Origin of the sequence: Paenibacillus sp. FSL R7-0313, from assembly GCF_037969885.1 — a bacterium.
In the GTDB taxonomy this organism is placed as follows: Bacteria; Bacillota; Bacilli; order Paenibacillales; family Paenibacillaceae; genus Paenibacillus.
In genome coordinates this window covers 5,822,854-5,880,524 of record NZ_CP150219.1, presented here as the reverse complement: position 1 = coordinate 5,880,524, position 57,671 = coordinate 5,822,854, and the positions used below count along the sequence as shown (strand labels likewise).

Annotated in this window: 42 protein-coding genes (2 of these 42 only partly in view); 36 read left to right on the top strand and 6 right to left on the bottom strand. The window is 46.5% G+C overall.

Annotation, left to right across the window (positions count from 1 at the left end; all coding sequences use genetic code 11):
* Positions 1–109 carry the 5' portion of a YqhG family protein gene (locus tag NSQ38_RS25480; RefSeq protein ID WP_339784714.1) on the bottom strand. The gene continues 1,085 nt to the left of window position 1, outside the view, so 109 of the gene's 1,194 nt are visible here — the first part of the coding sequence; the start codon lies at positions 107–109; its stop codon lies beyond the left edge, outside the window.
* Between the two features lie 3 nt (positions 110–112).
* Entirely contained in the window at positions 113–1,876 is a 1,764-nt protein-coding gene (locus NSQ38_RS25475) for an SNF2-related protein (RefSeq protein WP_339784712.1), read from the bottom strand.
* A 564-nt stretch (positions 1,877–2,440) separates the two neighbouring features.
* Between NSQ38_RS25475 and NSQ38_RS25470 the strand changes: the two genes are divergently transcribed.
* Positions 2,441–5,044, top strand: coding sequence for an adenosylcobalamin-dependent ribonucleoside-diphosphate reductase (locus NSQ38_RS25470; protein WP_339784710.1), 2,604 nt, complete (start codon positions 2,441–2,443; stop codon positions 5,042–5,044).
* Positions 5,045–5,126: 82 nt separating this feature from the next.
* Here the strand turns inward: NSQ38_RS25470 and catA are convergent, their stop codons facing one another.
* Complete coding sequence (gene catA / locus NSQ38_RS25465) at positions 5,127–5,774, bottom strand: type A chloramphenicol O-acetyltransferase (RefSeq protein WP_339784708.1); 648 nt, start codon at positions 5,772–5,774, stop codon at positions 5,127–5,129.
* Between the two features lie 229 nt (positions 5,775–6,003).
* Here catA and NSQ38_RS25460 point away from each other — a divergent pair, with 229 nt between their 5' ends.
* From NSQ38_RS25460 to NSQ38_RS25420, 9 genes are all read left to right on the top strand, one after another.
* Positions 6,004–6,564, top strand: coding sequence for a flavin reductase family protein (locus tag NSQ38_RS25460; RefSeq protein ID WP_249911150.1), 561 nt, complete (start codon positions 6,004–6,006; stop codon positions 6,562–6,564).
* A gap of 574 nt (positions 6,565–7,138) precedes the next feature.
* Positions 7,139–9,232 (top strand): acyltransferase family protein, encoded by a 2,094-nt coding sequence (locus NSQ38_RS25455; RefSeq protein WP_339784705.1) that lies wholly within the window; start codon positions 7,139–7,141, stop codon positions 9,230–9,232.
* Positions 9,233–9,489: 257 nt separating this feature from the next.
* Positions 9,490–10,803, top strand: coding sequence for an extracellular solute-binding protein (locus tag NSQ38_RS25450; RefSeq protein ID WP_338593681.1), 1,314 nt, complete (start codon positions 9,490–9,492; stop codon positions 10,801–10,803).
* 101 nt (positions 10,804–10,904) lie between these two features.
* Positions 10,905–11,786 (top strand): sugar ABC transporter permease, encoded by an 882-nt coding sequence (locus tag NSQ38_RS25445; protein WP_091032136.1) that lies wholly within the window; start codon positions 10,905–10,907, stop codon positions 11,784–11,786.
* 36 nt (positions 11,787–11,822) lie between these two features.
* Entirely contained in the window at positions 11,823–12,677 is an 855-nt protein-coding gene (locus NSQ38_RS25440; protein WP_165790059.1) for a carbohydrate ABC transporter permease, read from the top strand.
* Positions 12,678–12,707: 30 nt separating this feature from the next.
* Positions 12,708–14,489 carry a sensor histidine kinase gene (locus NSQ38_RS25435; protein ID WP_338593683.1) on the top strand — a complete coding sequence of 594 codons (1,782 nt, stop codon included), beginning with the start codon at positions 12,708–12,710 and terminating at the stop codon, positions 14,487–14,489.
* Positions 14,486–16,072 carry a helix-turn-helix domain-containing protein gene (locus NSQ38_RS25430; RefSeq protein ID WP_339784703.1) on the top strand — a complete coding sequence of 529 codons (1,587 nt, stop codon included), beginning with the start codon at positions 14,486–14,488 and terminating at the stop codon, positions 16,070–16,072. The genes NSQ38_RS25435 and NSQ38_RS25430 overlap by 4 nt, the downstream gene beginning before the upstream one ends.
* A gap of 90 nt (positions 16,073–16,162) precedes the next feature.
* The gene (locus NSQ38_RS25425) at positions 16,163–18,739 is read left to right on the top strand and encodes a glycoside hydrolase family 2 protein (RefSeq protein WP_339784701.1); all 2,577 of its coding nucleotides are present in this window, start codon (positions 16,163–16,165) and stop codon (positions 18,737–18,739) included.
* 216 nt (positions 18,740–18,955) lie between these two features.
* Positions 18,956–19,183: a hypothetical protein gene (locus NSQ38_RS25420; RefSeq protein WP_339784699.1), complete on the top strand. Its 228-nt coding sequence runs from the start codon at positions 18,956–18,958 to the stop codon at positions 19,181–19,183.
* A gap of 117 nt (positions 19,184–19,300) precedes the next feature.
* Here NSQ38_RS25420 and NSQ38_RS25415 read toward each other — a convergent pair whose 3' ends face one another.
* Positions 19,301–20,416 carry an FAD-dependent monooxygenase gene (locus NSQ38_RS25415; protein WP_339784697.1) on the bottom strand — a complete coding sequence of 372 codons (1,116 nt, stop codon included), beginning with the start codon at positions 20,414–20,416 and terminating at the stop codon, positions 19,301–19,303.
* A gap of 271 nt (positions 20,417–20,687) precedes the next feature.
* On the opposite strand from NSQ38_RS25415, the gene NSQ38_RS25410 reads away from it, so the two are divergent.
* On the top strand, positions 20,688–21,170 hold the full coding sequence (locus NSQ38_RS25410) for a MarR family transcriptional regulator (RefSeq protein WP_091032120.1): 483 nt from the start codon (positions 20,688–20,690) through the stop codon (positions 21,168–21,170).
* 96 nt (positions 21,171–21,266) lie between these two features.
* Here the strand turns inward: NSQ38_RS25410 and NSQ38_RS25405 are convergent, their stop codons facing one another.
* Positions 21,267–21,566, bottom strand: coding sequence for a hypothetical protein (locus tag NSQ38_RS25405; RefSeq protein WP_047842412.1), 300 nt, complete (start codon positions 21,564–21,566; stop codon positions 21,267–21,269).
* 404 nt (positions 21,567–21,970) lie between these two features.
* Here NSQ38_RS25405 and NSQ38_RS25400 point away from each other — a divergent pair, with 404 nt between their 5' ends.
* The 5 genes from NSQ38_RS25400 (at position 21,971) to NSQ38_RS25380 (ending at position 26,923) form a co-directional block, all read left to right on the top strand.
* Positions 21,971–23,995, top strand: a complete 2,025-nt coding sequence (locus tag NSQ38_RS25400) for a Na+/H+ antiporter (RefSeq protein ID WP_339183902.1) — start codon at positions 21,971–21,973, stop codon at positions 23,993–23,995.
* A 112-nt stretch (positions 23,996–24,107) separates the two neighbouring features.
* The gene (locus tag NSQ38_RS25395; protein ID WP_339784695.1) at positions 24,108–25,046 is read left to right on the top strand and encodes an aldo/keto reductase; all 939 of its coding nucleotides are present in this window, start codon (positions 24,108–24,110) and stop codon (positions 25,044–25,046) included.
* Between the two features lie 66 nt (positions 25,047–25,112).
* Positions 25,113–25,901, top strand: a complete 789-nt coding sequence (locus tag NSQ38_RS25390) for a polysaccharide deacetylase family protein (protein WP_339784694.1) — start codon at positions 25,113–25,115, stop codon at positions 25,899–25,901.
* A 213-nt stretch (positions 25,902–26,114) separates the two neighbouring features.
* Positions 26,115–26,321: a YwbE family protein gene (locus NSQ38_RS25385; protein WP_026081155.1), complete on the top strand. Its 207-nt coding sequence runs from the start codon at positions 26,115–26,117 to the stop codon at positions 26,319–26,321.
* A gap of 20 nt (positions 26,322–26,341) precedes the next feature.
* Positions 26,342–26,923 (top strand): DUF4269 domain-containing protein, encoded by a 582-nt coding sequence (locus NSQ38_RS25380; protein ID WP_339784692.1) that lies wholly within the window; start codon positions 26,342–26,344, stop codon positions 26,921–26,923.
* A 22-nt stretch (positions 26,924–26,945) separates the two neighbouring features.
* Here the strand turns inward: NSQ38_RS25380 and NSQ38_RS25375 are convergent, their stop codons facing one another.
* Positions 26,946–28,388, bottom strand: coding sequence for a hypothetical protein (locus NSQ38_RS25375; RefSeq protein ID WP_339784690.1), 1,443 nt, complete (start codon positions 28,386–28,388; stop codon positions 26,946–26,948).
* A gap of 343 nt (positions 28,389–28,731) precedes the next feature.
* Between NSQ38_RS25375 and NSQ38_RS25370 the strand changes: the two genes are divergently transcribed.
* From NSQ38_RS25370 to NSQ38_RS25275, 20 genes are all read left to right on the top strand, one after another.
* A complete protein-coding gene (locus NSQ38_RS25370; RefSeq protein ID WP_338593709.1) occupies positions 28,732–30,531 on the top strand; it encodes a sensor histidine kinase in 1,800 nt (599 codons plus the stop codon).
* Positions 30,506–32,119, top strand: coding sequence for a helix-turn-helix domain-containing protein (locus tag NSQ38_RS25365; protein ID WP_339784688.1), 1,614 nt, complete (start codon positions 30,506–30,508; stop codon positions 32,117–32,119). Before NSQ38_RS25370 ends, NSQ38_RS25365 begins: the two co-directional genes overlap by 26 nt.
* Positions 32,120–32,304: 185 nt before the next feature.
* Positions 32,305–33,291, top strand: coding sequence for an ABC transporter permease subunit (locus NSQ38_RS25360; protein WP_338593711.1), 987 nt, complete (start codon positions 32,305–32,307; stop codon positions 33,289–33,291).
* 17 nt (positions 33,292–33,308) lie between these two features.
* Entirely contained in the window at positions 33,309–34,217 is a 909-nt protein-coding gene (locus NSQ38_RS25355) for a carbohydrate ABC transporter permease (RefSeq protein WP_338593712.1), read from the top strand.
* Positions 34,218–34,350: 133 nt separating this feature from the next.
* Positions 34,351–35,880, top strand: coding sequence for an ABC transporter substrate-binding protein (locus tag NSQ38_RS25350; RefSeq protein WP_339784686.1), 1,530 nt, complete (start codon positions 34,351–34,353; stop codon positions 35,878–35,880).
* Positions 35,881–36,062: 182 nt separating this feature from the next.
* The gene (locus NSQ38_RS25345) at positions 36,063–36,761 is read left to right on the top strand and encodes a hypothetical protein (protein ID WP_338593714.1); all 699 of its coding nucleotides are present in this window, start codon (positions 36,063–36,065) and stop codon (positions 36,759–36,761) included.
* 299 nt (positions 36,762–37,060) lie between these two features.
* Entirely contained in the window at positions 37,061–38,815 is a 1,755-nt protein-coding gene (locus NSQ38_RS25340; protein WP_338593716.1) for a sensor histidine kinase, read from the top strand.
* Between the two features lie 73 nt (positions 38,816–38,888).
* Entirely contained in the window at positions 38,889–40,517 is a 1,629-nt protein-coding gene (locus NSQ38_RS25335) for a response regulator (protein ID WP_339784684.1), read from the top strand.
* A 123-nt stretch (positions 40,518–40,640) separates the two neighbouring features.
* Entirely contained in the window at positions 40,641–42,326 is a 1,686-nt protein-coding gene (locus tag NSQ38_RS25330) for a sugar ABC transporter (protein WP_339784683.1), read from the top strand.
* A 189-nt stretch (positions 42,327–42,515) separates the two neighbouring features.
* On the top strand, positions 42,516–43,406 hold the full coding sequence (locus tag NSQ38_RS25325; RefSeq protein ID WP_074094500.1) for an ABC transporter permease subunit: 891 nt from the start codon (positions 42,516–42,518) through the stop codon (positions 43,404–43,406).
* A gap of 29 nt (positions 43,407–43,435) precedes the next feature.
* Entirely contained in the window at positions 43,436–44,314 is an 879-nt protein-coding gene (locus NSQ38_RS25320) for a carbohydrate ABC transporter permease (RefSeq protein ID WP_076326910.1), read from the top strand.
* Between the two features lie 32 nt (positions 44,315–44,346).
* Entirely contained in the window at positions 44,347–45,432 is a 1,086-nt protein-coding gene (locus tag NSQ38_RS25315; RefSeq protein WP_082219046.1) for an arabinogalactan endo-1,4-beta-galactosidase, read from the top strand.
* Positions 45,433–45,524: 92 nt separating this feature from the next.
* Positions 45,525–47,597, top strand: coding sequence for a beta-galactosidase (locus NSQ38_RS25310; protein ID WP_339784682.1), 2,073 nt, complete (start codon positions 45,525–45,527; stop codon positions 47,595–47,597).
* Between the two features lie 208 nt (positions 47,598–47,805).
* Positions 47,806–49,245 (top strand): NAD-dependent malic enzyme, encoded by a 1,440-nt coding sequence (locus tag NSQ38_RS25305; RefSeq protein WP_124113995.1) that lies wholly within the window; start codon positions 47,806–47,808, stop codon positions 49,243–49,245.
* A gap of 1 nt (position 49,246) precedes the next feature.
* On the top strand, positions 49,247–49,969 hold the full coding sequence (locus tag NSQ38_RS25300; protein ID WP_338593724.1) for an HD domain-containing protein: 723 nt from the start codon (positions 49,247–49,249) through the stop codon (positions 49,967–49,969).
* Between the two features lie 300 nt (positions 49,970–50,269).
* Complete coding sequence (locus NSQ38_RS25295; protein WP_338593726.1) at positions 50,270–51,337, top strand: aromatic acid exporter family protein; 1,068 nt, start codon at positions 50,270–50,272, stop codon at positions 51,335–51,337.
* A 178-nt stretch (positions 51,338–51,515) separates the two neighbouring features.
* Positions 51,516–51,977, top strand: coding sequence for a pyridoxamine 5'-phosphate oxidase family protein (locus tag NSQ38_RS25290; RefSeq protein ID WP_339784680.1), 462 nt, complete (start codon positions 51,516–51,518; stop codon positions 51,975–51,977).
* A 244-nt stretch (positions 51,978–52,221) separates the two neighbouring features.
* Positions 52,222–54,597, top strand: coding sequence for an RNA polymerase recycling motor HelD (gene helD, locus NSQ38_RS25285; protein WP_339784678.1), 2,376 nt, complete (start codon positions 52,222–52,224; stop codon positions 54,595–54,597).
* A 327-nt stretch (positions 54,598–54,924) separates the two neighbouring features.
* Positions 54,925–56,784 carry an adenine deaminase C-terminal domain-containing protein gene (locus NSQ38_RS25280; protein WP_339784676.1) on the top strand — a complete coding sequence of 620 codons (1,860 nt, stop codon included), beginning with the start codon at positions 54,925–54,927 and terminating at the stop codon, positions 56,782–56,784.
* 386 nt (positions 56,785–57,170) lie between these two features.
* Positions 57,171–57,671, top strand: the 5' portion of a protein-coding gene (locus NSQ38_RS25275; RefSeq protein ID WP_339784674.1) for a hypothetical protein. The gene runs 420 nt beyond the window's last position; only the first 501 of its 921 coding nucleotides appear in the window; it begins with the start codon at positions 57,171–57,173; its stop codon lies beyond the right edge, outside the window.

Here is a 57,671-nt window from a genome sequence, read left to right as displayed (position 1 = left end):
GCGAGAGTTTGACTGTAACATGGGCAGGAGAACGCTCCATAATCTGACAATCAAGTGCTTCCAGATAGGTGAGAACATAAGCCTGCACTTCATGGGGCGACATGGTCATGAGTTAGCTGCCTCCTTTTCGAAGATCTAACAACCCGGATACGGCAGGGCCTTCATCTGAAACCTCACGTTGAATGGAGTTCAGCGATTGTCCAAGTGAGTCCATTTTACGGCGAATATCTTCATCATTTTGTGATTCCAACATGATTTTGTACAAACTTTTCTCAATGGACTCCTTCTTCTCCAGCCGTTCCAGAATGACATCCAGCCCGCCGATCACCATCTCAAACATATTGATCTTCTCATGCAATAGATTCAAGATGTGTTCCTCAATGGTTCCGCTCGTAGATAAATTGAAGATATTCACGTCATTTTGCTGTCCAAGCCGGTGTACCCGACCGATCCGCTGCTCTACCCGCATAGGGTTCCAAGGCAGATCAAAGTTGATCATATGATGGCAAAATTGCAGATTAATGCCCTCGCCACCCGCTTCGGTTGCAATCATGGCCTGCACACGCCCGCGGAAGAGATCCATCATCCAATCTTTTTTGCCTCGATTCATGCCACCCCGATAGGGTACAGCTGTAAGTCCATTGTTGCGGAAATAGTTTAGCAGATACTCCTGCGTGGCCCGGTATTCGGTGAAGATAATGACTTTTTCATTCATGTTCCGAACCAGTTCCATCGTTTTCTCCGCTTTGGTATTCTCCTTGATCGCTTTAATATGGGCCACGAGTTCCCAAATTTTGTCCCGAAGGGGAGAGTCCAGCGGAAGTTTCTTCGACAGATTAACCAGTGTCACGAACACAGCATCCCGACTGCTGCACACTTCCCGCTGCAATGTAACAAGGGATAGCATGCTGCTCAGATTGCCGCCAGCTTCCTGATACTGGTCTTTAACAAAGGAAGTCACGCCATCATACAGCGCTTGTTCTTCGGGCGATAGTTGCAAGTTCACGTTGGAGACATTCCGTTTGGTAAATTGAACGGGGCCTTCTCCGCGACGGTTACGAATCATGACTTTGGATAACTCGTTCTTAAGCTGTTCCTGATTTTTCGGAACCCGCTTGTCTACGACAAAGTTGGCCGCAAAGTCACCCTGACGACCCAGTTGACCGGGCTTCAGCAGGTTGATCAGATTGAACAACTCACTCATATCGTTCTGCACAGGTGTAGCTGTGAGCAACAGACAATACTTTTTGCGCAATTTCAGCATGAACTGATAGTTGGTTGTTTTCTTGTTTTTGAGTTTATGAGCCTCGTCAATAATAATCATGTCGTAATCAGTATTCAGCAGCATATCTTTATGCGGGTCACGTTTGGCTGTATCCATGGAAGCAACAACCACTTCATTCTGCCAGGAATAGGCCTTTTTCTGGGCAATAGCAGGGATGCCAAATTTCGAATTCAACTCCCGTACCCATTGCAACACAAGAGACGCTGGCACGAGAATGAGTACCTTGGATACGAGACCCCGAACCATATATTCTTTCAGAATGAGACCGGCTTCAATGGTTTTGCCAAGACCCACCTCATCGGCGAGAATGGCCCGGCCTGACATTTCAAATAATACTCTGCGAGCAGTGTCCATCTGGTGAGGGAGTGGAGTAAGGCCTTGTAGATGCTTCAAACACTGGATCTCGTCAAAATTGGGAATCAGATTGGTTTCTTCGGCTTGAATGCCCAGTTGGAAGAGTCGGTAATCCCCCCAAGGACCTCCTTTATCCAGTCGTGATTCCAACTGATTGATCCAGCTCCGATCAAATTCCAACGGAACGGGCAGTTCGGCTACTGGTTGATTCATGTGGTGCGGATTCTTCCGGTTCATGGTGCTTCCTCCCCTGCCATACGTGATGACGTTTTATTCGTAGGTAATAGTATGGACGAATGAGAGTCAGTTCATAACTATATAAGTTGAACTACATTTTATTTGCACGAACACTACGATGACAGAACAACCTTCCAATCGCTGTTATCCCCAGATTTCTTTGATTCCCTTTTCTGGAGGGGGAAATCCGGGGATAGCGTATGCTTCCGATGAAGCTTTCTTTCAGAAAGCTTTCAGGCGAACGCTTCGCTTCTTCAGGTTATTTCTGTCCTCTCCGTTGACGTGCAAATGATTAGTTTAACTTATATTGAACCCAGAAATTTAGTAAAGGCACATGTTTTTTCTGTGCCAAAAAATTCACTGATGTCGTATTCATGCGTATGAGGGTGTGTGAAGAAGTTTTTCGGAGCAGGGGAGTCTATAAAATAAGGTCTATGATAAAAGTCATATGGAAAATCAATATATGGTGTATTATACTGAATTTATATCACTATATGTGGTGTTTTATCATAATTTACTCTTGTAGTGAAAATGTAGCGTTATTCGGGGAGGTTGAACGTAGCGATGAAATCAAACCAACGATCGCATCAATTAGAAGGACTTAGCGAAAAAATATTTCTGGACCGATACGCCTGGAAGGACGCTGATTCGAATCATGCCAAGGTCGGAGATGTGGTATTGGTATTAACGAAGGATGATCCCAAGTTCCCGACCAAGGAAGTGGGCGAAATCATAGAACGTCAGGGTCAGCTTGTACAGGTAAGGACTCGAAGCGGAGAGATGATCCAGACAAACGTGGAGAAATTGACACTCAACATAGAAAAAACACCGGAAGAGATGTGGGACCGTCTCGCCAAAGCGATGGCTTCTGTCGAATCCACAGCCGATCAGCGGGCAACGTGGGAGTCCAAGTTCCGCTCTGTGTTGGAAGATTGGAAGTTAGTACCCGGAGGCCGAATTGCTGCGGGCGCGGGGGCAAGCGATGAACTGACACTCTTCAATTGTTATGTCATTCCATCTCCGCAAGACAGTCGGGGTGGCATCATGAGAACCTTGACCGAGATGACGGAAATTATGGCACGTGGGGGAGGTGTTGGTATTAATTTGTCCTCATTGCGTCCTCGCCGAGCGGTGGTGAAAGGAGTCAATGGATCATCCAGCGGTTCCGTATCGTGGGGCGGACTGTTCAGTTATACGACTGGACTGATTGAACAGGGCGGAAGCCGCCGGGGTGCGCTCATGCTGATGATGAATGACTGGCATCCGGATGTGCTGGATTTTATTACCGTGAAACAAACGATGGGGCAGGTGACCAATGCCAATCTGTCTGTATGTGTGAGCAATGCATTTATGGAGGCTGTCAAGCAGGATGGAGATTGGGATTTGGTTTTCCCTGATACGAACGATCCGGACTACGACACCGAGTGGAACGGGGATATGCAGCAATGGAAAGCAGCAGGTCATTCGGTGATACACTATCGTACGCTGAAGGCTCGCGAAATCTGGCATACCATTATTGAATCAGCCTGGAAATCGGCAGAGCCTGGTGTGGTATTCATGGAGTATTACAATCAGATGTCCAACAGCTGGTACTTTAACCCAATTATCTGTACTAATCCGTGCGGGGAACAAGGCCTGCCTGGCTGGGGTGTATGTAATCTGTCAGCGATCAATCTGTCCAAATTCTACGATGAAACGAATCATGATGTGGCATGGGATGAACTGGCGGAAACCACTCGTATCTCGGCTAGATTTTTGGACAATGTCATCGATGCAACACCATATCATTTTGAGGAAAATAGACTGAATCAGCAGCGTGAACGCCGGGTTGGGCTTGGCACGATGGGATTGGCAGAGCTGATGATTAAGCTGCGTATACGATATGGCAGTCCTGAATCCCTTGAATTTCTGGATAAACTGTATGGATTCATGGCAAAGGCGGCCTATCTGGCATCGGCAGAGATTGCAGCAGAGAAGGGTGCTTTCCCAGCATTTGAAGCTGAACCGTACTTACAGAGTGGATTTATGAAAAACATGGTTGCGACATACCCTGAAGTGGGAGAGACGATTCGTAAACAGGGCATTCGAAATGTCACACTGATCACACAGGCGCCAACGGGCAGTACAGGTACGATGGTGGGCACATCAACTGGTATTGAGCCGTATTTCGCCTTCAAGTATTTCCGTCAAAGCCGTCTAGGTTATGATGAACAGTTCGTACCGATTGCACAAGATTGGCTGGATGAACATCCGGGTGAAGCTTTACCCGACTATTATGTGACGGCGATGGATCTGTCGGCTGAGAACCATATCCGGGTGCAGGCCGCGATTCAGCAATGGGTGGATAGCTCCATCTCGAAGACGGCCAACTGTCCGGCTGATTTTACGGTGGAGGATACGGCTGAGCTGTACGAACTGGCCTTCGATCTTGGCTGTAAAGGAGTAACGATATACCGCGACGGCAGCAGGGATGTGCAGGTGTTGTCCACGTCGAAGAAGGAAGAGACCAAGGCCGAAGATCAGAACACGGCGGAAGCTGAAGAGAAACAAGGGCAGGCAAGTGATGGAACTTCCAATAGCCAGGTTGGTGTTAGAACGCATTCTTCCGATCAAGTCCCTTCCTCTTCTACAGTGCTGGATAAACAATATAGAAGCCGTCCTCAGGTACTGCGTGGTGCAACATACAAAATCAATACGCCATTCGGGATGGCTTACATTACGATCAATGATCTGGAGGGAACGCCGGGAGAAATCTTCCTGAACGTGGGCAAAGCAGGATCGGACGTATTCGCCATGGCTGAGGCCCTCGGTCGGGTATGCTCACTGTTTCTGCGATACGGAGATCATGGGCACAAGGTGGAACTGCTGATCAAACATCTCAAGGGTATCGGCGGTACGGGTGCGATTGGCTTCGGAGCTAACCGGGTGGAATCGATTGCTGATGCAGTCGCCAAAGCATTGGAAAGTCATGTACAGAGCAATGTGCAGGAGAATGAAACTGGAGCTTTACAAGAACAGAAGCAAGTGAAGAGCACATATCCACAAGTGGAGGATCAGAAAAACTTTACCGAATCGAGAGATTTATGTCCTTCATGCGGCTCGGCATCCCTGATGAATGTGGAAGGATGCAAAACATGCAGCAACTGTGGGTACAGTAAGTGTAATTAAGTATCACTTAGATAAAAGGGAAAAAGAAAAGGCATTCCTGACTCCATCATGAAGTCAGGGATGCCTTTTGTCATTTAGCTAACTAACACCAATCATGACAACAATCTGCAAGTGATTGCAGTTCATTAAATAGAACGCCAGCGTGGTAGCCGTCGCACACGGCGTGATGTAACTGAACGGATAAGGGAAGATAAACGTTATCGTTCTGTTGAACATATTTTCCCATCGTGAAAATGGGCAATAAGTAAGTTCCCTCATTATAAATGTTCAGATTAAATCCCGTAAAGTTCACCCAGGGAATGCTGGAAACGGGAAATGTATTTGGTGGTTCATTGGGTTTGGCAACAAATTGTTTGTGATCTTTGTAATTCTTCATATCTTCCAGATAACGAATGTGGAACGTCTCGAAATCTTCATGGAATGCTGTCCAGATCGTTGAGAAACTTTTGTCGTCCTCATGAAAAATCGTATAACTCGGAGACATTTCGTCCCAATAGCCCAATTTCCCCTCTGCATCAAAACAGGTTCGAAATTCCCTGTGTGTATTGACAACCGTAGAGATCATGTGAATAAGAGCGGGATAGAACTTCAATCCTTTAAGCTTCAGTTCGTTGATCAATAGAGTGATATCCAGATTAGCAGTTATGCTGTAGGTACATCTGACCTGATTCAAGTAGTGGTCAAAGTATGGCTTTCGATCCCACTGATCTAACACGATTGAATTAAACATAAGTTATAACCTCCTAAATTTGAATAATGCCTTCATTTAGGAGGTATATTTGACTGATTTGACCATATCCTATCACATTCCCAGTATCGTATTTTAGAAATTGACCATCTCAGTATAACATGAGAATGAATGTGTCGCTTATAGCGAAATCCTCTGCAAACGCTTTTTCAACCTGCTTCTTTACTTTATAATTAAAATTGTCTTTATAACGAAGAAGAGAGGGGATTAGATGCGTCAGCCGATAGAAGAACCCATATTTTATTCTTATCCTGGAATGGTAGCGGTGGTGACTTCACGTCATGAGGGAGTCCAGAATGTGATGGCGTCCGGATGGCATACATACATCGGATCATCACCAGGCGTATATGGCATCTCCCTTCGTAAGGAAACATACTCCTATGAACTCATTGAGAAGAGCGGCGTATTCGGTGTTCATTTCCTGCCAGGTCATCGATCGGAGTGGATTCAAGCTGCAGGAACGTTCAGTGGAAGAGATACGGATAAATTCAAAAGATTCGGCATTCCATATGAGGAAGGAATCAAGGTAAGTGTACCCATTTTGACAGACGCTTATTTTGCTTATGAGTGCAAGGTTATGGACATTACGACATATGGTGACCATGAATGGATTGCAGGCGAAGTGTTGCAGCGATATCAGGATCAGAAGTACTTTCTGGAGAATGGAATGGTTGATCTGGAGAAGTTGCAAATCCCGATGTACACAGGGCGTTCAGCATACCGGATCATGGATGCGAGGACAGAAGAAAAGATTCACCCGTTCCACCTCTAGGGTCCTAGGCAAGAAGAAGCAATTATGAGCAAAACTTTCAATCCGGTCTGACATAGGTTTATAATGGATATTGGCTGCTGAGCAAGTCGGCAGCCTTTTGTTATGAATTCAATTGTTTCAATCGATGTGTGCATGGGTATGCTGGTTTGCGCAAGTGGGACAGGTAATTTTAGCCACTCGATGAAAAGTACTATATTTAACGACAAAATTAGAGTATGATTTTACAGCTATATGAGCTGGCAGGAAAGGTTACATCGGTTTAATCGTTTGTAACTATTGCTGTAAAGTATGAGGCTTATTTCGGGCGTATAATGCTAAACGTGAACTCACGAATGAATATAAAGAATATTTTAATAATTAAACTTAATGGACAGGCAACTCGTCTTTTTTAAGATTATAGAATTCACACAGAATGTAGCATCATCGGATAGTGCTTCAAACAGAAGCTTTTCTTATGTTGTAAATGAAAGATGGAAGGTGCACTACGTATGTTAATGACAACCAGAACGATCAGGAGTTCCTTTATGCCCCCAACACCGATGTTGTTGACTCACAGTAACAAGGAGGGGCATGCATGTCACAATCGTTAAATCGTAAGAGACATATGAACGGACTTGACGGCTTGCGAGCCATCGCTGTACTTGCGGTAATCGCGTATCATCTGAATTTGGATTTTATTCCGGGCGGACTGCTCGGTGTAGGGATATTCTTTGTTCTCTCGGGATATTTAATTACAGATATTCTCGTGTCACAGTGGCAGGAACATGGACGCATTTCACTCGGTGATTTCTGGGTAAGACGGGTAAGGCGTTTGCTTCCAGGCATGCTGACCATGACAGCTGTGGTGATGATCTGGTTGGCCTGTACAGACCCATCCCGGCTCGCTGCGCTTCGTGGTGATATCGTTTCGGGTGTATTATACATAAGCAATTGGTGGTATATCTTTCACAACGTTTCCTATTTCGAAAGTTTTGGCCCTCCATCACCGTTTGGCCATTTCTGGTCGCTGGCTGTGGAAGAGCAATTTTATCTTATATGGCCTCTTCTACTGATCGCAGCAATCGTAGTGTTCAAAAGAAAGGGATGGCTGGTCGTTTTCATTGTTGTCGCAGCTGAATTGTCTGCTGGTGCAATGGCCATCATGTATAATCCAGATTTGGACCCGAGCCGTGTATATTATGGAACAGACACGCGGGCATTCGCACTGCTTGCTGGTGCTGCTCTTGCCGTGGTATGGCCTAGTCGTAAGCTGTCGAGCTCTCTGCCTGGCATGAATCGGCTTGTGCTCGATGTGTCGGGACTTGCTGCGCTTGCTTTATTAATCTACATGATGCTGAATAGCAGTGAATATGATCCGTTTCTGTATCAAGGGGGCATGGTGCTTCAGGCTATTGCAACAACGTTGCTGGTAGCGGTGTTGGCTCACCCATCGTCTTTCCTAGGACGTATCATTGGAGCGAAGCCACTACGCTGGATCGGAGAGCGATCCTACGGATTATATCTGTGGCATTATCCTGTCATTATGTTAACCAATCCCGCGGTGGATACGGGAGGAGCACATCCTGTACGAATCATTTTACAGGTTGCTGCAACTTTTGTACTGGCTTCATTGTCTCTTAAATATATTGAAAATCCGATTCGGTACAACGGATTCCGTGATTCTTGGTCCCGATTATGGGGAAGAGGGCGGTCATCGATCGGTATACGTAACGTATGGTGGAAGCGGGCAGGTCTGTTGATGACGATTCTGCTGTTGTCCTATACGGTATCCCAGATGATGGTCTCACATGCAGCGAACTCCGACTCCCATTCGGTATCGATGTCCAACACATTGAATGGAGAGAATTCCGTGGCGGAGGAACAGGGACAGGATGTGTTGCCAGCTATTACAGGAACGTCAGGCTCTGGCCAAAAGAACGATGCTCATACCCATAAACCGGAAGCAGGAACGAAAGATGATCCGGGGAAAAACGAGAAGCCAACAGGAGAGTCTGCTCCAGACTCAAAACCTGACGACCAAGACAATTCAGTGAATCCTGGCAAGGACGATCAGTCTGAAGATAAGCCGGCCGATGACTCCGTGACTAACGAGAATGATACACCAGATGACGCTGGAGCGAATCAATCCGATAATACGGATCATACGGATGATACACCTGATTCATCTCAGGACAATGAAGAAACGGCTCCTCCTGCCCAGGATGGCAAGGTTCATTATACCGTCATTGGAGATTCGGTGATTTTGGATGCAAAACCGTATCTGGAGCAAAGTATATCGGGAGTGTATGTGGACGGACATGTCGGTCGTCAGATGTGGCAGGCAGGCGATGTATTGGAAGGTCTGAAACAAAACAACCAAATGGGCAGCAAAGTGGTGCTGGAGCTCGGGACGAATGGTTCCTTTAACTCCAAAAACTTGAATGCTGTGCTTGATTATCTCAAGGATGAGGATCGGGTATATCTGGTTACTGTGCGCGTACCTCGTCCGTGGGAACGAACGGTGAACAGGGCTTTGAATGAGGCAGCATCCAAATACAGCAATGTCTCGTTGATTGACTGGAACAGTGCAAGTGAGGGACATGACGAATATTTTGAAAAAGACGGCGTACATCTCACTACGCAAGGATCCGAAGCTTTTGCAGAACTGGTGAAAAACAGTATCCAATAATACGCAATCATATTTAATACGATTTAGCACTTATTCATTATATATAGCCTGGGGTGAAGCTACCAACGGCTGCAACAAGAAAGAGCTCTCATTGTGAGGGCTCTTTTTTATATGTTATGAACAATAAGTCAGCAAAGTAAGTTCCAAACAGGGGAACCGATATTTTTCACCCCTGCATCCGTGGATCGTCACCTTACGGTATGATAGCGTTACCATTTACAATAAGTGTATTCAAATCGCCGAGGGGGAATATAGAGATGTTGAAAAAATGGCTTTCGGGTTTCCTGGCAATAACATTGTTCTCCATTATTCTGGCTGGCTGTGCTGGCGGGGACACTTCAGAAGGAGGCAGCGGCAATGACAAAGTAACCGTCACACTCTGGCACAACTGGACCGGACAGGATGCAAAGGCGGTTGCGATGCGCAAAATTATTGAAGATTTCCGCGCGGCGCATCCAGATATTGAAGTTGTGGATGAAGGCTTGCCAACAGATGGTCTCAAAACCCGGCTTCGTACGGTGGCAGCTGCCAACGAGATGCCAGACCTGTTCGTGATGTGGCCGGATGCCATGACTAAGGAATTTGTAAAAGGGGATCTGTTGCAACCCATTAATACAGAGCTGGACGCAAAGCCGGAGTGGAAAGATAACTTTATCCCCAATGCATTGGACGGATACACCGTAGACGGGAATATCTACTCCGTGCCCATGAATCTGGCGCCGAGTTCCTTCATTTATTACAATGAAGCTTTGTTCAAACAGTACAACGTAAAAGTGCCTGAGACCTGGGCGGAACTGGAACAAGCGATTGCTACTTTTAATCAAAATAAAGTCATTCCCATGGCACTTGGCAACAAGGCCAACTGGGTAGCTCAATCAACGATATTCAGTACACTGGCTGATCGGATTACCGGCACAGACTGGTTCCTGAAAGCGACAGCACAAGAGGGTGCAAGCTTTACCGATCCACAATTTATTGAAGCCTTGAACAAGATGCAGGAGCTTGGCAACACCAAGGCATTCCAGGATGGATTCAATAGTATCGATGAGACACAAATGATGCAACTTTATTTCCAAGGTAAGGCAGCGATGGTCATGAACGGCGGATGGGCCTTGGCAAATCTGGTGAACAATGCACCTGAAGAGGTGCTGAACAACACACATATTACGATTCTTCCTCCAGTGGACGGAGGTCAGGGTGAACCAAGAACAACATCCGGTGTAGTAGGAACCGGGTTGGGTGTAAGTAAAAAGCTGAGCGGTGCACAAAAAGAGGCAGCGATGGAGCTGTTCTACGCGCTGGCAGGACCTGATGGTCAGAAGGCCACATTGGATAGCAGCACATTGGTGAGTTACAAGATTGATCTGGACAAAACCAAAGCACATCCATTGTTCGTAGAATTATATGATCTGATGCAGGAAGTGAAGATCACGCCAGTATACGATTCCAAGCTGGGGTCGGCAACGGTTGAGGTTATTAATAATGCATTGCAAGAGTTGCTTATGGGTGGCAAGGCCGAAGACATTGCGGCTAAAATTCAGGCGGCTCAAGCCAATGCAGTTAGTCAGTAAGCATTCGTTAAAACCCCTTCCCGGCAGGGGAGGGGTCTTAAGTATGAATGGGATAGTCAGTTGCAAGTTGGTAAAGGAATTTATCGAAGGGAAGTGAACAGATGAACGCACTGCGCAGTCGGCGTTTTATTATGCTGGGGTTGGCCCCGGCAGTCATCATTTATGCATTGTTTGTATTTGTACCGGTCGTGTGGTCGGCATACTACGGTTTCTTCAACTGGTCCGGCATCGGCGCATCCAAATATATTGGTGTGGATAATTACGTGGAGATCTGGCATGATCCTGTATTTTGGCGGGCGCTGAAAAATAACGTTATTTTTGTGTTGGCGTCGGTATTTGGACAGATTCCGTTAGCGCTTATGCTGGCGGTCATCTTACACAAAAGCAATCCATTACAGCGGTTTCTGCGCTCAGCCGTATTTCTGCCGATGGTGTTATCCACTGTAGTTATCGGTATGATCTGGCAGTATATCTATCATCCGCAGATCGGGATATTAAACTTTCTGCTGGACGCACTGGGGCTTGAAAGTTGGAAGCTGCAATGGCTTTCCGATGACAAGATTGCCATTTTCTCATTGGTACCGCCGCTGCTCTGGAGCTTTGTCGGGTTGTATCTAATTATCTTCATCTCGGCGTTGCAGAATATTCCCGGCGAGATTCATGATGCTGCCAAAATAGACGGGGCTTCAGGAATCCGGAAGCTGGTATCCGTCTCTCTGCCCATGATCTGGGGTACGGTTCAGGTAGCGATCATTCTATGTATTTCGGGTAGTCTGAAATCATTCGATCTGGTCTACATCATGACCAAGGGTGGTCCGGCACATGCGACGGAACTGCTTGCAACGTATATGTACAATTCCACCTTTACAACATACCGATATGGTTTTGGTAGTGCGATCTCAACAACCATCGTACTGATCTCCCTGCTGCTGATCGGAACAAGCCAGTGGTTAACCAGTCGCAAACGAAAAGAGAATCAATAGAGAGGAGGAGTTATTATGCGTGTGACACCTGTATCCATGCCATCACCACGAAGCAGCTCGGGCCATCCGATTCGCCGCCTACGTAGCGGAATTGTTTGGACGCTGCTAACGGTCTATGGTATTTTAACATTGTATCCGTTCTACTGGCTCGTGATTAGTGCATTCAAAACAAATGAAGATTTCTATAGCAGGCCCTTTGGACTGCCGGAAAACTGGAATGTTGCCAATTTCAGCAATGCATGGGAAAGCTCCAGGCTGGGGACCGCTTTTGGCAATTCACTAATCGTATCGGTGGGGTCACTTATTCTAACGCTGTTTATTGCAGCGCTGGCTTCATTCATCCTGGCCCGTTTCCAGTTTCGCTGGAAAGGCTTAATCATGACTTTCTTTGTTGTGGGCATGCTCATTCCGATCCATAGTACACTTGTGCCCTTATTTATTTTAATGAAACAGATGTCCTTGCTGAATACGTACTGGGCATTAATATTACCTTATACGGCTTTTGCATTGCCTACAGCTATTTTTGTGCTTACTGCTTATCTGACAAGTGTTCCACGTGATATTGAAGAGGCAGCTTTCATTGATGGAACAGGACTTTGGGGGCTGTTTACCCGGATCATGTTACCGATGTCCGTACCTGCGTTGTCTACGGTTACGATCCTGAGTTTCTTGCATGCGTGGAATGACTTTTCATTTGCGCTTGTATTCATCAACAAAACCGGATTGAAAACGTTACCGCTGGCCATTGCGAACTTTGCGGATGGGTATCAAACCGATTACGGCTTAACGCTAGCTGCCATGACACTGTCGGTCATTCCAACCATTATCTTGTATCTCGTATTCCAGGAACAAGTTATGAAAGGTATGACAGCAGGAGCTGTCAAAGGATAAGCGAAAGCGCATCCAGAGGAGGAGAAACGTTTGGCACGCTGGCTCACATCTTCGTTACAAAGGAAGCTATCGGTCGTCGTGACGGCTTCAATGATTGTGCCATTGCTGGCCTTGGGCCTGTTCGCCTTTCTGATCTCTTCCCGCATTACAGAGCAAAAAACAAAACTGTCCGGCATGGATACACTGAAACAGGTGGAAGCGAATCTTCGTTATATGCTGCAAGATGCCGAGAACCTATCGATTTTCCTGATTGGAGAACGGGACATCCAGCAGTATCTTAGCCACAATGAAGATCATGAGCTGGACCGAGTGGATATCCTGGGCAGAATGACCAATCTGGCGGCTTCCAAGAAATATATCGCTAACATCGCTATATATCCGGGACGTTTTGATGCCACATTGTCAACCGCTACCTGGTATGAATCCAATGAATCCAACCTTTCGTATCCCTCTGTTCCAAGCGGTGAAGCAGTCAAACAATGGACGGGGGTATACCCGGTGCAGAATTACGCGGGTATTCAAAATGTGATCACATTGGTTCGGCCAATCCGCAGTATCCATGATTATCGACCCATCGGCTGGTTAGCCATTAGTCTGGATGAGAAGGCCATATCCAAGGGATGGGCCGCTCTGGGATTAGGCAGAGGGCAAGGCAGACTGGAGCTCATCGGCAGTTCTGGAGAGATTCTGTCTTCAATGGACAAATCCCGGCTTGGACTTAAGCTGGAGCAGGCCGAACCAGGAGTCACAACGTTAATTCAGGATGGCGGTAGCGGAACAACCACATATGGCAGTGGTGACGATAAACGGACATTGCTCTATTATCCGGAAGAACTGACCGGTTGGACGTTGGTTGGAACGGTTCCTTATGACCAGTACAAGTCCGAGAATCGGTACATTCTTATTCTGACCGGTTGCGCCGTTGCGATGTCTGCTGCGATCAGTGCTGGCTTGGTCTGGTTTACGGTTCGTCGTGTGACGAGGCCGCTTCGTGTACTTACCCGACATCTGTCCCGAATTGATCCGGAACGCCCGCTTCCTTTGTTTCGGTCTGAAAGTGATGACGAGATCGGTAGGCTTGGGGAGAGTTACAATCTGCTCGGTGCACATATTCAGTTATTGAAGGAAGAGGTTATTCGGGGTGAAGCTCGTAAAAAAGAAGCGGATCTTCGAGTGCTTCAGGCGCAGATTAACCCGCACTTTCTCTATAACACGCTCTCTTCAATTCATTGGATTGCCTTGATGTCTGAAGAGAAGCGGATCGCGGATATGGTTGAGGGCCTGAGTGATTTTCTACGTATCAGCTTGAATAATGGTCAGGATTACTGCCCTGTGGAACAAGAGATTGCTCATATTCGCCATTATGTGCGTGTGCAGTCAATTCGTTTCCCTGATCAATTCGTGTTGCATTATATCGTAGATCCAGCGCTTGAGAAGCGAATGATGCTGAAGCTGTTGCTGCAACCGCTCGTTGAGAATGCCATGATTCATGGCATTCAGCCCAAAACAGGCGTGGGCACCATCACCATAATGATTCGCAAGGACCCGGATAATGAACAGATGAATGTGCTGGTGCTGGATGATGGTGTCGGCATGGAGCCGGACAGGCTGGAACAATTAAGGATAAGCATTAGGGAATGGAAGGGAAAACAGCCGGAAAAACAGCTAAACCAAGGCGGTTATGGGCTCTGCAATGTGAATGAGAGACTGCTGCTCCATTATGGAGCGGATGCACAGCTTGAAGTAGACAGCAGGATTGGGGGAGGTACCCGGATTTCGTTTTCCATTCCAATCTTGGAGGGTTCGTCATGAGACTATTAATTGTTGATGATGAAGTGATTATCCGTACAGGGCTTGCCAGCGTTATCGCTTGGCATGAACTCGGAATTGAACTTCTTCAACCTGCTGCCTCGGCAGAGGAGGCGTTAACACGTTTGGCTGAGGAACGTCCACATATCCTGATGACCGATATTCGGATGACAGGCAGATCAGGGCTGGAACTGGCAGAAGAGGGCCTGCGATTGTTACCTGAGCTGGAGGTCATTATTTTGTCCGGATACGATGACTTTTCTTATGCCCAACAGGCGATTCGCCAAGGTGTTACAGATTATCTGCTCAAAACAAGTAAGCCGGAAGAGATCATCAAAACCGTATTACAGGCCAAACAGCGAATCTCGGAACGTTGGGCAGAGAAGTCCAGAGAGGGACAGCTTATGCGGGAGAATCGAGAGCGGTTATTTGCCGGGTGGATCATTGATGGTGACACCGCTTCGGGCCATTTTCCTTCATTCTTGCGATCTGATGTTGGAAAAGAGGCAGGGCTTGGTGGCCTTGATGATGAACAGATTCTCAGACAAGTCATTATTCTTCGAGCAGAGGGTTGGGATCGATCCTCGGATGCGCTATTACGATTTGCGGTGCAGAATACCCTGGAGGATATGTTACCTGGTGCCATTGCTCATGTAGAGAAACAGCAAATTATTTGTGTAGTTTCATGGCCGCCTGTGGAACATGAAACTACGTTCAGGCTGGAGAGTGCATTACGTCGGGTGGAGCAATTACTGAAGTGCACCCTGCGCGCAGCGGTAGGTCTGCCTGTGCGTGGATATGCAGATCTGCACGAAAGCTACAGTACTGCGTCAGCTGCATTCCGATATCGGGGTTTGGTGGATTATAAAGTATGGCATTATGAGCACGTTCAGGATCGCCAAGGTGGTAAAACTGTACTTACGCACGAAGAGGAGACCACACTTGGTACATTATTGCTGGATAATGATTCAGTCACGTTAACGACATGGACGCGGGAACTTGTGGCTAATTTGATTACAGAGCCGGAGGTCACACCAGAATCGTTCAATGCTTGTCTGCACTCAGCCGTCATTGTAGGTCATCGCTGGCTGACTCGCACAATGCGAGCCACAGGGCGTGAAGAACCCGCAAGGCTCGAGCCATGGTTGCCGGAACCGGATGCTGAAGCTGGTGACCTCGGGGATATGCTGTTCCATCATCTGTATGGTCTGATGCATATCTATCATAGCCGAATGGGTCAGGGACAGGCTGCTCATGTGCAGAAGGCTATCGGTTATATTGAATCTTCATTGGCGCAGGATATTAATCTGCAGCAGGTAGCTGGACATGTTCATTTGCATCCGGGTCACCTCAGTGAGCTGTTTAAAAAAGAAATGGGTGTGACCTTCGGTGATTTTGTCACCGATATGCGTATACGAAGAGCGATGGATATGCTGGCGGTGTCTCCAGCGAAGGTCAGTGAAGTCGCTGCCATCAGCGGCTACGAGGACGTGAAATATTTTAGCAGGCTGTTCAAAAAACATACCGGCAAGACCCCGAGTGAATATCGCGAAGAGGCGTTGTCGTTCAAGCCTTCGGGAAGTTAGAAATGAGCAGATGAGGAAACATGTCTTGCCTTACTGCAAACGTTTTCGATATGGTGTTACTCAGGGTTATTGGAGAGTGAGGGCGAACTTATGAAGACCCATAGTTCAAGTCAGGATTTATCGGGACAATGGAAGATACAGCATTTTGAAGTTGGGGACAAGCGGGCAGTGGATGTTGCAGCTGCTGCGCTGGATGACCGTTTCTGGATCGGGGCAGAAGTGCCTGGGGATGTACATGCTGCACTGATTGAGCGCAGTATCATTGATCCGCCCTATTACGGTCATAATGATGCCAAAAGTCGCTGGATTGAGCATAAGGAATGGTGGTACCGCACAACCTTCAATCTGGTGAGAGATGCAGAAACTGAGGAGCACTTTGAATTGGTGTTCGAAGGATTGGATACGTTTGCAACGGTATATGTCAACGGCCATGAAGTCGGGAAAACGGCCAATATGCTTATGTCACATACATTTAACGTCACGTCTCTGGTACGCAGTGGCTGGAATGCGATTGCTGTCAAGTTCGATCCGCTTCACCTGTATCAGCGGGACAAAGAAACCTTTGACTGGTCCTCGTATACGAAGGAACGGCCATGGTTGCGCAAAGCAGCGATGAACTTTGGCTGGGACTGGGGGCCACGTATGGTTACGGTGGGGATCTGGGGTGCTGTACGGCTGGAAAAACGAACAATAGCCAAGCTGGAAAGTGTGTATGCTCGCACGGAATCAGTCAGTACAGAGCTGGCTGTCTTACGCGTCACGGCGGATGTGAAATCCGTCTTGTCTTTCCGTAGCAGACAGAAACGTGAACAGGCTGTGGTTGCGTCCTGTAATGTTCGTTTGCTGGATCGCAATGGACACGAGGTGGCAGGTGCCACTGAACTACCTGTAGAAGGTGGTAAGGCAGATATCAGGTTGAACGTCACGTCACCTCAGTTATGGTGGACTCATGATCTGGGTGAGCCGTATCTGTATACGCTGGAGGTTACATTATACGCAGATGGCGTTGAGGTGGATCGTTATAGCGAGCCTTATGGGTTACGAACGATTGAGCTGGCTCTTCACAATGAACGGGGTGAAGATGCATTTGCTTTTATCCTGAACGGAGTCAAGATCTACGCCAAGGGAGCCAACTGGATTCCGGCTGATCATCTGATTGGCGCCATCCCGAACTCTCGATATCGTGAGCTTGTCGAGCTGTCGGTGGAAGGACATATGAACATGCTGCGTGTCTGGGCTGGTGGTATATATGAGAAGGATGTCTTCTACGATGAGTGTGATCGGCAAGGGGTGTTGGTGTGGCAGGATTTTGCATTTGCGAATGCATTGTTCCCGGATTTCAATCGTGATTTCATGGATAATGTACGGCAAGAGGTAGAAAACAATGTCCTGCGTCTGCGTAACCGTGCCTCGCTTGCCATCTGGTGTGGCAATAATGAAATAGACTGGCTCTATGATATGAAGTCTGCAAGTGGGGATATTACCAGTCCGTTCTATGGCGAACTTATCTATCATGAGCTGATCCCTGAAGTGTTAGATCGCTTGGATCTGTCCCGTCCGTACTGGCCTTCTTCGCCGTTTGGGGACAGCAACGGTCAGGACGCCAATGATCCCGATGTTGGGGATCGTCACAACTGGCAGGTATGGCATGGTTCGGTCTATCCAAGGAAGCATGGAGAGCCACCACTGCTGGACTACAGCATTGAAGGTGTAACGTTCAAAAATTATAAAAAGGATCATGCGTTGTTCAGCAGTGAATTTGGTATGCACGCCTCGGCCAATCGTTACACGTTGGAGAAAAATATGCCCTCAGGGCAGTTTTACTGGGGCAGTCCGGAGATGGCCTATCGCAACAAGGATACCAATCACCAGAAAGGCATTCTGTTGATGGAGGGTTACACAGGGATTCCGCAAAATATAGAAGAGTACATGAACTATTCCATGTTGACTCAAGCAGAAGGGTTGCGTTATGGGATAGAACATTTCCGGCGCATCAATCACCGTAACAGCGGTGCGCTTGTGTGGCAATTGAATGACAGTTGGCCAGGAACAAGCTGGTCCATGATTGATTATGAACTGCTGCCGAAGGCATCCTTTTATTACGGGAAAATATTCTTTCATCCTGTCCTGTTATCACTGGAGCATGAGCCAGGGGAGCCGCTTGCGTTGTGGGTCGTAAACGATACACGTGACGTCTTGAAAGGGGAGCTTCGACTCAATGTCTATGCATTAAATGGAGAGAAGATCTACTCCAGCTCACATGCTGTTGAAGTAACATCTCAAACCTCACTGTGTATTGCTGAATTAACTGAAGCAGAGGTGTTACAGGGCAGACGTGCGGAGGAAGTAATGGTTGAGCTGGTATCCGAAGGGTTCGCGGCGCCGATTAATCGGTACTTCTTGCGTGATCCTAAGGATGTGACGTTGCCAGAGTCGCAATTGAGCGTACATGTGAACGAAGAGGAACAGTCTGTAACGGTTACGGCCAGTGGAGCGATTGCACGATTGGTGAAGCTGGAGCTTCCCCTTGGGCGTGTCCGATTCAGTGACAATTATTTCGATCTGCTCCCCGGTGAAAGCCGAACAGTGAGACTACGTCACCCAGAGCAAACGTCTCTGCCACTGACAGAACTTCGGGTTAGTGCCATGAACGGCAGAGAAGGATAAAATAATAATAATAGACTTCAAATATTATTCGAGGTTCAAGGTGGTAATCCTGATCAGGGATGCCACCTTTTTTTGCTTTTGCAGCAGGTGAGTTCATGTCGTTGTGTCAGGTTACCCTGTCCTTAGTCCACAAGCGAAACTTCCAATCGGGTTCACATGTTGGCATATTAAGGTTAGAATGATGGAAAGCAATCGTTTTCAAAAGGAGGTAATTTTATGTCATTTGTCTTTTATCCGGAGATGGTTATATTCATTCTGATGTTGATCCTGCTGATTATTGGTATTGTATATATCGTTCGTAAAAGCAAACAAGTATTGCGCCGCTTAAACAATCTGGAGAAAGCAGTATATGAAAAAGATAACATCTCATCCTATCCGAAGGACGTTGATACTGTACAAGAAGCACCCAGAGAAGACACGTTTGCTCCACGCAAACGAAAATGAAGAAGGGTACGGAATTACATGAAAAAGATAAACCAACAAGCCAAACAGCCGATTCTTCTCTATGAGGAAGTGATCGGCTGTTTGGGCATATAAACATTTTATCCGTATTAACTGGGTTTAGAGAGAGGATTCATAACGCTGTTGGAAAGAGGATTCCATCTCCACTTGTCGTGCAAGTTGCTGCTGTACCTTTGCACCGCGAATCGTCTGAAGTTCCTGAAGTTGTGCAGTGGAACTGAATTGATCTGCGGCCATTTGGACAAGTAATTCGGAGAGCACATCCGCATCTTCGAGCGCGGCATTAAGTCCAAACGCACCGGTTGGTGTCATGGTATGAGCGGCATCACCGATAAGTACAACATTGTCCTGTGCCCACGACTGGCAATAGCTGCTTTCGACGGATAACAGAACAAAATCACTCCAGCTCTGAATGTTGGCAGCTACAGAATCAGACAGGCAAGGAAAAGCAGATACAAGTTTATCTACAAAAGGAGCAATCGGCTGCTCTCGCAGCTTGGAGTAAGCTCCCTCGGGAATGTTCCATCCAATCTGAACATAACCGCCGAACTGTGAGAACAGTGCGAGCTGTTGACCATCCATGCTGGCCATCCGAACAGCGGGTTCCCAACCTACGGGTGCTGGAATGCGTGCCCAGAGCAGATCATACCCGTGCTTGCGAATCTCGGGGGTCAAACCGGAATGTTTGCGTACAGCAGAATATCTGCCATCAGCACCAACAATAACAGATGCTTGAATGGAGGCAGGAACGCCGTTCTGCCGAATGTTAATACCCACGACCTGGCCGTTTTTGTCTCGTAGCAAGCCAGTCATGATGGTATTAAACAGTACTTGTTCATTGGAGTTGTGCTGCTCAGCGTGCGACACGATGGCTTCCAGGAGATGATCTTGAGGTACATGAATACCAACATGAGATTCTCCATTGCCTGGTGATACCGTATGAATAATCTGCCCATTTTCCCAATACTGAATCTCTTCCAAGAGCAGCGCTCCGCGTTCCTGAATGAGGGAATAGAGGCCGTGTTTATTCAAAATGGCTTCGCCGTCCACATTGAGCAACTCCCCGCGAAACGACTTGTGCAGGTGGGGCTGCCGCTCAATGAGCATCGTGGAGATTCCTTTTTGATTCAGTAAATAAGAAAGCAAAGCACCGCCAGGTCCAGCACCGACGATGCAAACATCTGTTTTGAGTTGAGATTGTATATTCTGATTCATGTGCATAAGTCCCTTACATTATAATGATGGCGCTTCATTTACTTTATAACAACAGATTTATTAAAATCATTAAGTAACTAAAAGTAACTTTAAAGATATAGGTTATTATAAACAAACCCGTTGCCATAATGCAATAGGTGAAACCGGAAATAAAACAAGAGTCTTGCAGTCAACGATAGGGTGTCGGATACAAGCGCATTTTTCACAAACATCATAGTGTAAATATGTTACAATATAAGGTAGGTTATGATGAAAGGCAGGAGGAACGTTTATGAGCCCGGATACGGAGCGAAACTCTCAATTGGCAAATGTAGATCAATTGTTGGAGGCCTTCTTCAGATATAAAAACAAAGTATTGGATCAGCAGCAGAAGACCGAAACCAACTGTAAACTGAATCCGACAAAAAGTCATATATTGGGCATGATTTTACGGGAAAAAAAATGTATGGCGGTTGATGTGGCCAGACAACTTAGTTTGTCTTCCGGCGCAACCACCATTGTACTGAATCAACTGGAGACGGAAGGGTTGATCCAGCGGGTGCGCAGTGAAGAAGATCGGAGGATTGTGTGGCTGTCCTTAACGGATGAAGGCGCGCAGCTAGCCAAGACACTTAATGCGAATCGCGGCCGAATGACATGGGAATTGTTGCAAGCACTTTCCGAAGAGGAGCAACAGCAGATGTTTGGCATGCTGAAGAAAATTGAACTGAAACTGCTGGAGAACATGAAGTCGTTTGAGCAGATCCACCGGTAGTCCATATATGACTTGATCCTTGAAGACGTCAGTCCTCATGAGTTCGTCCCTAATTGCGGGGGGATGAACCTTGAAGACTGGCGTTTTTGAGCTGATCTACAAATGAAAGCGAACCACATGATCTGTCATGCCTTCTTGGATCAAAATTTCTTTTTGCTTGCTGCCCATCAGGTCAAAGTGGGGAAAGGGCTGCCGCCGATGAATGTATCGCGGGTCCAGCCCATGATCGTTGCACCAACGTTCGAGACGTTCCAGATCTGCACAGCCAACTTTGGTGACACTGGTGATACCGGGGAATCGGTTGTCAATCCAGAAATGAGTGAGGTACGCAATCTCACCCCGAGCCACTTGTTCCTTCCAAGCAGCAAGCTCTTGTCGTTTAATTCCAAATGCCATAGATGCAAGTTCCTTTCCAAACGGGTATTGTCCTGAGCATATTGTAACATCTTATATACAGAATCCATCAGAATTCTTCAATCTATATAAGTTAACTAAAGATTATTTACACTGACACTACGATGACAGAATGCCCTTCCAATCGCTGTTATCCCCTGATTTTTTTGATTCCCTTTTCCAAAGGGGAAAATCCGGTGCTAAAGGCGAGCGCTTTGCTTTTTCAGGTTTTTTCTGTCCTCTCCGTTGTCGTGTAAATGAATAGTTCAACTTATATAGACTAGTCTGAGAGCAGTTAAATGGGTATATGAATATGACAACATTTTTATAACAAAGTCTGGATTATGTTAAAATAAACCTATACAACAAAGGTTTCACCACTTCTATAGCGGAAAGGGATTGTCATCATGGAAATATTTATTGCCGTACTTGTGTTACTGGTACTGATTGGTTTATCCAATATTTTAAACCGGTTCGTACCCTTTATTCCCATTCCGCTCATTCAAATCGTGCTTGGTGTAGCTATAGCTTTGCTTCCCGCAGGTGTTCACCTGCCGTTGAATCCGGAATTGTTCTTTGTACTGTTCATCGCACCTTTGTTATACAACGATGGTAAGCGAACACCAAGGAATGAATTATGGAATCTGCGTGCACCGATACTTTTGCTTGCACTAGGGCTTGTATTCGTGACAGTAGTCGTGGCGGGATATGCCATTCATTGGCTGATTCCTTCAATTCCGTTACCTGCTGCTTTTGCTCTTGCAGCCATATTGTCCCCGACAGATGCAGTGGCCGTTGGCGCCATGGCTGGGCGGGTACATTTGCCCAAAGGTATACATAGGCTTCTTGAAGGTGAAGCATTAATGAATGATGCATCCGGCTTGGTCGCCTTCAAATTCGCCATTGCAGCAACAGTTACAGGTGTATTTTCCCTGGCGAATGCAACCTTCAGTTTTATTCTGATTGCGATTGGCGGACTTCTTGTCGGGGCATTGTTATCTTTTCTGTTAATCAGGCTAGGGGTATGGATCCGTAGACTGGGGATGGAAGATGTGACCATTCACATGTTGCTGCAAATCCTGACGCCATTTATCATCTATCTGGTGAGTGAAGAAATTGGGGTATCAGGTATTCTTGCGGTAGTGGCAGGCGGTATTATTCACGCCATTGAGCGTGACCGCGCTGAATCGGTTCAGTTGAAAATGCAGGTGGTATCTGCGAGCACATGGTCAGTCATTTTATTTATACTAAATGGTCTGGTGTTTGTTATTCTGGGTGTACAGGTCCCGGATGTGTTGAGTACCATTTTTGAAAATGTTTCGTTTAATAATCTGCAGGTGTTGGGATACGTGGGCTTGATCTCGGTGCTATTGCTGGTTCTGCGCTTTCTCTGGATCTATCTGTTCTGGCAAGGGAATGAATTGTTGCGTACCAAATCCTCAATTGGCCGGCCCAGATTCAAGGATATTACGATCATTTCCCTCTCTGGGGTACGGGGGGCTGTAACATTGGCGGGTGCGTTCTCAATCCCTTATGTGCTTCAGGATGGATCACCTTTCCCTGAACGGGATCTGATTATTTTCCTCGCGGCAGGGGTTATCCTCTTCTCCCTGATTGCGGCGAGTGTGTTTCTTCCGGTTCTGGCCAAGGACGATGGGAAATCCACAGAAGAAACACCGCAGAAGTCAGAACGAAAAGCACATGACATTATGCTCAATGCGGCAATACGAGCTGTCAAATCCGAAATGAACGATGAGAACAAAGCTGCTGCACTCGCAGTTGTCTCCGACTTGTCCAAGTACATCAGACAGGCCGCAGGTCAGCTTACCGCCGGTAAACGCAAAGATATTCAGAAACAAGAAACGGCTATTAACCTGATTGCCACCCGGGCGGAGCGTAAAGAAGTCGAAGTAATGCTGGACGAAAATGCAATTGCTTCTGATGCGGCCTTCAAATGTGACAGCTGGCTGGATCGCAAGGAAATGATGCTGGCGAATCGCACAAACACTCAGTTCATGACTTCGATCAGCGAGATCGGCCGTGTGTTAGGACATCTGTTCACCAACCGGTCCCAGAAGCCGAATCAACCATTTATGCTTGAAAATGCAGAACTGTTCCGTCAGGTGAAGTTACGCACCTCTGAAGCAGCAATTAAGGCTATTCGTGCCCATATGAACGATGGGAATCGAGTCGTCGCACTGTCGGTCATTGCCAAGTATGAGCGTGTAATTGCCAAACTGCGTACCTGGAACCAGGGTAAAACGGAAGATCCGTTTAATCAGGAGAAATTGGAGTTGCAGATGGTGGCCATTCAGGAACAACGCAATACGGTTCAGCAACTGTATGAAAACGGCGAAATCACCCGTGATGTGGCTGCGAAACTGCGCAGGTTTATTAACGACGTGGAAGCAACTGCGCTCAAAAACACCTAATCCGATAAATCCGATATTTTAAATATGCTAAATGGTTTGATATAATATGTAACAAGAAACATGCATCATTACAGAAATGTACTTATATCGATCAGTGAAGGAGAGATGAGACATGGCAGAACAACAAATTCGATTGGGCAAGACGGATCTGATCGTGAATCCCATTGGATTGGGTGCGAATGCAGTAGGCGGACATAATATCTATCCGGACATGCTGAATGATGAGACAGGTAAGGAAGTGGTTCGTACAGCCTTGAAACAAGGTATTAACTTTGTGGATACGGCATACATCTATGGACCAGAGCATTCCGAACGACTGATTGGTGAAGTACTGAAGGAAACCGGTCAGCGGCAGAATACCATCATTGCAACCAAGGCAGCTCATAAATTAGTGGATGGCAAGATTGTCATAGATAACTCACCTGCTTTTCTGAAAACATCCGTGGATGAGGCGTTGAAACGTCTGCAAACCGATTACATTGATCTGTTCTACATCCACTTTCCGGATGAACATACGCCTAAGGATGAAGCGGTAGATACGTTAAAACAATTAAAAGACGCTGGTAAAATTCGTGCCATTGGCGTATCTAATTTCTCCATTGATCAGTTGCTTGAAGCCAACAAGGACGGGCATGTAGACGTACTGCAATCTGAATATAATCTGTTCAAAAGAGATGCGGAGAAAGAGCTGTTGCCGTATACGGCTGAGCATAACATTTCTTTTGTTCCTTACTTCCCTCTGGCAGCGGGACTGCTGGGCGGGAAATATAATCGTGATACAACCTTTCAGGATGGACGGGCGAAGAACCCGCTGTTTACAGGTGAAGCTTTTATTGAAAATCTCGATAAAGTTGAGCAACTGCGCAGCATAGCACAATCCAAAGATGTTGAGGTTGCTCATCTGGTTTTGGCCTGGTACCTTACTCAGCCTTCGATTGATGCATTGATTCCGGGTGCCAAGCGACCGGAGCAGGTCATTAACAATCTGCAAACATTAAATGTGGAATTAACTGCTGAGGAAATTGCAGTCGTGGATCAGATCTTTCGTTAATGAGTTCGGGTGAATCGGGAAATGCTAACAGGGAGTTTACGTATGAAGACAAAGTGAGGACACCACATGAACCTGAAGGCAGCCCGAGTCATCGGAATGTTCACGCTAATTATTTTGCTGGGTAGCAGTTCTGCCTATGCGAAGCCTGTACAGAAGAACCGTCAGTATTATGAGGAACGAGGAGAGATTGTGTGGGAAGTTCCCACACAGGATAAACTCATCGCCCTTACCTTTGATGATGGACCAGATCCGATTCAGACTCCGCAGATTCTGGCTTTGTTACAGCAGTATCATGCTAAAGGAACTTTTTTTGTACTTGGCAAATGGGCAGATAAATTTCCTGAACTGATTAAGCAGGAACAGCTCGAAGGGCATGAAATCGCCAATCATACCTATGCGCACACGTATGCAGTTCGATCTACTAGTGCGGACAAGTACATGAAGGATATGAACGAAGCAGAAAGTTCCATCATTGAAGCAGGTGCAGAGCGTCCCCTGTTGTTCAGGCCACCGGGCGGTTATTACAATGACATGGTCATTCAGGCTGCCAAACAAAAAGGGTATACCATTGTACTCTGGTCGTGGCATCAGGATACTCGAGACTGGGCTTCTCCAGGTGTATCGGCTATCGTTAACAAAGTGTTGAAGAACGCACGTAATGGGGATATTGTACTTTTTCACGATAAGGTGGAAGGCAAGTCGCATACGGTAGCAGCACTCAAAACGATCCTGCCGAAGTTACAGCAGCAGGGGTACCAATTCGTGACCGTGTCCGAGCTGCTTGCTGTGAAGGCACGTGAAGCTGCGAAGGATGGAACTTCACCTTCGTCTATTTTGAAGCATGTGCAACCCTGAACATGGTAATACAATTAGAAACCGTAGGTCTCAGATGATGAGAACTGCGGTTTCTTTATCTTGGTCTTCATTTAACCATGGAACCAGCCTTAGGAGATTATTGCCGCGTCCCTTTTGTTTTGAAACCAAAACGTCTACAATAGATGGAGCTTTGTGTTTAAGGGTTATATAGTATACAAGATATGAATTACGACATAGAGGAGAGTGAATATGATGAATGGACAACAACGTGTAAATATTAAGCCAGGTCTGGAAGTGGACATTGTGCTGAAGCAGGATCAAGCTACAGGTAAGCTGACACGTGGCATTGTAAAGGATCTGTTAACCAAGTCACCTACGCATCCACACGGAATCAAAGTACGACTGACGAGCGGTCAAGTGGGACGTGTGAAACAGGTCATTACAGGAGGCTCAAACTAACTGTGGCCCAAGGTGGAGAGATGAGTACTACCGCAGAAGTGATGGCACATCTGGCTTCGGGTAATACACGTCAGCATGACGCATATCATGTGTTACAGAGCAGTGGATTGCTCGAAATATTAGCTGACTATCACCCATATCCAGCAGGAACGGTGCCGATTGATATTGATATTCCGGGCAGTGATCTGGATCTGCTGTGTTATGCAGAGGATCTGGACGTGTTTGAAGCCGAGATACACAATCGAATCGGAGCCATTGCTGAATTTCAATGTGTACGTGGTGGGGATCTTCCAGACCAACGTCCTTATGTGACTTGTAATTTGCAAGTGGGACATTGGCCTGTGGAGATTTTTGCCCAATCCGTGCCAGTTTACAGGCAGAATGCATACTTACATATGATCGTAGAGTGGAGATTGTTGCAACTGTGGGGAGACGCGGGACACCGTGAGATCCGCAGACTGAAACAGGCAGGGTGGAAGACGGAGCCTGCTTTTGCTTCTGTTCTTGGATTACAGGGAGATCCATATGTGGACATGCTGCATCTGGCAGAGATGAAACGTGAAGATCTCTGGAACTGGGCCCGTTCACGCACGTCTTTTTGAACGGTTTAGCATAACCCTTTGGTCAGATTAGAAAGATGGCTACAATTGTTGTTACCGTGAGTCCCAGCAGTACAGGCTTCAGGTTGCGTCTTGCAAGTTCAAAAGGACTGACTCCGCAGATTGCAGCAGCAGGGATCAATGCCCATGGAATTAAGGTTCCGCCACCTACCCATATGGCTGCAACCTGACCGAGTGCTGTCAGCACAGGTGCGGAATCTGTCGAACCTGCAAACATGGACGCAATCGAGCCAACCAGGGATATCCCCGAGAACCCCGAACCATCCATTCCGGTCACTGCTCCAGTTACCGTCATTGTAATGGCGCCCACCGTATCATTCAATGGCACCAGTCCAGCAAGTGCAACCCCGAGATCATTCACGATCCCGTGTGAACCTTCAGGAAGAGGATTGTTGAACAACTCCGTAATCGCAGCATCTCCCAGATAAAAAAATGCGGCTATAGGAATAACCGGTCCAAACACCTTGAAACCAAACTGAAATCCTTCGATTAAATAATTGGTCGTTTCCTCTGGTCCGGCATGACGATGTGCGGCAAGGGTAACCGCGATCAGTATAACCACAGCGGTTCCGCCAATCAGAGCTGTTGCGTCGCCGCCTTGCAACTTCAATACAAACATCAGAATCACATCAACTGCGAATAACAGAGGGATAAGCAGAGCGAACACCTTTTGCAGGCGGGGTGACATGGCTTGACGTTCAACAGGCAGATTGCCAGGTAGAGAAGTAGACACAGCCTCTGATGAGGAAGAAGGTTCCATGCGCATGGTGCCTGATATATCGTTTGGGGAATGAGCAGGTGAGCCTGATTTCATCTCTTTGCGCAGCATCCAGAAGGCTGTAAGTGTAGATACGGTTCCCATGACAATAACCAAAGGAATGCTGGCCGTCATGACGGAAGTAACGGGTAGACCGGCTGCATCAGCCGTAAGTTTGGGAGCCCCCTGAATAATGTAATCTCCCGACAGTGCAATCCCATGTCCGAACAGGTTCATGGCAATAGCAGCTCCAATCGGAGGAAGACCTACACGCACGGCTACAGGAAGCAGTACTGCACCGACGAGTGCTACGGCCGGGGATGGCCAGAAAAATAGCGATACGACCATCATGATCAATCCGATACCCCAATATGCGACCTGAGGAGAACGGATAAACCGGGTGACAGGTGTTACCATGACCTCATTAATGCCGGTTCTGATCAGAACACGGCTCATTGCCACAATAATCGAGATGATGAAGATTGTACTTAACAATTCTTTTGTTGCATAGATAAAACTGCTGAAGATCCCAGCAACTGATCCGCTCAAGGTTTCGGTTGCCAGAAGTCCAATGGTCATAATACCCGCGACACAGATGATGGTGGTGTCCCTGCGCCGGATCATAACTGCGATGATCAAGACGATAAATGCAAGGTAGACATAGTGTAACGCAGTGAGTTGAATATTCATCGAACAGGCCTCCCTACATCCTGGTGACTAACCCGAGGAGTGATATATCGTATGCATGTCAAGATCGGGCGTTCGTGGAGTCCGGGGCTTGCCGCAGCATTTATTTTTAGGGAGAAGCATCTGAGCTATAAATGAAGGATTTATTTTACAACTGGAGAATTTATTACAACATGAAGCTTGTTACTCTTAAAATAGGAGCGGATGAAAGTCACCAGAATTGATATGTGAAGGTCACGGGACCCCATAGACAATGGCAAGCAGGGGTGATTACAATAAACATGCCATCATAAGGAAGAAAATAGAAAAAACTATGTTGAACTAAAAGGGCGGGAATCCATAATCCATGAATTTGATCCGTTCACTTCGTTTTAAATTTATAGTGGGTCTTACATTGATCATGCTGCCATTATTCATGCTGCTTTATTACAACAACGTCTACGCCATGAAAGTTGTACGTGACAAAGTATCCCTCACCAATATGAATCATCTCGCCAAGAGTGTGGAGCAAAACGAACGTGTATTACAGGAGACAAATCGGTATTTGTATAGTCTGGGCGAGCGGGACCCGGATATTATCTCTCTGTTTTTTCTGAAATACGGCAGCGGTGATTATATCATTGCAAAGCAACGGATTATGAACAAATTCATGACAGATATCGGTTTTTATAATCTAATCGATTCTTTTTTTCTATATGATGCCGTGAATGATGATCTGCTGCTCGCCACTTCAGGCAATTATGATGTCAAAAAGTCGGTTGTGCAGGAGAGTATGCCAGTCCAGATGCAGCAATTGGAAGGGGATATCCAGAAGCCGGAATGGAGCATTGTGCGAGGCGGGACGTGGAATGCGCTGGTGAAAACAGTGCGAATCAACCAGCAGTTCTATGCAGGCGCACTTGTTGATATGAATGCACTGAATCATACACAACAATTCACTGAATCCGGAGATCGGGGAGGCGCAGTCATTGTTGGAACAGACGGTGGGGCACTATCGGATTCCACATTAAATACTGCACAGATTCAGCTGGCTGCAGCGCATCTTCCCGGCCTGAAGAATCCGTATCAGGTTATCTCTGAAGTTGTGAACAAGGGAGAAGCACGTCAATATTTGATGTTGGGTATTGCCTCGGCCATGTCCGAGATGAATTATATCGTGCTGCTGCCTGAGGAAGACATGATGCGTAACCTCCCGTTTTTCCAGCAGATCATTCGTCTGCTTCCCATTGGTGCGGCAGTAATTCTGGTTACTGCACTGATCTTTTTGCGACATCTGTTATTCCGCCCGATGAATGCGTTAATCCGAGGCATGAGAAGGGTCAGCCGTGGAGATCTCGATGTGAAGCTGGACCCGCCATCTTCTTCGGAGCTTGAATTTATGACACGAAGTTTCAATCAAATGACCAGTGAGATCAGGCATCTGAAGATTGATGTGTATGAGGAACAGCTGCGGACGCGGGAGGCAGAGTTCAAACAACTGCAGATGCAGATCAATCCTCACTTTTACCTGAATTCACTCAATATTATTCATAGTCTGGCTTCCTTGCAAAAACATGAGTTGGTGCAGCAGATGGCTGGTCATCTGGCCGATTATTTTCGATTCAGTCTGCGTGCAGGCAAACGTGTTATTCGTCTGGATGAAGAGCTCGAGCACATTCGTCATTACTTGGAAATTCAAAAGCTGAGGTTTCCAAGCAGATTCGATTTTGAACTGGATGTTGAACCGAATTTGGGACATTATGTGATTCCGCCATTAACCATTCAGCCTTTTGTGGAGAATGCCATTATTCATGGATTTCAGCGCCGGACACAAGCCTTTGTCATTCGGATCGTGGCGCGCCTCGGTGAGAAGTCGTCCGGTCAGGACGATGGAACGGTGCTTCAACTGATGATTGTGGACAACGGTGTCGGATTTGAAGAGGAATTGTTGGGGCGGCTGCAACATGGACAATACGCTGAAGACCCGAGTGGACAGCATATCGGTATATGGAACGTGGCTCATCGGCTTTTAGTGAAGTATGGTGATCAAGCCAGTTTGCAGTTTGGCAATGAGGTGGATCATGGCGCCAAAGTCATCATTGATTTACCCGCTCAGACCGAAGAGGAAGAAGGGGGAGCCTATGCGGAACCTGTTGATCGTGGATGATGAAGTGTATGCATTACAAGCAATGGTGGAAGGCGTCGATTGGCAAGCAGCAGGCATTGACCAGGTATACAGTGCTGGTGATGCCGAAGAGGCAAGAAAGATTTTAAAGGCTAATGCTATTGATATCATGATCTGTGATATCGAGATGCCTGGTGAAACAGGGCTTGACCTGCAAAGTTGGGTGTTAAAACATGATCCAGGCATACTGACCATTTTCCTGACAGGGCATGCTTTATTCGATTATGCTCAGACAGCCATTAAGCTAAGCAGCTTTGATTATGTGTTGAAGCCGGCTCCAGCGGATCAATTGATTAAGGTAGTAACTCAGGCAGTGGAGAAGATCAAGGATGGAGAGCAGCGTACCCGTACCAACGAAGTTTATGAGACCGTATACAAACGCTGGAAAACCCATAAACCGCTACTGACGGAACGCTTCTGGAAGGATGCCATCTCTCAGCGTATCACGTTAACCGAACAACGGTTGCAAGAGCTCGCAGAACTGTATGGTGCCGAGATTGATCCGCAGGCTCGTGTGTTACCCATTGTGATCTCGGTAGAGGAATGGGTGCGTGATTTTGATTTGCGTGACGAAGAGGTATTGGAATATGCCCTTCGTAATGCAGCCAAAGAGATGCTGCTAGGCGACAAACCCGGTGAGGTGTTCCAGGATCAAAGTGGATTAAATATTGTGCTTGCTTATGAGCAAGATGGCATCATTCCGAGTGCGAGCGAAGTGGCACAACGTTGTCAGGGGTATATCCAGGAATGTGGTACGTATTTCTATTGTCGGTTGTCCTGTTATGTTGGTGCCCCGGTTACTGTAACTGAGCTGCAAGGCATGTTAAATGAACTGATGGATATGGAACGGCGCAATATTAAGGAGCTTGAAGAAGTTTTTGTCTATGATGAGCGGGGAAGAGATCAGGAAGATCGCTTTTTGCCTATTCCATGGTTTTCGGAATTATCCATTCTTTTTGAGACGGGTAAAGTAGGGGATTTGCGAGAACGTGTGGATGAGATTTTTGAGTTGCTTGCTGCCCAAGAGGGTTTGTCTCCTGAAATGCTGCATCTCTACTATCATGCCATGCTGCATGTGGTCTACCCGTTGCTTCATCAGAAAAACGTGTCAATACGCAGTCTGTATCCGGGTGAACGGGAGCCGGAAGAGGGTATGGTGACAAGGTCGTTGCCGCAGTTGAAGCAATGGACGTCTGATCTGATTTATCGTGTTATCCCGGTATTGTACCCGGACGATCATAGCCCCATGACCATTGTGGATCAGTTGTGCGTTTATATTGAAACTCATATTGGTGAAGAACTTATGCGAGAGGAGCTTGCAGCTTTTGCCGGATTCAATCCCGCTTATCTATCACGTCTGTTTCGGAAAGAGAAGGGGATGTCCCTATCTGAGTTTATTCTGCAGGGCAGAGTAGCCAAAGCGAAGACATTGTTGTCCCAGTCCACCGTCAAAGTGACGGATATCGCTGGCAAGGTGGGGTACTATAATTACTCGCATTTCACCAAAATGTTCAAAAAGTGCACGGGTATAACGCCACAGGAGTTCCGAAAACAGTCACGTACCGTATAGTTCAGGGCGCAGCATGCTGCGCCTTTTGTTTTGTTTAATTTGGCACTAAAGTCATAATTTGATAAGTCAACAGGTCACCACAGCAGATAGAGGTCTTACTCGCCCCGCCGTATACTTGAACCACAGGAGCCGCAACGGAGCTTCATCCTGAGGAAGAATTCAAGAGGAGTGAGGGAGAACAAGTTATGAAGACACAACCCCAGGCGGGTAAGGGAGTACGGATATCGGATATACCGGGAGAAACAGTCCGAAAGCGCAAGTCTGTGTGGCACAATCTTGGCAAATTCAAGGTGCTGTATCTCATGTTCTTGCCAGGTGTCCTGTTTCTGCTGGTGAACAACTACATGCCGATGTTCGGCGTTCTGATCGCATTCAAAAATGTAAACTATGCTGATGGTATTTGGGGTAGCCCATGGAGTGGATGGGACAATTTTAAATATTTGTTCTCAACCAGTGATGCATGGGAAATTACCCGAAATACACTCGCGTATAACACGGTGTTCATTGCACTGAATCTCTTTGTAGGTGTCGGGCTTGCTATTCTGCTCAATGAAGTGAAGAACAAGGCGATGTCCAAGTTATATCAATCACTTATGTTATTACCGTATTTCCTGTCCATGATTGTGGTCAGTTATCTGGTACTGGCTTTCCTGGGCAAGGATTCAGGCTTCATGAACTCAACGATTCTGCAGATGTTCGGCGGTCAGCCGATCGACTGGTATTCAGAGCCGAAGTATTGGCCGTATATTTTGCCACTGGTGAACACATGGAAAAATATTGGATATTATGCCGTCATTTATCTGGCAGCTGTCGTGGGTATCGATGAAGAATATTATGAAGCAGCTGTGCTCGATGGAGCAACCAAGTGGCATCAGATACGCTTCATTACCATTCCGTTTCTCGTCCCATTAATCGTCATTATGACGTTATTGCAAATTGGCCGTATATTCTATGCAGACTTCAGTCTGTTCTATCAGGTTCCATTGGAATCGGGAGCGCTGTTCCCTGTAACGAATGTACTGGATACCTACGTATATCGTACGTTCCTTATCGGTGGAGATATCGGGATGTCATCAGCAGCCGGTCTATACCAAGCAATCGTTGGATTTGTGCTGGTTCTTGTATCCAATACCATCGTAAGGCGAATAGATAAAGATAATGCATTATTTTGAGAGGAGGCAAGTCAGCTGTGAAATCACGTGATCCACTAGCCGTATCGAAGCGTTCCGCATCCGTTATTCATGCGATGTTTCTGTTCTATGCCATTGCCTGTATCGTGCCGATCCTGCTTGTCTTCGCCATCTCATTTTCGGACGAGACAACAGTCATTGCCAATGGATATAAGCTTATTCCAGAGAAGTTCAGCCTGACGGCTTATGAGTTTCTGTTTAGAGATATGGATCAGATCATTCACTCGTATGGTATATCCTTTATTGTTACTGTTGTAGGTACCATTACAAGTGTTGCGCTGACCGCATTGTATGCGTATCCGCTCTCACGGAGAGATTTGCCTTACCGGGGCTGGTTCGCCTTTTTCATCTTCTTCACAATGTTGTTCAATGGGGGTTTGGTACCTTGGTACCTGGTCTATGTCAACGTATTGGATCTGAAAAACTCCATACTGGCACTCATTATGCCGCTACTGCTATCCCCATTCTTTGTACTGGTCATGCGTACATTCTTCGCGAACTCCATTCCGGTGTCCATTCTGGAATCGGCTCGGATTGATGGTGCGGGAGAATTGAGAACGTTTGCACGTATCGTGCTTCCGCTCTCTCTTCCCGTAATGGCAACCGTCGCGTTGTTCAGTACACTGAATTACTGGAATGACTGGTACCTTAGCATGATTTTTATATCAGATAACCGGACGATCAGCCTTCAGTACCTTATGTACCGGACGCTGCTCGATATTCAATATTTAACAACCAACTCCAACGTCTCTTCACAGATTTCGTCGCAGGGTGGATTGCTGAATCTGCCTAACAAAACTCTGCAAATGGCGATGGCTGTAGTCGGTATTGGTCCAATTGTACTGGCATATCCGTTCTTCCAGCGTTATTTCATCAAAGGTCTTACGGTTGGCGCTGTGAAGGGATAACTCTGAACCGGTTAGCAGAGTGGGCAAGGTAAATGAAGATGGACTGAAAGGGCATATACAGAAGTAGTTATCGGTTTATTTGTGAATTGGGGAATTCGGTTGTATGGTTCAACACATGACAGGAGGGGTTCAATTGGTTAGATCATTAAAGGTATGGTCACGCATGATGGCAACGGTTATGGCGCTGAGCCTGGTGCTGGCAGCTTGCTCATCAGACAAGGGTGGAACGACAACACCTGCCGCAGAAGGCGGAGGAGCAAGTGAAGGTGGGGGCAAACCCTATGAAGTGACACTGTTCTACCCAGGGACACCACAGAAGGATGTCGCTCTGGTGGAAGCCGAGATTAACAAAAAGATGGAACCAAAGATCGGAGCCACGCTTAAGATCAATGCAATTGACTGGGGACAGTGGGATAACAAGCTGAATCTCATGATTTCTTCAGGTGAAAAATCAGACATTATCTTCACAGCAGCTTGGCAGAACTACACGGTGAATGTAGCTAAAGGCGCATTCTTGCCCTTGAATGATCTGCTTGATGCACATGGTCAGGATATTAAGAAAAACCTGGACCCTGCCTTTCTGGAAGGTTCGCAGGTGGACGGCGTGAATTACGGGGTTCCTACGAATAAGGAACTCGCTGCCACACGTGGTGTATTGGTACGTAAAGATCTGGCTGACAAGTATAAGCTGGACCTGACAGCCGTAAAAACTTGGGCTGATCTGGAGCCTCTGCTCAAAACAATCAAGGAAAACGAGCCAGCCATTACACCATTCTATATGTCCAATACCAACGGTAACGGGCTGTTGGAGAATCTGGATTGGGATTATCTCGGTGATGCTTCCGTACCTGGGGTCATCTCCAAAACAGCAGGCGGAACAACGGTGCTGAATGAAGTGGAGACCCCTGAATTCAAAGAAGCGGCTGAACTCGCTCGCAAGTGGTATCAAGCGGGATATATCAACAGTGATGCTGCTACTTCTAATGTGTTCCCGAAAGACCAGGCGAAGGCTGGAAAAGCGTTTCTCTGGACAGATGGCATGAAGCCAGGCAAGGATAAAGAAGAAGAAGGGTATGTGGGTTTCCCACTCACTCAGATTGAGATGACACAGCCGACAATCACGACGGGTGATGCGTCTGGAGCGATGCTTGCAATCTCCCGTTCCTCCGAGCAACCGGAGAAAGCGATGCAGGTCATTAACCTGCTGCATTCCGACAAGGAAATTAACAACTTGCTGAACTTCGGAATTGAAGGTACTCATTATGTGAAAAAAGACGGACAGGATAATATCATTACTCTCCCTGAAGGCGTTGATGCCAACAGTCGTACCTATAACCCAGGTGCCCAATGGCAGCTTGGTAACCAGTTCCTGAACTTCCTATGGGATAATGAAGATCCGCAGAAGTGGGAAAAGTTCAAAGAATTTAACGCCAAAGGTGTGAAGTCTCCAGCACTGGGCTTTACATTCAACAGTCAATCTGTCAAAAATGAAATTGCTGCGGTCAACAACGTGAACAAACAGTTCAAGCCGGGTATGACATCGGGCGCCGTTGATCCAAATGAGATGATTCCGAAATATCTCGAGAAATTGAAAGCAGCAGGAATTGATAAAATTATTGCAGCCAAACAGGAACAACTTGATGCATTCCTTTCCCAGAAGTAAATGATTATCAGCTATGATAGAGAGACTTGTGTTCTACAAGCTCTCATCGGTGGCAAATAGGGAGGACGTTTTCGGTGAACAACCGAAGGCGTTCTTTTTTATTGTTGTTTTTTTGATTTGGATTGTTAATCATAAATAGGAAAAATATGATATAATAAGGTGGTTGATTAGGGGGTGTTCGTGTGTCGAGAACCAGACTTGTGTTCTCAGGGGCTTTATTGCTATTTGCTATCATCTTTACATTTAACCATCACCTTGGTTTTTCTGTTGGAGATACCATGCTGTCAGCAATAGGTATATCACCGTATACTACGTCTTATTTAAGTGGTGTACATATCACACTTTTCCTGGGGATGGGAATCTTTGCTTGCGGCTTCTACCTTACACGCAAAGAAATCGGGAAATCGTTCCCCGGTCTTGCAAAAGGGTTATGGATCGTAGTTATCGCTATCGTTCTCAGTTATTCGTACATGACGGATAAATTCATGTATGTAGCCAAGTGGGGAGCTTCAGGCATTAATGCGGTATCCTATGTACAGAATGCAAGCTCTTGTACCTTTAACGTGCTGAAAACGGGTGAGACCCGAGCAACATGTGACCTGACACTCAAAAATTACGGCAGAGATTCCGTATCCGCCGTGTTATTGCCTGATCTCGCACGCAGTTATAAGTTTAAGGACGATCCACTATTGGAAGCCTTGCAGTCTGTCCAATTAAGGCCCGTACATGTTGAGATTGAACGCCATGGAACGTTTACAGGCAAGTTGGAGTTTTACGGGAAAGCAGAATCCCCTCTGTTCGTCAATGGGAAACTTATGGATATTGTACTGGATGTAGGCGTGGATGGAGCGAATACGGTATTTGATTATGATATTCCATAGTTGATATTTTCATAGAAAAAAAGAATAATTACATAAACAGAAGTGGAATAAGGTTTGAGTTGAATAGAACGATTTAAGATATATAATGAAATTAGATAGAGAGCTGGCTAATCGCTGGCTCTTTTTGTGCGTGGAAGTTGCATTTAGTGCAGAAATATTGGTTTTGTCTCCTTCCCCCTTGAATTGGTAACGCTTACGCTAGATAATGAATCGGTTTGTCTAAAAAAAATAGTTTGTCTTTAGCGCTTACATCATTACAATTAATGTCACGACAAATTAAGACAAGGTGAGATGAAAAGATGTCATATCGGACAAACCTGTTTTCCAAAATGGTCATTCTTATTCTGATTATGCTGATTCCTGTAGTACTTCTGTACTGGTACTCCAATCACAAAACAACAGCTGTTCTCAGAGATGAGTTGAATCGATCGAATAGTAACCAGCTTGAATTTTTCCAAAATCAAGTGAACACACACATTGAACTGTTATCCTCATGGCCGAATCTGCTCATACATGATCCTGATATTGCCAGCTTCAAGCGAATCTATGCGGACAGTAACTACTTTGATCTGGATGCGATCAACCTGGTCAAACGTATTCAGAATAAGCTGAGTATTCAGGAAAGCTCATCCAATTGGGCCACAAAGTTATATCTGTACTCTCCTTCGCTGGGCAGGGTGGTTTCCGAAAGGGACGCACGTTCTTACGATAAACAAGCGCTAAGGCAGAATATCAGTTCCGGCTGGGATGTACGCAAAATTCAGGATGGGGAAGATGATCGGTTCATGTTTAGCTGGATTACGGTATCTCCGTACGGGATTAAAGACCCGGCTAATAATGCGGAAACGATTATTAAACTGGAATTTGATAGTGATAACATTCGGGATATGCTCGACAAATTCAAGGACGATGGCAGGCATGATCCCTTCTATTTCCGAGAAGAGTCGGGGGTTATCTATAACCGGACTTCAGATCGTTCATTAACGAATCAGTTGATGGAAGAACTGTCCGTCCATAAACTTCAGGACGTTGATAATCGTACAGTAGTGATCGGGAACGAGCCTTACATGGTCAATACCGTGAAATCCAGTACAACAGGCTGGTATTTGGTGGACTACATGCCCCTGTCAGATATTCTGAAGCCCATTCATCAATCCAATATGCTGTTTTATTCTTCCATGATTTGTTTGTTGTTAATGAGTTTTGGTGTGGCGTACTTGTTCTATGTACAGGTGCAGGTACCAGTAAAACAACTCATTCGCGGATTCCAGCGGTTGAAGCAGGAAGATTATTCCGTGAGGATTAAGCCAAAGGGCCGCAATGAATTCAGTTTCCTGTCTGAACGGTTCAACTTGATGGTGGAGCAGATCCAGCAGTTATTTGAACACGTTTATCTGGAACAGATTCATGTGCGTGAAGCCCGGTTGAAGCAGCTGCAATCGCAGATTAACCCGCACTTTTTCTATAATTGTTTCTCCTTCATTACAAGTATGGCGAAGCTGAAGCGTATGGACGCGGTTGTAGCGATGTCGCATAACCTATCACGATATTATCGGTATACGACAAGACAGGAGCGGGACGTGGTACCGTTGACGGAAGAGATTGAATTTGTCAGCTGTTATCTGGAGATCCAACGGATGCGTATGGATCGGATTCATTACAAGATTGATCTGTCTGATGAGATGTTAAGACAGGAGGTACCGCCACTTATCGTGCAACCACTAGTGGAGAATGCGGTGATTCATGGTATCGAAGCGGACGCGGAAGCCGGAGAAATAAGAGTATCCGGGGAAAAACAGGGCGGTGTCATGGTTCTTGTGGTTGAAGATGATGGGCAAGGCATGACACAGGAGGCACGTGAGACGCTTCTGAATAAGCTTAGGGGAACGATGGATCAGGAGATGGGCTGTGGCCTGTGGAATGTGAATCAGAGACTCCAGCTTCGATATGGGGAGCAGGCAGGGCTTGATATAACGGAATCGGAACTTGGTGGATTACGCGTTACGCTGTCGTGGCCTGCCGAGCAGCAGTTTCTTCTGGAGAATGAAGGATAAGCACTTGGAACGTGTAGCGCATGATGAACGATGGAATCCATTTGCAGAATGAACGAAATAGGGAGTGAATCACTTGATTGATATATTACTGGTAGATGATGAGACATACGTAACAGAAAGTCTGGAACTTACAATCCCCTGGGGAGAGCTTGGAGTAACGACTGTGCTTCGTGCCGCTTCGGGTAAAGAAGCGCTGGAAATTCTGGAGGAAAATGCAGTGGATATCGTGGTGACCGATATTCGCATGCCTGGCATGTCCGGACTGGATCTGATTGCAGAGGTAAGCAAACGTTGGTCCCACATTCGCTGTATCTTGCTGACGGGTCACAGTGATTTTACTTATGCGAAGAAAGCGATTCAATTGCAGGCGGCGGATTATATCCTGAAACCTGTAAACGATGATGAATTTATGAGTTCCGTGTCGGCAGCTATCACATCTCTTCGCGATGAGTGGGATGAATTCGATAAATATCACCGGCTCTTGTACAGTCGGAAGTCTGACTATAAAATTTTACGGGAAAATCTTATGCATGATCTGCTGCTGGGGCGTGAGATCACGGCGCGGGCACTTCGGGAACAACTGCAACAATATGAGATTCATATTGACCCGGAACAATCGGCTGTGATGATGCTGATTCGCCTTACAGGACGCTTCTCATCAATGGACCAGCAGTCTCTGGATCTGATGGATTTTGCGGTAGGTAATATTGCAGAGGAAGTACTTGGAGAGCAATTTAACGTGTGGTTTGGTCGCGGACCCCATGAGTGTCTGGTAATGTTTTTGCAGAATCAAGAACAGATCGAAGCTCCGCAGATGGACTTGGAGACGCTGAGAATCTCAGCTGAAACTTTCCGTGAACATGTTATTCGATATTTGCAGGGAGACCTGTCCATGGTAGTTACACCGTCATTTCCCTTTAATGAATTGACAGTAGCTTATCGAAAAAGTCTGGGTTCGCTTGTCCTTTCAGGACCAGAAGAACACAAGATTATATATATGGACATGGATCAGGCACTCGGCAAAAGACCGGAGAATGATGCAACGCAGGCGCTCGAAGAGCTGTACAAACCACCTGTACTTCCACAATTGCTTGAGACCAAGCAATGGGAAGCGGCGGCGCGTAAGCTGAACACGGTTTTTGACGAGGCAGAACAGGTACGATTGTCCAGAGAACATGTGTATGAGATGTATCTGTCGGTAACTAATGCATTTATGTATATCGCACATAAACAGGGGCATCTGGTGCATGAGATTGATCATGCGGGATTCGATCTGCTCCTTGCGCATCAGTTGATTCAATCCCCCGAGAAGCTGCGGCGCTGGGCAACCGAGATGCTGGCGAAGCTTCAGGAAGAGTTGTCCGATCAGGAAGGTGTGCAGAGTCGCAGACATGTGATCAAACAGGTTCAGGAGCTGGTGACAAGAGATACAGGACAGGATCTGTCGGTGAAGATGATTGCGGACAAGGTATATCTACACCCCGTATATCTATCAAAAATTTACAAGGCAGAGACAGGGGAAGGTCTTGGGGACTACATGATTCGTATGCGCATGGAGCGTGCTCTGTATCTGCTTAAGAATAGCAACAAAAAAATATACGAGATTACAAGTGAGCTTGGCTATCAAAATCCGCAATATTTCAGCAAAATGTTCAAAAAACATTATGGTATGACACCAAATGAATTTCGGGATCAGGCATAATTACAACAACATTCCAGAATATAGGTTGGCAAAGGTGCAGAAATCTTGATTTCGTATCATAGGCTCAAAGGCCTGGTCAGCCTATAATGAAAGGGTAACCAAAACGATTTAAGGGGGAACAACATGAGAGCGCAATCAACGAAAAAGAGATTCTTGACGCTTCTCGCTACAACGCTGTGTCTGACTGTCGTTCTTGCAGGATGTTCAGGCGGCAGTGGAGGCGGAGATAATGCAGCTTCAAACACAACAGGAACTGAAAACGAATACAAAGAGAAATACGATCCGCCAGTTACGATTACAACAGCCTGGGGAATTGATCCAGAGCTGAAATTCAAAAATGGCGAATCCATGGAAAATAACGTGGCAACCAAGTGGGCCAAAGATCAATTCGGTATTGAAATCAAATCGTTGTGGTCAGTAACAGACACAAATGGTGCATTTGCAACCAAGCTTCGTCTTGCCATGTCATCAGGACAGGAAATGCCTGATATTGTAAACGTGGGTGATAATCTGCTTGCTCAGGATCTGATTGATTCTGGAATGTATCAAGAAGTAGGTCCACTGTTCGATAAGTATGCTTCGGACACATGGAAAAAAGCAATTGAACAAGATCCAAACGTATGGAACCAATATAGCCGTGATGGCAAAAGAATGGGTATCCCTGTTTTGGACTACGCATACAACAATGATTACTTGCTCTGGATTCGCCAGGACTGGCTGGACAAGTTGAATCTGAAAGCACCAAAAACAATCGATGAGCTGGAAACCGTTATGGAAGCATTCAAAAACAATAACCCTGACGGATTGGCTCCTGATAAAGTCACTCCGCTCAGCATTGGATTCAAAACTTCCATGAATACATGGATGGGAGACCCATCTTGGATCTTCGGAGCATATGGAACATTGCCGTTCCAATGGAATCTGGGGGAAGATGGCAAGCTGGAGTATGGCTCCATCAATCCGGGTATGAAGCAAGGTCTGACCAAATTGAGCGAATGGCTCAAAAAAGGATATATCCCGCAGGAAGCAGCTCTATGGGATGAGAACAAAACAGCAGAACCAGCAGTTGCAGGAACTGCCGGCATTATTCCAGGACCTTACTGGATGAGTGGATGGCCACTTCTGGATACAGTGAAAAATGTACCGAGTGCGGTATGGAAACCGATTGAAATTCCTACCGGTCCTGAAGGCAAAGCGATGCGTCACGGAACTCAGTTCGTTAATGGTGTTACGTTGATCAAAAAAGATATGGCACACCCAGAAGCATTCTTTACGTACCAGAACTACCTGTTTGACAATTATGCAGACCCAGCACCAGGTAGCCCTTATGATAACGGTCTGTTTGCAGGTTATGACTATCAATTGGATGCAAATGGAAAACAAATGCCGATTGACGAAATCGAAGGCGGATACGTGAACGTTGTACGTTATTTGCTTGTTCGTGACGGTGCTCGTATTCCAGATGCACAGATGAAAGCTCTGATGAACTTGGCCAATGGTAAAGAGCCTGAAACCAAGCTTGAAAAAGATGTTGCTGTCAACTACGGTAAAGAGACTCCAGCAGCAGCGAAAGTGTTGCTAAGCCAAGAAGAAATTTCCTTCAAGAACATGTTCACAGGTCCGACAACAAAGACGATGAAATCCAAGTTGGACTATCTGAACAAAATCGAGAATCAGGCATTTAACGAAATTATCTATGGCAAAAATCCGGTTGATGCGTTTGATACCTTTGTACAAACGTGGAAATCGGGTGGCGGTGACCAAATCACGCAAGAGGTTAACGAATGGTATGACAGTGTGAAAAAATAGTTTTAAGCAGCGCTCAGACGACTAACGTCTGAGCGCTTTTTTTGTTTATTCAAGCTAAGGCAAAGTGGTTGAATTTGTGCCATTTATATTGCTTTTATGTGCTGTTTGGACCCCGTAAAAGGTTGATATAATCGCATTATAAGCCACTCAGGGAGTACTTGAGTAGGAAGAAATACAGGGGGAGCAATCATGAGAACTTTGAAACGCACTTGGCCATTCCACGTTATGCTGTTGCCAGCCATTATCTTTCTGATTATCTTCAGTTATGTGCCTATGGGCGGGATCATTATGGCATTCCAGAACTACAAGCCATGGCTTGGGATTAGCGGTTCTGAATGGGTTGGGCTGGACAACTTTAGATATTTGTTTGAACGTGAAGACAGCTTACAGGTCATTTGGAACACATTGATTATTGCTGTACTTAAACTGATTTTTAATTTATTTGTTCCATTTGTTTTTGCCATTCTTTTGAATGAGGTTCGCAAGATGGCTATACAGCGAACGATTCAGACACTTGTCTATTTACCTCACTTCTTGTCCTGGGTCATTCTGGGCGGGATTTTGATAGATCTGTTGTCAACAGGCGGCTTGGTTAACCGGGTTCTGGGAACCTTCGGACTCGGGCCATATTTCTTCCTTGGAGACAACAGTTGGTTCCGATCTACGGTCATTCTGACAGATGTGTGGAAAGAATTTGGCTATAACATGATTGTCTTTCTGGCTGCCCTTGCCGGAATTAATCCAGCATTGTACGAAGCAGCGGAAATTGACGGAGCAGGACGCTGGAAACAGACACTGCACATTACAATCCCTTCGCTTGTGCCGATGCTGATGGTTGTAGGAACACTGGCGCTTGGTAACGTACTGAATGCCGGATTTGACCAGATATTCAACTTGTATAACCCGCTTGTATATCAAACGGGAGACATCATTGATACATTCGTATATCGTTCCGCAATGCAAAATGGTGAGATGGGCTTTGCAACCGCGATCGGATTATTCAAATCGGTCATTAGTATGATCTTGATTCTTGTATCGTACAGCTTAGCCAAAAAATACGCTGGATATCGCATATTCTAAACGAATGAACAGAGAAAGAAGGGACCACGATGTATCATAAATCATTGCCTTATCGCGTGTTTAATATAGTCAATACCTGCTTTCTGATTTTGGTCGCCATTATGTGTATCGTACCGATGATTCATGTACTGGCAGTATCCTTTAGTACAAAGGCTGCTGCCGACGCCAATCTGGTCAATCTCTGGCCCGTAGGTTTTTCACTTGAGGCATACAAAAAAACGATGAACAATCCAATTTTCTTGAATTCGCTCTGGATTTCACTTCTACGTACAGTGATTGGTACAGCCATTACGTTGCTGATTACTTTCCTGGCGGCGTACCCGTTGTCCAAAGAGAATAGTGAGTTCAAAGGCAGAACGATCTACTCCTGGATTTTTGTGTTCAGTATGATTTTCAACGGGGGACTGGTGCCATTCTACATGGTTATCCAGAAGATCGGGTTGATGGATTCCTTCTGGGTACTGGTACTCCCTGGGGCAGTTAACACATTCCTTGTCATTCTGATGCTGAACTTCTTCCGCGGTATTCCAAAAGAGCTGGAGGAAGCGGCACTGATGGATGGAGCTAACCATTTCAGAACATTGTTCAGTATCTTCCTTCCCATCTCGATGCCGTCCATTGCAACAATTGCATTGTTCAGTATGGTGTTCCACTGGAATTCCTGGTTTGATGGATTGCTCTACATGAATAACGCCAAGGATTACCCACTTGCTACATTTATGCAAACGGTCATTATTGGACGTGATATGAGTAGCATGAGCATGAATCCAAAAGAAATGGAAGCTCTCTCTCAAACGACGGTAAGGGCTGCTCAGATCTTCATCGGAAGTGCACCGATCTTGATTGTGTATCCGTTCCTGCAACGTTTCTTTGTCAAAGGTATGACGTTGGGCTCAGTTAAAGGCTGAGCCTGTACCCCAAATTAATGGAGGTTGATACAGTGAGCAACTTGACGGAAAAGACATTCATTCTGGGAATGGATGTGTCTTTTATGGATGAAATCGAACAGCATGGCGGGAGTTATAGTGATGTGGATGGCAAGGAACAAGACTTGCTGTCCATCCTGAAGATTAATGACGCTAACGCGATACGACTTCGAATCTGGAATGATCCTGTTGGTGGATTCTGCAATCTGGAGCGGACGGTGGAGGTAGCCAAACGGATCAAGGAACAGGGCTTGAAATTTTTGCTTGATTTCCATTATTCTGATCGCTGGGCTGACCCAGCCAATCAATGGAAGCCGAAAGCATGGGAGAATCTGTCCTATGAAGAGCTTCAACGTGCGGTATGCATGTATACGGCTGACGTTCTGAGAACGTTGAAGGAACACGATGCGCTTCCAGACATGGTGCAGGTGGGCAACGAGATTACACCGGGCATGTTATGGAATGAGGGACGTGTCGGTGGAGAAGAGCATGATACGGATGAACAGTGGGAGCGCTTTGCAGGCCTTGTGAAGTACGGAATTGCTGCGGTCAAATCCGTTGACGCGGATATTCAGATTATGATACATATTGACCGTGGTGGAGATAACGCCGAGAGCCGCAAGTTTTACGATCGCTTTGAAGCACTGGGTGTGGAGTTTGATATCATTGGTCTCTCGTATTATCCTTGGTGGCATGGCACACTTGATGCGTTACGTGATAATCTTCATGATCTGGCTGAGCGTTATGGCAAACCGATCAATGTAGTTGAAACCGCTTATCCATGGACGCTGGAGCAGCCGGAAGGCATTGAATGGATTTTGAATCAGGAAGATATGTTGTTACCAGGATACCCTGCAAGTGTAGAGGGACAGACCAAATATCTGAAGGATCTATTGCAGATTATTCGCGAAGTTCCTGGTGGTTTGGGGCATGGATTCTATTATTGGGAACCTGCCTGGATACCAAGTAAAGAAGAATGGTCCGTCGGTCATCCGAATAACTGGGGCAACCTCACCATGTTTGATTTTAAAGGTCGCAAGTTGGAATCGTTTACAGCGCTCGCTACTGTTGAAGAATCAGATGTCGTGACATACGTGTAATCTAGCGTAATACGTATCGTCTGTGAAGTCGTTGTTATCGTTATCTTATATAAACTAAAAAAAACAGTAATTAATGCAAGGGAGTTGTCCTTATGACATACAAATTTCCACCTGTAAGTTCCAAAGCCCCGCACATGTTGCATGGCGCAGACTATAACCCGGAGCAATGGCTCCGCTATCCTGAAGTTCTGGAAGAAGATATTCGCTTGATGAAGCTTGCCAAGTGTAACGTGATGTCCATTGGTATCTTCTCGTGGGTATCCCTTGAGCCGGAAGAGGGCGTATACACGTTTGAATGGCTGGATCAGGTGTTGGATCGTTTCGCAGCAAACGGCATCTATGCATTCCTGGCTACACCAAGTGGTGCCAGACCTGCCTGGATGTCCGCAAAGTACCCGGAAGTGCTCCGCGTATCCGAGAAGCGTGTCCGCAATCTGCACGGTTTCCGTCACAACCATTGTTATACTTCCCCGGTATACCGTGAGAAGGTTACTGCGATCAACACAAGACTGGCGGAACGTTATTCGGATCATCCGGCTGTAATCGGCTGGCATATCTCAAACGAGTTCGGCGGCGACTGTCATTGTGATTATTGTCAGGAAGCGTTCCGTGGTTGGGTTCAGAAGAAGTATCAAACACTTGATGAACTGAATCATTCCTGGTGGACGACATTCTGGAGCCATACGGTTACAGACTGGAGTCAAGTGGAATCTCCGGCTCCACACGGTGAGACACAGGTACACGCGATGAATCTGGATTGGCGCCGTTTCGTTACGGATCAGACAGCTGATTTTATCGTGCATGAAACGAAACCGTTGAAAGCTCAGAATCCTGATCTACCAGTCACAACCAACCTGATGGAATTTTATGGTGGCCTGAACTATTGGAAGTTCGCTGATATTCTGGATTTCCTCTCTTGGGACAGTTATCCGACTTGGCACGATGCAGATGACGACGCGAAACAGGCATCCCGTATCGCCATGATGCATGATATCGTTCGTTCCATCAAAGGCGGTCAGCCGTTCTTGCTGATGGAGAGCACTCCAAGTTCTACGAATTGGCAAGATGTCAGCAAGCTGAAAAAACCTGGCATGCATTTGCTCTCTTCTCTCCAGGCTGTGGCACACGGCTCCGATAGTGTTCAGTACTTCCAGTGGAGAAAAAGCCGGGGGTCCAGTGAGAAACTTCATGGTGCGGTGGTAGACCACGTAGGAACGGAACACACTCGAGTGTTCCAAGATGTCACTGATGTAGGAACGGCTCTTCAAGGCATGGAAGCCATTGTAGGAACAGCGGTTCCGGCAGAAGTTGCAATCATATTTGATTGGGAAAACCGTTGGGCCGTTAATGACTCACAGGGGCCACGTAATATTGGTGTGAAGTATGAGCAGACCGTGGAAGAGCATTACGAAGCGTTTTGGAAAAAGGGAGTTGCTGTAGACGTTATTGATATGGATGCAGATCTGTCCAAGTACAAGCTGCTGATTGCTCCAATGCTCTATCTGGTACGTGAAGGTGTCGGGGAACGTATTGAGAAGTTTGTAGAACAAGGTGGTACGTTTGTAGCAACTTACTGGTCTGGTATTGTTAACGAAAACGATCTGTGTTTCCTGGGTGGATTCCCAGGCCCGCTGCGTAAGACACTTGGCATCTGGTCCGAGGAAATTGACGGATTGCATGATCGTGATCTGAACGGAATCATTCCGGAGAAGGGCAATGAGCTTCAGCTCAATACAGCGTATGATGCAATTGAACTGTGTGATCTGATTCATCTGGAAGGCGCGAAGTCCCTGGCTACGTACCGTTCTGACTTCTATGCTGGACGCCCTGCATTGACGGTTAACCAGTTGGGTTCAGGGAAAGCATATTATGTAGCGACACGTCTGAAAGCACCATTCTATGATGATTTCTATGCGAAACTAATCGCTGACCTGAACATTGAGCGTGGACTTGAAACAGAGTTGCCTGCCGGAACAACGGCACATACGCGTACAGATGGTACAGCTGATTATGTGTTTGTACAGAACTACACACCAGATGAGAAGCTGGTTGAATTAGATGGACAGTCCTACACTGATCTGCTCAGTGGTGATGCTGTGGAATCAAGTCTCAGCTTGAAGCCATATGACATTTGTGTTCTGCGCAGACCTGCTGCCCGGAAATAATATAGGTTCATCCTTACTTTATAAACGGAGTGAAGATACTAAAAAAGTGCCCTGAACGCCTGACATTGGTGTTCAGGGCATCTTTTTTATTTTATGCATTTGGCTGTTGAATGACTTTTTCTGGACAAGATAAAGGATAAACGTGTCCGCGCAGCGAAGACAAACACGTAACATGTAACTCAAGACTTTCAGTCTGGGAGGAATGGAAATGAATCAAAGAAATTTGGATGGTAACAGCATTATTATTCGACTGGAAATGACAACTAAGGATATCAAGTTTGGCGAAGTGGCTTCGGCCATCTCGGAAGCTGGGGGAGACATCATTGCCATCGACGTGATTTCCACCAATCAGGATGTAAGCGTGCGCGACTTGACGGTCGCAGTTACGGATGCACAAGATAACAGTAAAATTATAGAAGGGGTGCGCCAGCTTAAAGGTGTGTCCATTATTAACGTATCGGATCGGACGTTCCTGCTTCATCTGGGCGGTAAGATCGAAGTAACACCAAAGACCCCGATTCAAAACCGGGAAGATCTGTCACGTGTGTACACTCCGGATGTGGCACGTGTATGTTCAGCCATTTCAGAAGAACCCGGCAAAGCCTTCTCATTGACAATTAAACGGAATACAGTGGCCGTCATATCTGATGGCAGTGCAGTACTTGGACTTGGTAACATTGGGCCTCGTGCAGCGATGCCTGTCATGGAAGGTAAAGCGATGTTATTCAAACAATTTGCAGGTGTGGATGCTTTCCCAATCTGCCTGGACACACAGGATACCGAGGAAATCATACGTACTGTGAAAGCGATATCACCTGGTTTTGGCGGCATTAATCTGGAGGATATCTCGTCACCGCGTTGTTTTGAAATTGAACGTCGTCTGAATGAGGAATTGGACATTCCTGTATTTCATGATGACCAGCATGGCACAGCCGTTGTGTTATATGCCGGTCTGATCAATGCGCTCAAACTGGTGGGCAAGTCCATTGAAGATGTGAAGATTGTGGTCTGTGGTATCGGTGCAGCAGGTGTAGCATGCAGTAACATATTATTGTCTGCGGGAGCCAGCCGGCTTATAGGTGTCGATCGTGAGGGTGCAATTGTGCGGACACAAACCTATGAGAATGAAGTCTGGAGTGATTATGCAGCGCGTACTAATCCCGAACTGGAGACTGGCTCGCTGCGTGATGTTATTCGTGGAGCCGATGTGTTCATTGGCCTGTCCCGCGGGAATCTGTTAACTCGCGAAGATGTGCAGACCATGGCAGAAGATCCAATCGTGTTTGCAATGGCAAACCCGGTACCTGAGATTATGCCTGCATTGGTGGAAGACATTGTAGCGGTAATGGCAACAGGACGATCCGATTATCCGAATCAGATCAACAACGTGTTATGTTTCCCGGGCATCTTCCGGGCAGTTCTGGATTGCCGAGCCACCGAAATTAATGAAGAAATGAAGCTGGCAGCCGCTCAAGCGATTGCTTCGGCCATTACGGACGAAGAGCGTACACGTTATTACATTATTCCGAGTGTGTTCAATGATAAAGTGGTCAAATCGATGCGCAGTCGCGTGATTGAAGCAGCTATTAAGACGGGTGTAGCTCGGCGTATTCCGCGTGAACAGGCACGTGAAGGCGGGGAATCGTAAGATGTCAGAGAACCCTCTTCAACCTGGCGGGAATCAGCAAGAATTAGGGCACATGCATAACATAGATGGAATAACGGCAGGAGAGGCTATTCTGCGCGCCGCCCGATCCTTTGTTCAAGGGGACTCATCCAAGCATAGTGATGGTCATGACTGGCCGCACATTGAACGGGTAACCGCACTTTCAGTTGAACTCGCTCACCGCATGGGTGCAGATCCATTTGTCTGCGAACTGGCCGCATTATTACATGATGTACCGGATGAGAAGCTGAATGAGAGCTTGGAAGACGGGATGGCCAAACTGAATGACTGGCTGGATACCCAGCCTCTTGACCCGGATATACGTAACAAGGTTGTGGGTATTATTAGTACCATCTCATATGCGGGAGGACAGCGTCCTGCGGTCCGTTCGCTTGAAGCACAGGTTGTTCAGGATGCGGATCGACTGGATGCACTGGGTGCGATTGGGATCGCGCGAACCTTTGCCTTTTCAGGCGCCAGAGGGCGCGAGATGTACGATCCGTCCCTTCCCCCACGGGAGCAGATGACCCGTGAGGAATATCGCAATGGGCGCAGCACAACGATAAATCACTTTTACGAGAAGTTGTTCAAGCTCAAGGATCTGATGAATACCTCCTATGGCAAGGAGCTGGCGGAACAGCGTCATGATTATATGGTGCAGTTTGTGGACCAGTTCAAAAGGGAGTGGGAGGGCACGGACCGTTAGAAAGGCATAATAAGCATGAGCATTCCACAGAGGTGTCATAAGTAACAGAGGCGAATCTTTGAAGTGGCGAAAATCCATTTTGAAGATTTGCTTCTTTTTGGGTTAATAATGTGTATTAACATACATAAAGAAATCAATTTCATAATACCTCTGACTTATGACATGGCAACGGAAGACCTTACATGGTACAATAAATCGTTCTCCTGAATGAATTCAGGCAAAAAAAGAAATATGGGGTAATAATGAAAATGATCATCAAATGTAAAATTTCAGGTTCGGTAAAGAGGAGGGGTCACCACCATGTCGTTTGGTGCACGTGTACTTAAGACGGGGATCGCGGTCACGCTTGCCTTGTACCTAAGCAGCCTGTTCTTGAACCCGCAATCTCCCGTGCCTGCCGCAATCGCGGCTATATTCGCCATGCAGCCTTCCATCTATCGTTCCTGGAAATACTTCCTGGATCAATTGCAAACGACCACGCTGGGAGCTATTGTCGCTCTGGTGGGGGGCATGGTGTTGTCCAATGAGCCAATCGCCGTTGGATTAATTATTGTACTTGTCATCATGATTTGTCTTAAATTGAATATGGGTGAGACGGTTGGCCTTACACTTGTCACGGTTGTATCCATTATGGAAGCATCGGGTGATTGGCATTTTGCACTCAATCGTTTTCTGTTGACACTGGTTGGTATTGTATCGGCGTTTCTTATCAACATTACGGTATTTCCTCCTAAACCGAAGGTTCAGTTCGTGAAGCAGATCCATAGTGTATTCAGTGGTATGTCGTTGCTTCTGCGAACTTCGATCTCGGATGAGATCAAGGAAGTTGTATTCCGGGAGGAGAAAAGCAACCTGGGCGGTTCCATTAAGTCTCTGTCCGACAAGTATAACTTGTTCGAAGAGGAACAGAAAAAGATGAAACGTTCGAAATTCAGCGAAACTCGGCAGATGGTGGTCTACAAACAAATGCTGCTGAGTTTGCAAAAAGGGTATGAGGTGCTGGATTCGGTGGAACGCCACTATTTCCAGGCACCGCGGACAACGGCCATGGATCAGTTTTTTGACTCACATCTTGAACTGGTTATCAAATTCCATGAGCATGCACTGCTCAAGTTCGAGGATAAGCTGAAACCTAATGGGGAAGAGGCCGCACAGTTTGTATTGGATAATGACCATTTCATGGAGCAGACGATCACCCAGTTTGATATCGACAAGGAAGGGATGTTACGATTGTCGATCGTGGCTGCTGCGATTTATGATTACGGATATCAGTTGGAACGTCTAAATCGACTTGCCGAACATGTGCATAGCGCCAGTGAAGACAAAGAATCACAGGACAAAATTTTGAATTGGCTTAAGTGGCCTTAGGCATGATTCGTAATCAAAAGTAGACTTTTTGAACAACCTCTAAGTGCGAATTGCATACACGCTTCGCGATCATATACAATGGAACTACAACATTGCCCGGACCGTCGCGTCCGGGTTGTTTTGTCATACATACGGCTGAAGGGCATGAATGAATATTAACGAACCGAGGGATAGAGACATGATTATTAAGGAATTAGACGCTGAACTAATGGAATGGTTGAGTGGGACAAATCTGGAGCATAAACAGCATGAAGCCATGCAACTGCTAACCGTATCTGAGGATCAATGGCCGCATCAGGCGATGATCAGTATGGGGGAAGTGATTGCGATCAATCCGCATCAGCTTAGACTTGCTTTATGGCAAGGTACACAGACCAGTATGAACATGAGCAAAACAGGCAAGGCTACCTTGATTGCGGTTCAAGGACAGCGTTTGTTGCATATCCGTATAGAAGTAGAACGGCTGCCTGAGATTAAGGGGGCTGTTCATCCTAGGGATCGCTTTGAAGCACAAGTGCTCCATGTACGAGTGGATCACGCGCCATATGCGGAGATCACTTCAGGAATAACCTTTCAATTAAAAGATGAACTTGGAGCAATTACACGCTGGAAAGAGACGATTGAAGAATTACGAAAGTAGGCAGGAGTAGCTAGGTCAGTTGAGGACCCGGTAATTGGGTAATAATGAAGAAGAAAACAACAAAAAACGCCTCCGCTTGCATCGGGACGTTGTCACTGGTACAATAAAAAATGGTTTTCAGAAAATTAGAACTAATTAACATATAATTAAAATGTTTACTTTCTAATAATTATACCATTGCCTTTTCGGGCTTGTCAAATGGGATTTTGAGGACACAATCCGGGGAAAGAGGGGCTATTAACATATGAGTACTGAGCAGCAATGGAGTGAAGAACAACAACGGGTCAACATGGTGACCGATCAGATTGAACGCAAGATCACAACGTTAGAAGATGAAGTAGGTTCCTTCCGTGACGAAGTGGTAGGGATGAGAAAAGATTTCTGGGACGAAGTCACGATGAACTTCAGTGAAGCGGATGATGTCGGGGAGACTTCAACCAGCATGCGGCAGCAGTCACAGGTATTGTCCGATCGGGAGCGCAGCCATCTCAATACAGCAGCTGCGTTGGATAAAATGAAACGACTGCATCATTCACCGTATTTTGGGCGCATTGATTTTAAGGAAGACGGATATCCAAATGCAGAACGAATTTATCTCGGCATTGCATCGTTGCTGGATGAGAAGGAAGAATCTTTTCTGGTCTACGACTGGCGTGCGCCAATCTCCAACCTGTATTATGACGGAGCACCGGGTCCAATCACGTATCATACACCCAGTGGGGAGATCAGCGGTGATATAGAGATGAAGCGACAGTTTGTCATTCGGGACGGTCGTATCCGGTTTATGTTTGACACAGGGGTTACGATTGGTGATGAGTTGTTGCAGGCCGTGCTCAGTCGAACTTCGGATGCACAGATGAAAAGTATTGTAGCGACCATTCAGAAGGAGCAAAACCGGATTATCCGTAATGACCGGACACGTATGCTCATTGTGCAAGGCGCAGCCGGCAGTGGCAAAACATCCGCGGCGCTCCAGCGTGTGGCATATCTTCTCTATAAATACCGCGAGCATCTGCAAGCGGATCAGATGGTTCTTTTTTCACCGAATCCAATGTTCAACAGTTATGTCTCTACGGTACTGCCTGAGCTTGGGGAGGAAAACATGTTGCAAACGACCTTCCAGGAGTATCTGGAGCGCCGTTTGGGTCGTGAATATCAACTGGAAGATCCGTTTATTCAGCTCGAATATGTACTTACGGGGACGGAAGATCCTGATTACGATGTGCGCATGTCCAGCATTCGGTTCAAGTCATCCGAATCTTTCCTGAAAGTCATTACCCGTTACAAGGAAAGCATGTTGTCAGGTGGCATGAAATTCAAGCCAGTTCGCTTCCAGGGCCGAGCGATTGTCACGTCAGAGGCTATGGCTGAGAAATTCTACAGCTTCGAGTCATCCGTTAAGCTGGTGAGTCGACTGGAGATGTTACGGGACTGGATGCTGAAAGAACTGTCTGCCTTTGGTAAAGGTGAACTGGATGCGCCTTGGGTTGATCAGCAACTGGATCTGATGGAGCCGGAGGATCTACAACGTGCTTATCAACGGTTGAAGCGCAAGCAAAAAGGAAAGACCCATACGTTTAATGACTTTGAGCAGGAAAGAGAAATTCTTGCACGTATGGTGGTCAGTGACCGACTCAAACCGTTGCGGAAATGGATCAAGTCATTACGATTCGTTGATATAAGACAATTGTATGCACATCTGTTCAGCGATCAGGCTCAGATGGAGCGATTGCTGGGTGGCGAAGCGCTCCCTGCTCAGTGGGATGAAATCTGTAAGATGACTTTACGCAGATTGAAGCTTCAGGAGTTGGCATATGAAGATATTACGCCATACTTGTACTTGCGTGAGCTTATGCTTGGATTCCATATTAACTCCAATATTCGCCATGTCATCATTGATGAAGCCCAAGATTATTCTGCGTTTCAGTTGGCATTTATGAAGAGATTGTTCCCACGGGCGAAAATAACAGCCCTTGGTGACTTTAATCAGGCCATCTATGCCCACTCTTCAGTGCTTAGTGGAACAGGACCTCTGACTAATCTGTACGGTCCAGACAATACAGAGGTCATTGAGCTGACGAGAAGTTATCGATCTACTCGGGAGATCGTGGAGTTTACCCGTGGCATGGTGCCTGGTGGGGAAGAGATTATTCCATTTAACCGTAGCGGTGAGAAGCCTAAAGTGATCGTTTCTTCTGATGCCGAGCGTCATATGAACGTCATCACGACAGACCTCCAGCACTTGATTAAGGAAGGATATGAATCAGTTGCAGTTATCTGCAAGACCGCCGAAGAGAGCAGAGACGTACATGCTGCATTGAGCAAGGCACTGCCCACAGCACCGAAGTTAATCAAAAAAACGACGCTGGCTTTTGAGCAGGGTGTTCATGTCATCCCGGCGTATCTGGCCAAAGGTGTGGAATTCGATGCTGTCCTGATCTATGACGGCTCTGCGGAGCAGTATGCCCAGGAGCATGAACGCAAATTGTTCTACACGGCCTGTACACGAGCGATGCATCTGTTGCATGTGTATTGTGTGGGCACACCGAGTCCGTTCATTACCGCCCAGTCAGAAGAATGGTATGATCTTGGCAAGGTGTCTGCTGCGCAAGTGGACTGACATAACACGTTCATGTGCTTGAAGAAGGCTTCCGTTCAATGGAACGGGAGTCTTTCTGTATATGATACATATATCGGGAAGAAGCTAGCTTAGCGAGGGAAGTATACATGATGAGGTTCCGGCCATATAGGTGATCGTATTGAATAAAAACGTATTGAATGAAAATACCTAACGTGAATTCGTAAGGATTGGGTCCCGTGGATAAATATGACTTGATAATTTGTATTCAAGCACAATGGATGTGATTTTTCTTTACACATGAGTTCCGGACTCATATAATCGTAACAATATATTTTTTTGGGATCGTTTATTAAAGGAGGCAACAATATGAACAAATCATCTTTTGAACGGCCACTGATGGCCGATTGTGTACCTGATCTGGTCGCTACAGCGCGGGGAGATTTGCCGGCGACTTTGGTCATTCGGGGAGGTACGCTGGTCAACGTGATATCGGGTGAGATTTTGCCGGAGATGTCCATAGCTGTACAGGGAGCGCGAATCGCTTATGTTGGTAAAGATGTAAGCCACACCATTGGAGAACATACCCGGATTATTGAAGCAAACGGTAAGTATATTGCTCCTGGTTTGCTGGATGGACACTGCCATATTGAAAGTACACAGATGAAAGTAACCGAGTTTGCGAGAGCGGTCTTGCCTTCAGGCACAACCGGAGGTTTCTTTGACCCACATGAGATCTCTAACGTGCTTGGTCTCAAAGGTTTGAGACTGATGCTGGATGAAGCGCGGACCACACCGATGGCTGCTTATATGCAGGTGGCTTCCTGTGTGCCTTCCACTCATCCAGGATTGGAGACAACAGGTGCTTATATCGGGCCTGAGGAGGTAGCTGAGGCTCTTTCCTGGGGTCCGGACATGATTGGTCTTGGTGAAGTGATGAACTTCCCTGGGGTAGTCTATGGGGACGAGACGATGATTGGTGAGATACAGGCAACGCTCCGGGCAGGTAAAGTGGCAGACGGTCATTTCACCTGGGCTGCAGATGACTGGCGTCTGCCAGCGTATGCAGCGAGTGGCGTTACAGGGGATCATGAGTGTGTGACCAAGGAAGATGTGGTTGAACGTCTGCGACTCGGGATGTATGCGAAGATGCGCCAAGGTTCGGCATGGCATGATGTGGCTGAGACAATCAAAGCCTGCACTGAGCTTGGACTGGATACACGCCGGATGATGCTGGTGACCGATGACCGAAGCTCTGAATCCCTGCTCAAAGAAGGACATATGGATTTTGTTGTTCGTCTTGCAATCTCCCAAGGTGTGAAGCCGGTCACTGCTTTTCAGATGGCAACCATTAACACGGCTGAGCGCTTTGGTGTTGCGCGTGATATTGGTGCGGTTATTCCGGGCAATATAGCCGATATTATTCTGCTGGACGGCCGGTTGGCGGATGTACGTGTGGGCATGACGATTGCTGCCGGGCAAGTTGTAGCCGAGAACGGGAAAATGACGGCGGTCTGGGACAGCTTCACGTACCCTGAGGAAGCGCTGAACACAGTGAAGTTAGAAGCTAATATTCAGCCAGTAGATCTGGAGTTGGCTGCGCCGATTCAAGAGGGGATCATTGGTGCCAAAATCATTCATGTGACAGAGAACCATGTGGATACAAAGGAGAAACACCTGCCCGTCACCGTAGAGAACGCCAAGGTTGTGGTTTCAACTTCAGGGGAAGTATGCAAAATTGCGGTATTGGAGCGTCACAAACAAACCGGGAATCGAGCGGTAGCGCTTGTTGGAGGCATCGGCTTCACATCCCCTGCAGCGATTGCGATGACGGTTGCTCATGATAGTCACAACCTGTTGATTATAGGCAATGATGATGCGCTGATGGCTGAAGCCGGTAACCGTGTCATTCGCATGCAAGGTGGGGTAGCCGTAGTAACGGCAGCAGGTGTAACCGAATTCCCGCTGCGGATTGCAGGTTTGATGTCAACTGAATCTTTTGAAGTCGTTGCAGCCCAATCGGCAGCAGTCAGTGAAGCTTTACAGTCCGCAGGATGTACATTGAATAATGCATTTATGACGCTTTCGTTACTCGCGCTGGTTGTAATTCCAGAACTACGTTTGTCTGACAAGGGGCTTGTGCGGATCTCGGCAGAAGGTATTGAACTGGTTTCCCTTTTCGATGAAGTGGTTAACAATACACCGGTAGCTCCATCAGGTAATGAATGAACGGAAATGTCGACTAGAGCATAATTAAATTGAGATACATGCAAAGCCGCCTTAGGGCGGTTTTTTTGTACGTTGTGGGAGAAAACGCTTTCTAGGTCTTCTGGATCTCGGTGTACATATGGCAATAATGACTGAAGTCATGCTGAAATAAGGGTGAATTTAGAAAATAGTGAATAATAGTGACTTTTGAACTATACATACAGAACTACGAATTCCCGAAATATAGTTATATGATTCTTTCGTCGTAAGTCTTAAAGATGATATTGCATATAGAAGCAATCCAAATTCGTCGTACCTAATAAGTATCCATTAAGTGAATAAGAAACGACACAATTTCATCCAGATTTGCACGTCAGAGCTGATAACTTCAGAGGGAGTGTACAAATATGAAAAGCAAAAGGGGTTACCGTTTTATCGTATTACTGAGTTGTTTGATCCTGTGTGCGAGTACAGCCTGTTCTTCCAAAGCCATAGCGGATGGTTCAGTCGACAGTTATGCAACGATTCATGGAAAACTTGATGTGCCAGTGAGAGCGACTTGGGTATGGGATACCACCCAGATCCGAAGTAATCCTCAAGAGGTGTTAAATTACGCTACAGCGAACAAGATCAATACGATCTATCTGCAGATGAACCGGGATATAAAAATTCCTGAATATAAAAGTTTTATTCGCCAAGCGAGAGCCAAAAACATTGCGGTTGACGTCATGGATGGAAGATCAGCGTGGGGATTGACGGAAAGCCGGGAGCAGATTGCATCTTTCCTGGACTGGATCGAGGCCTATCAGGCGCAGGCGTTGCCTAATGAGAAGTTTGCTGGTATTCATCTGGATATTGAGCCCCATGTGCATCCGCAGTGGAAAATCAATCAGGCCAGTGTAATTACC

Coding starts and splice junctions, on each gene's coding strand:
- NSQ38_RS25475 (WP_339784712.1), bottom strand. CDS start 1,876: ATGAACCGGAAGAATCCGCACCACATGAATCAACCAGTAGCCGAACTG.
- NSQ38_RS25470 (WP_339784710.1), top strand. CDS start 2,441: ATGAAATCAAACCAACGATCGCATCAATTAGAAGGACTTAGCGAAAAA.
- catA (WP_339784708.1), bottom strand. CDS start 5,774: ATGTTTAATTCAATCGTGTTAGATCAGTGGGATCGAAAGCCATACTTT.
- NSQ38_RS25460 (WP_249911150.1), top strand. CDS start 6,004: ATGCGTCAGCCGATAGAAGAACCCATATTTTATTCTTATCCTGGAATG.
- NSQ38_RS25455 (WP_339784705.1), top strand. CDS start 7,139: ATGTCACAATCGTTAAATCGTAAGAGACATATGAACGGACTTGACGGC.
- NSQ38_RS25450 (WP_338593681.1), top strand. CDS start 9,490: ATGTTGAAAAAATGGCTTTCGGGTTTCCTGGCAATAACATTGTTCTCC.
- NSQ38_RS25445 (WP_091032136.1), top strand. CDS start 10,905: ATGAACGCACTGCGCAGTCGGCGTTTTATTATGCTGGGGTTGGCCCCG.
- NSQ38_RS25440 (WP_165790059.1), top strand. CDS start 11,823: ATGCCATCACCACGAAGCAGCTCGGGCCATCCGATTCGCCGCCTACGT.
- NSQ38_RS25430 (WP_339784703.1), top strand. CDS start 14,486: ATGAGACTATTAATTGTTGATGATGAAGTGATTATCCGTACAGGGCTT.
- NSQ38_RS25425 (WP_339784701.1), top strand. CDS start 16,163: ATGAAGACCCATAGTTCAAGTCAGGATTTATCGGGACAATGGAAGATA.
- NSQ38_RS25420 (WP_339784699.1), top strand. CDS start 18,956: ATGTCATTTGTCTTTTATCCGGAGATGGTTATATTCATTCTGATGTTG.
- NSQ38_RS25415 (WP_339784697.1), bottom strand. CDS start 20,416: ATGAATCAGAATATACAATCTCAACTCAAAACAGATGTTTGCATCGTC.
- NSQ38_RS25410 (WP_091032120.1), top strand. CDS start 20,688: ATGAGCCCGGATACGGAGCGAAACTCTCAATTGGCAAATGTAGATCAA.
- NSQ38_RS25405 (WP_047842412.1), bottom strand. CDS start 21,566: ATGGCATTTGGAATTAAACGACAAGAGCTTGCTGCTTGGAAGGAACAA.
- NSQ38_RS25400 (WP_339183902.1), top strand. CDS start 21,971: ATGGAAATATTTATTGCCGTACTTGTGTTACTGGTACTGATTGGTTTA.
- NSQ38_RS25395 (WP_339784695.1), top strand. CDS start 24,108: ATGGCAGAACAACAAATTCGATTGGGCAAGACGGATCTGATCGTGAAT.
- NSQ38_RS25390 (WP_339784694.1), top strand. CDS start 25,113: ATGAACCTGAAGGCAGCCCGAGTCATCGGAATGTTCACGCTAATTATT.
- NSQ38_RS25385 (WP_026081155.1), top strand. CDS start 26,115: ATGAATGGACAACAACGTGTAAATATTAAGCCAGGTCTGGAAGTGGAC.
- NSQ38_RS25380 (WP_339784692.1), top strand. CDS start 26,342: ATGAGTACTACCGCAGAAGTGATGGCACATCTGGCTTCGGGTAATACA.
- NSQ38_RS25375 (WP_339784690.1), bottom strand. CDS start 28,388: ATGAATATTCAACTCACTGCGTTACACTATGTCTACCTTGCATTTATC.
- NSQ38_RS25370 (WP_338593709.1), top strand. CDS start 28,732: ATGAATTTGATCCGTTCACTTCGTTTTAAATTTATAGTGGGTCTTACA.
- NSQ38_RS25365 (WP_339784688.1), top strand. CDS start 30,506: ATGCGGAACCTGTTGATCGTGGATGATGAAGTGTATGCATTACAAGCA.
- NSQ38_RS25360 (WP_338593711.1), top strand. CDS start 32,305: ATGAAGACACAACCCCAGGCGGGTAAGGGAGTACGGATATCGGATATA.
- NSQ38_RS25340 (WP_338593716.1), top strand. CDS start 37,061: ATGTCATATCGGACAAACCTGTTTTCCAAAATGGTCATTCTTATTCTG.
- NSQ38_RS25330 (WP_339784683.1), top strand. CDS start 40,641: ATGAGAGCGCAATCAACGAAAAAGAGATTCTTGACGCTTCTCGCTACA.
- NSQ38_RS25325 (WP_074094500.1), top strand. CDS start 42,516: ATGAGAACTTTGAAACGCACTTGGCCATTCCACGTTATGCTGTTGCCA.
- NSQ38_RS25320 (WP_076326910.1), top strand. CDS start 43,436: ATGTATCATAAATCATTGCCTTATCGCGTGTTTAATATAGTCAATACC.
- NSQ38_RS25310 (WP_339784682.1), top strand. CDS start 45,525: ATGACATACAAATTTCCACCTGTAAGTTCCAAAGCCCCGCACATGTTG.
- NSQ38_RS25305 (WP_124113995.1), top strand. CDS start 47,806: ATGAATCAAAGAAATTTGGATGGTAACAGCATTATTATTCGACTGGAA.
- NSQ38_RS25300 (WP_338593724.1), top strand. CDS start 49,247: ATGTCAGAGAACCCTCTTCAACCTGGCGGGAATCAGCAAGAATTAGGG.
- NSQ38_RS25295 (WP_338593726.1), top strand. CDS start 50,270: ATGTCGTTTGGTGCACGTGTACTTAAGACGGGGATCGCGGTCACGCTT.
- NSQ38_RS25290 (WP_339784680.1), top strand. CDS start 51,516: ATGATTATTAAGGAATTAGACGCTGAACTAATGGAATGGTTGAGTGGG.
- helD (WP_339784678.1), top strand. CDS start 52,222: ATGAGTACTGAGCAGCAATGGAGTGAAGAACAACAACGGGTCAACATG.
- NSQ38_RS25280 (WP_339784676.1), top strand. CDS start 54,925: ATGAACAAATCATCTTTTGAACGGCCACTGATGGCCGATTGTGTACCT.